Source organism: Streptomyces sp. NBC_01465 (assembly GCF_036227325.1).
Taxonomy (GTDB): Bacteria; Actinomycetota; Actinomycetes; order Streptomycetales; family Streptomycetaceae; genus Streptomyces.
In genome coordinates this window covers 5488032-5545441 of record NZ_CP109467.1, presented here as the reverse complement: position 1 = coordinate 5545441, position 57410 = coordinate 5488032, and the positions used below count along the sequence as shown (strand labels likewise).

The window sequence follows — 57410 nt, the reverse complement described above, 5'->3', positions numbered from 1 at the left end:
GTGAACGGCGAGCAGGCCCTCGTACGTACCGCCGCAGACGTCCGGGTGCAGGACCGAGACCGGGTCGGCCTCCCAGCCCAGCTCCAGGTAGCACTCGTCGCTCGCGATGAGGACGCCGTGCTCGCGGGCCCACGCCACGATCCGTACGAGCTCGTCCTTGGACAGGACCCGACCGGTCGGATTCGAGGGCGAGTTGAGCCAGAGCAGCTTGAGGTCGGTGGGGTCGAGCTCGGTCGGGTCGTCGTAGACCACGGCCTCCGCGCCGCAGAGCCGCGCGCCGACCTCGTACGTCGGGTACGCGAGTCGCGGGTAGGCCACCTTGTCGCCCGCGCCGAGACCCAGTTGCGTCGGCAGCCACGCCACCAGCTCCTTGGAGCCGACGATCGGCAGCACGTTCGTGTGGCGCACGTCGACCGCGCCCAGCCGCTTCTCGCACCAGCCGGTGATCGCGTCCCGCAGCTCCGTGGTCCCCCACACCGTCGGATAGCCCGGCGAGTCGGCGGCCGCGATCAGCGCTTTCTGGATGACGGCGGGGACCGGGTCGACGGGCGTGCCGACCGACAGGTCGACGATGCCGTCCGGGTGGGCCTTGGCCGTCGCCTTGTACGGCTCGAGCTTGTCCCAGGGGAAGACGGGGAGACGCGAGGAGACTGCGCTGCTCACGGGGGTGCTCACTTTCGCTGTCGTACGGGGAAACACCAGAGCCCCGCACGGCGCGCAAGCCGTACGGGACCCTGGGCGATGTCAGCTCAGCCGGGCTGGTTCTGCGGCGGCAGCGCTGCGATGAAGGGGTGGTCGCGCTCGATCAGGCCGAGCTTGGAGGCACCACCGGGCGAGCCGAGCTCGTCGAAGTACTCGACGTTCGCCTTGTAGTAGTCCTTCCACTCCTCCGGGGTGTCGTCCTCGTAGAAGATCGCTTCCACGGGACAGACCGGCTCACAGGCTCCGCAGTCGACGCATTCGTCCGGGTGGATGTACAAGGACCTGGAGCCCTCGTAGATGCAGTCGACGGGGCACTCCTCGATGCACGCCTTGTCCTTGACGTCGACACAAGGCTGCGCGATGACGTAAGTCACGCTGTCGTTCCTCCTCGGTAGGGCTGCTCTGCGCGGGAGCGCGGCGTCGTCGATGCCCGCCCCTAGTATCTCCGTTCCTGGGCACGATCCGAACAGGAGGGGCGGAGAGAGCTGTGGAATTCACCACCGGCGGACGGCTTGAAGTCCGAATTACACCTGATGACGTGGGAAAACGCGTATCGGTCAGGCAGTTCACCGACAACCCCGACGGAGGTGAGAAGTTCACCGACACGGTGGGTGTTCTCACATCCTGGAACGACGGTGTGCTGTCGATCACACGCAAGTCCGGCGAATCGGTCCGGGTTTCCGAATCGTCGCTGGTGGCGGGCAAGAGCGTACCGGCCGCTCCGGCGCGCCGCAGGGGTCCTTCCGCCGGATTCCCCGAGCTGGCGCGGGTGACGGCGCGCGCCTGGCAGCCGGTCGAGAGCGAGCCGCTGGGCGAGTGGGAACTGCGGGCCGCCGCGGGATTCACGCGGCGTGCGAACTCCGTGCTGCCGCTGGGGGACCCGGGGCGTCCGCTGCCCGAGGCGCTCCGTCACGTACGTGAGTGGTACGCCGCCCGGGACCTGCCCGCGTACATCCAGCTGGCCATGGGCAGCGAGGGCACCCAGGAGCTCCTCGCCGCCGAGCTCGCGGAGCACGGCTGGTCGAGCGAAGTCAGCGCGCTCGTACGGATCGCCGCGCTCGCGCCGATCGGCGACCTCGATGCGGACGTCTCACGGGTCGCGCTCTCGCGCGCCGTCGACGAGGCGTGGCTCTCGCGCTACAAGCGGTTCGGGACTCCGGGTCCAGAGGTTCTCAAAGTGATCGGCAGCGGTCCTTCCACCTGGTTCGCCACCGTGCCCGCCGCCGAAGGCGGTACTCCCGCTGCGATCGGCCGTTGTGTGGTCGACGGCCGCTGGGCCGGGTTCATGGCGATCGAGGTCGATCCGGCCGCGCGCCGCCAGGGTCTTGCGACCGCCGTGATGGCGGCGCTCGCCCGGCGCGCCCTGGAGGAGGGCGCCTCGGCGGCGTGGCTGCAGGTGGAGGAGGACAACAGCGGGGCCCGTGCCCTCTACGACCGCATGGGATTCGAGACCCACCACTCCTACCACCACTTCCGGTCCCTCTAGCCGGGTACGAGGCAGATATGCGCGAGGAATCCCCCGACACCCCCGAACAGGCCGATTGGCGGCGGGAGTTCGCCGACGAGGCACGTGCGGAGCGTCCCGACCTCGCGCAGCTCTGTCTGCTCATCGGAACCCAGGCCGATCCCGGCTTCGGGCAGGCGGGCATCGACGCCGCCCAGATCGAACTCGACCGGCTGGCGGGCCTGTTGCCCTTCGGGGTCTCCGGCGCCCGCTCCTGGGCGGTCGCGCTGGGCGAACTCCTGGGCACGGCAGGGGGGTTCAGGGGCGCTCCCGGCGACTACCAGCGCCTCGGCTCCTCGCTCCTGCACCAGGTGCTGCGCCGCCGCCGGGGACTGCCGATCCTGCTCTCCGTCGTCTGGATCGAGGTGGCGCGGCGTGCGGGCGCACCGGTGTACGGGGTGGCCCTCCCGGGTCATTTTGTGGTCGGCTTCGGCGCCCCCGACGATCTGGTCCTGGTCGACCCGTTCGACGGCGGGCGGCTGCTGACCGGCCAGGACGCGGGCCTGCTGGTGGCGGGCGCGACGGGCGCCCCGCTGGAGCCCTCGATGCTGGCCCCGGCCGAACCGCTCGACATCGTCCTGCGCATCCTCAACAACATCCGTGCCTGGGCGGCGACCCGACCCGAGCGCTCGGACGTCCAGCTCTGGGCGGTGGAGCTCTCCCTGCTGCTGCCGTCCCATCCTGCGCGCCTGCGCTACGAGCACGCTCAACTCCTGGTCCAGCGCGGTGACTTCCTGCGCGGGGCGGCGGAGCTGGAGGACTACGCGGACGTGGTGGCGGAGGTCGAGCCGGCGACGGCCGAGGTGATCAGGGGCCGGGCCAGGTCGGCGCGGGCCATGCTGAACTGACGGGCTCCGGTACGGGCGTAGCGGCCGGGGGCGATGCCCACGACGCGCTTGAAGTGGCGGGTCAGGTGCGACTGGTCGTAGAAGCCGGTGGCTGCCGCGACGTCCCCCACGGGCCGCCCGTCGAGGAGCAGGCGGCGGGCCCGGTCGACTCGGCGGGACGTCAGGTACTGGTGCGGGGCGATCCCGAAGGCGCCGCTGAAGGCCCGTACGAGATGGGTCGGATCGGCGTGCACGGTCCGCGCGGCCTCCTCCAGGGTGACCCCGTCGACCAGCCGTGCGTCGAGGAGTTCACGGAGGCGGCGGGCGACACCTCGGTCCGCCGCATCCGCCGCGGGGGCGAGCCCGGTCCTGAGGTGCCCGCGCAGCCGCTCCCCGATGAACGCCAGCCGGCTCTCCGCCTCCAGCTCGTCGCCGCGTACGGCGAGGGCGGTGTGCAACTGGGCGATGCGCTGCCGCAGTACGGGATCGACGAGATCGGGGCCGTCGACCGCGGGGCCGATGAGGTCCGCGCCGAGCACCGACAGGTCCAGGTAGATGACCCGCTTGCGGAAGCCGTCCGGGGTCGCGGGCGAGCCGTTGTGCGGGACCTGCGGCGGGAGCAGGGAGACGGTGTCGCCGGGGGTGCCGTGCTCGTGGCGGTCCAGGTCGTAGCGGACGGCCCCGTCGTCGACGATCAGCAGGGTCCAGGCGTCGTGGACGTGCATCGGGTAGGCGTGCTCGGTGAAGTGGGCATGGAAGACCTCGACGACACCCGCGACCGGGGGGCGCCATGCGGAGATCTCCTGCCGGGCCACCATGCAAAGAACGTACAAGACGGCGGGAAGGGGCGTTCGGCAGTCTCAGTACATGACCACCGACAACGCCACCGGCTCCGCCCCCGTCCGTTTCGACACCAAGATCGCCGTGCTGCTCCGGGACGACCTGGAGACGTGGCAGCGGCTGAACGTCACCGCCTTCCTGGTCAGCGGCCTGGGCACGGTGATCCCCGAGGTGATCGGCGAGCCGTACGCGGACGCCGACGACACCGCGTACCTTCCGATGTTCCGCCAGCCGGTCCTGGTCTTCGAGGGCTCGAAGGAGACGCTGACCGCCGCGCACGCCAAGGCCCTCGGCCGCGGGCTCCCGGTGTCGGTCTTCACCTCGGACCTGTTCGCCACGGGCCACGACGCCGACAACCGTGCGGCGGTACGGGCCGTGGGCAGGGACCACCTCGACCTGGTGGGGATCGCGGTGCACGGGCCGCGCAACGCGGTGGACAAGGCGCTCAAGGGCGCGCGGATGCACCCGTGACCGCTCGCCGCTGTCAGCCCTGCCGGACCCTGAGCGCCGCGCGCGCCGGGAGGGTGACCGCGAGGAGGGCGAGGCCCACCGCTGCCGCGGCGAAGGAACCGTAGACGAGCGGCGGTACGTACGGAGCCTCGCCCGTCAGGCCGCGCACCATCGGGACCAGGGTGGCCGCGGCGATGGCCGTGCCGAGGACGACGCCGGCGACCGCCACCAGCAGGCCCTCCCAGCGCAGCATGCCCATCACCTGACGCCTGGTGGCGCCGACGAGACGGAGCATCGAGAGCTCGCGGCGGCGGTCGAAGACGGTCATCACCAGGGTGTTGACGGCGGCGACCGCGGCGAAGCCGCCCAGGACCCCGGCCATCGTGTAGTTGGCCCAGGCGTTGAGCTCGGCGTCGGTGCTCTTCTCGAGCGCGTAGCCGGACGCGTCGGTGACTTTGCCCAGCGGGGCAAGGGAGTTGGCGTCTCCGCCGCGTACCAGCAGCGTGGAGTCGTAGGGCGCGGTGACGTGGGCGGCCAGGGCGGCGCGGTCCATGGTCACGGCCGGGAGGCCGAGCCCGCGGCCGTACACGGCGACGACCTCGGGGCTGGTCCTGGTGCCGTCCGGAAGGTACATCGGCAGCTTGTCGCCGACGGTGACCTTCGCCGATGCGGCGAGCATCTTGTCGACGGCGATGCGGCCCTGGCCGACCTGGTCCAGGCTGCCACTGCGTACGTCGAGATCCTGCACCTTGGCGAGCTGCGCACCCGATCCCGAGATGCCCTGGGTCGCCGAGCCCTGCAGATAGCGGTCGCCGCCGGAGCCGACGGGCACGAGCACCTGCGCGTCGAGCAGGCCCACGGCCGCTTCGACGCCCGGTGCGCGGGCGGCCCGGTCGACGGCTTCGGCGGGGAGCCCGGCGGGGTGCGTGACGACGTGGTCCGCCGTGACACCGGCGGCCAACTGCCGGGCGGCGACGTGGCTTTCGCTCGTGTGCATGAAGGCGAGCGTCGAGGCGAAGGCCATGGCCAGCACGATCGGGGTGATCGCGGAGGCCAGACGGCGGGCGTTCGTACGGGAGTTGTCGGCGGCGAGCGTGGCCGCGGCGCCCCGGCCGCGCAGCGGGAGCCCGAAGAGCGCCACGCACAGCCGGGCCACGAGGGGGCCGAGCAGCGCGACGGCGAGCATGAACAGCATGACGACGCCGAGGGCCGCGTTGGCCGCGTCGTCCCCGGCCGAACGGGCGGCGAGGCCCGTGAGGAAACCCCCGCCGACGAGGGCTGCCACGCCCAGTACGGTACGGATCACGCCCGGCCGCAGCCGCTCCACCGACGCCTCGGCGAGCGCCTGGCCCGGCTTGGTCCTCGCGGGCCTGCGCCCGGCCGCCCAGCCGGCGACGAGCGCGGTGAGCAGCCCCGTACCGACGGCAGCGACGAGCGGGATCCACGAAACGTGCAGCTGGACGGCGTCGGGGACGGCCCCGCGGTCCTTCAACTGCCCGAACCACCAGTGCGCGAGCCCGATCCCGGGCAGACAGCCGACCAGCCCGGCGAGCGGCGCGACGAGCAGCGCCTCGGAGGCGACCGCGCGGCGGATCTGGCGCGGGGTGGCGCCGACGGCGCGCAGCAGCGCGAACTCGCGGGCGCGCTGGGCGACGGAGAGCGCGACGGTGCCGGACGCCGTGAAGACGGCGACCACGGCGGCGATCCCGCCGAAGGAGCCGCCGAGTCCGGTGAGCATCTCCTTGGCGTACGCGAGGCCGTGGTCCTCGACGGCGCCGCGGTCGTCGCCGGTGTGCACCTGGGCGCCGGACCCGGCAAGCGCCTTCTCGACGCCGGCGGCGAGGGCGTTGGCGTCCGTCCCGTCCTTCGCGAGGACGGCGATGGCGTCGGCCTTCCCGGGATGCCCGGCGAGGGCGGAGGACTGGGCGTCGGCGAACCACCCGGTGGGCTGCCCGCCCGCGTCGCCCGACCCGGCCTTCGCGAGCCCGGAGACGCGGAAGTCGGCGCGCCCGGCGGGGGTTTCGAGCGAGACGGTGTCGCCGACACGGGCCTTCGCCGAGGCGTCGAGGACGACCTCGCCGGTACGGGGTGCGGCGCCGGAGGTGAGCGCGGCGCCGGTGAAGGCGTGCGACCCCCACCCGTGCCCGGTCAGCACGGAGCCGCCCTGGCGTACGGGAAAGGTGTAGTCGGCCACGGCGGCTTCGACGCCGGGGGCGTGGGCCGCCTTGCCGGCCAGCGAGGCGTCCACGCGCGCGGTGTCCGGCAGCGGGACCGCCGACTCGGAGCGGCTGTCGCCGCTGCCGGTGACGAGGTGGGCGTACTGGTCCGCGGCCGCCACGACCGGCGCGTTGGCGTACCGCTCGGCGGGCACGGAGGCGCGGGTGCCGGTCTCGAGGAGGATGCCGCAGGCCGAGACGATCAGCGCGGCCATTATCAGCGCGACGAAGGTCCCGGCGAACGAGGCGGGCTTGAAACGGACGGCCGCGCGCGCGAGCCCGTTGGGGACAAAGCTCACGCCACTGCCCCTGCCGTCTGCTGTGTGCCGCCGTGCAGCCGCATGTCCGTCCTCCGCGATCTTTTCGAGCCGATACCTCGAAGCTACGGATCACGGGCATTGCGGACCATGGCGGCTGCTGGCGGATCAGGGGTGGGGATAACCCGAGGCCGGACGGGGTCAGGCGGTGGCCGGCTCGCGGAAGTAGCCACCGACCGGGCCGTGCGGCATCCACAGGGTCGTGCCGTGGCGTCGCCCCCAGCGGCGGAGGTTGACGAACCAGGCGGCGATCGGCCCCGCGACCGTCAGCGCTACGGGGAACATCACCTGGTCGAACAGCGGCCGGCCCTGCGGGTTGTCCCCCGCCCCAGTTCGTTCACGGTCCGCGCACACGCGTGGCAGGAAGATCAAACAGCGGTGCATGATCACGAACAACCATCAGCAGGTCAGACCGAGGTCAAAGCCAGCCCTTCTCGCGGGCGATCCGCACCGCTTCCGCCCGGTTGCGGGCCGTCAGTTTCTGGATGGCCGTCGAGAGGTAGTTGCGGACCGTGCCCTGCGACAGGTGCAGCGCCTCCGCCAGTTCCGCGTTCGTCGAGCCGTCCGCCGCCGCACGCAGTACGTCCCGCTCGCGATCCGTGAGCGGATTCGCGCCCTCCGCCAGGGCCGCCGCCGCGAGTGTGGGGTCGATGACCCGCTCCCCCGCGAGGACCTTCCGTACCGCCGCCGCCAGTTGGGCCGCCGGTGCGTCCTTCACCAGGAACGCCGACGCCCCCGACTCCATCGCGCTGCGGAGATACCCGGGCCGCCCGAACGTTGTCAGGACCACCACCTTCAGCTCCGGGAGTTCGCGCCGCAGCTGCGCCGCCGCCTCGATGCCCGTCATCCCCGGCATCTCGATGTCGAGCAGCGCCACGTCCACCTCGTGGGCGCGCGCCGCCTCCAGGACCTCGTCGCCGCGCGCCACTTGGGCGACGACCTCGAAGTCCGGTTCCAGACCCAGCAGGGCCGCGAGTGCTTCGCGGACCATCGACTGGTCCTCGGCGAGCAGGAGCCTGATCATGAACCGGATTTTAGGGGGACACGGGCCGTGAGCGTGAAGCCCCGGGACACCTCGGTCTCCAGCGTGCCGCCGACCCCGGCGAGGCGTTCGGTGAGGCCCGTGAGGCCGTTTCCGTAGGCCGCGGGCGCGGCGCCCCGGCCGTCGTCGTGCACCGAGAGCGCCAGGTGGCGGCCGTCCAGCGTCTGGCGCGGGGCGAGCGTGACGGTGCAGGTGCGGGCCCCGCTGTGCCGTACGACGTTGGTGATGGCCTCGCGCAACGCCCAGGCGAGCGCCGCCTCGCGCTCCTCGGTGAGGTCCAGGGGGCCCGGGTCCTCGGGAACCGTCGCGGTGATGCCGGCTGCCGCCAATGCCGTACGGGCGCCCGCCAGTTCGCCGGGGAGCGTGGGGCGCCGGTAGCCGGTGACGGCGCTGCGCACGTCGGTCAGTGCCTGGCGGCTGACGCGCTCGATGTCGGCCACCTGCTGGGCCGCCCGGTCGGGGCTGTCGGGCAGCATGCGGCCCGCGAGCTCGGACTTGAGGGTGATCAGGGAGAGGGAGTGGCCCAGGAGGTCGTGGAGGTCGCGGGCGAGGCGGAGGCGCTCCTCGTTGGCGGCGAGCTGGGCGACCGTGGCGCGCGCTTCCTTCAACTCCACCGTCGTACGGACCAGTTGGCGCACCCCCGTCATCGCGAAGCCGCCCAGTACGGCGGGGACGAGGAGCGGGGTGACGACCTTGGCCGGGTGGTCGTCGAGGAGGGAGACGAGGACCATCACCCCTGTCGTGGCGAGGATCGCCCAGCGTGCGATACGGATCGGCAGGACCGCGCCGGCGCCCACGGCCACGTACACGAAGAGCACCAGCCAGGCCGAGCCGAGCGTGAGCGACATCGTGAGGGCGAGGGCGCCGAGGAAGGCGAGCGCACCGTAGACGCGGTCCGGGGAGAGCAGCCGGGCGGTCTGGCGGAAGACCAGGACCAGGTAGGCGGCGACGAAGACGACGAGGCCGGCCCAGCCGAAGACCTCCTCGGCGCCGGTGTAGTCGTCGCCGAGGAGCTTGCTGATGGGCGCGCCCATGAAGATCAGCCAGACGCCGATCCAGAGCATCTTGCGCGCGGCCTCCCGGCCGGACGTGGGCGTCCGGCCGATCCCGATCTCGCGTTCGGTGCTCACGCCTTCAGGGTGTCCTTGCGGTAGAGGTAGGCGGCGCCGCCCGCGAAGAGCAGGAAGTAGGCGAAGAGGATCGCCACGTCCTGGGCGTGCGGGGCGTTGCCCGTTTCGATGGCCTGGCCGAGGGCCGCGTAGGCGTGGGTGGGAAGCCACTTGATGATGTTCTGCGCCCAGTCCGGCCAGGTCGCCGTCGGGAACCAGAGACCGCCGGCCATGGAGAGACTGAAGTAGATGATCATCGTGATCGGGCGGACCGCGTCACCGCTGGCGATGTAGCCGATGGCGACACCCAGGGCCGCGAACACCAGGCTGCCTGCCCAGATGGCACCGGTGAGCGCCACCCACTGCCAGGCGTCGAAGCGCACGTCCTTGAGCACGGCCGAGACGACGAAGACCACGACGATGCAGGGCAGCGTGACCACGGCCGCGCTGGCGATCTTCGCGAGGACGTAGCCGCGGCCGGGCAGCGAGGTGAGGCGCAGTTGGCGGACCCAGCCCTTCTCGCGCTCCTTGGCGATGCGTTCGCTGTTGCCCATCAGGACGGCGGTCAGCGCGCCGAAGGAGGCCATCGCGACGACGTAGAAGTTCTGGAAGGTCAGATCCGTGCCGGGGATCTTGTCCGTGGGGGTCTTCGAGGCCGAGAACAACAGATAGATGATCGACGGGTAGAGGATCGAGAAGAACATGAACTTCTTGTTCCGCAGGGTCCGCGTGATTTCGAGCCTGATGAGCGTGGTCATGCTGCTTTGGCCTCCTCGGCCTCGGTGATGGCGACGAAGGCCTGCTCCAGGCCGAGGCCCGCGACTTCGAGGTTGCGCGGGTAGAGGCCGAGCGAGTAGATCGCGTGGACGGTCGCGTCCGCGTCCGTCGACTGGATGCGGACCGTACGGGCCGACACGTCGAAGCTGGTGAGGAACGGGAGTTCGCGCAGCGCCGGCTCGTCGATCACGCCCTCCAGGTCGAAGGCGATACGGCGCGCCCCCGCCTTCGCCTTGATCTCCGAGGCCGTGCCGTCGGCGAGCAGCCGCCCCTTGTGGAGCACCAGCACGCGGTCGGCGATCGCGTCGGCCTCCTCCAGGTAGTGCGTGGCGAAGAGGACCGTGCGGCCCCGGTCGGCCTGCTCGCGCATCGTGGCCCAGAAGGCCTGGCGGGCGGTGACGTCCATGCCGGTCGTCGGCTCGTCGAGGACGATCAGGTCGTTGTCGCCCGCGGTGGCGAGCGCGAAGCGCACCCGCTGTTCCTGGCCGCCGGAGAGCTTGTTGACCTTGCGGTCGGCGATCTGGTCGATTCCGGCCCGGCTGAGGACCTCGTCGACCGGGTGCGGTTTGCGGTGCAGGTCGCAGGCGAGTCTGACGATCTCGCGGACCGTGACCTCCTCCATCAGGCCGCCGCTCTGCAGCATCGCCCCGACGTGTCCGGCCGCGATGGCCTCGGTGGGTGTCGTACCGAAGACGGTGACCGTGCCGGTGTCCGCGGGACGCAGGCCGAGGAGGAGGTCGAGGGTGGTGGACTTGCCCGCTCCGTTGGGGCCGAGGAGGGCGACCGTCTCGCCCGGGTGGAGGGTGAGCGAGAGGTCGGCCACGGCGCGTACGGTGCCGTAGCTCTTGTTGACGTTCTCGAAGCTCACCACGGACGACGCGGTGGGAGCGGGTTGTGTGGTCATGGGGACAAGGTTCGCTCAGCGGGGGCGGTGCGCGGCAGAGCCGCCTGTCGTGAGTCGGCGATGACAAATGTCATGGCGTACGCATGACGGAGCCCCCGCACCGTCAGGGCGCGGGGGCTCGGGTCGCCCGGGGTCAGGTGATCGTGACCGTACGGGAGGCCACGTCCGTGCCGAGCAGCGCCTTCTTCATGGCCGTGGCCACGTCGTCCGGCGTCACCTCGTGCTTCGTACCGCCCTGGTTGACCATGACGCCCTTGAAGACGCCCTCCAGGAGCTTGTCGATGGCGGCCTTGTCGTAGTGCTCGACGAGCTTTCCGTTGGCCGGGGTCACCGAAAGGATCTTCGGCAGGGAGCGCGCGGGGCCGAAGTCGATGCTCTTGCCGCCCGCCTTGATCTTGATCAGTCCGGACATCGCGGGCTCCGCGAACTCCTTCATCTCCCGGTCGAGCTCGGCCTGGGTGATCGTGGGCTGGCGTGCCGCGACGGGGAGTTCGACGGTGTTGGCCTGCCCCGTCTCGACCTGGTTGCGGTAGGCGTCGCGCACCGAAATCATCGAGCGGCTCACGTCGAGCGACTTGCCCGCCTTGCCGGGTACGGCGACGGCCTTGCCGGGGACGAACTTGATCGTGCCCTCGGAGGCGGATCCCGAGACGCCCGCCAGATCGTTCAGGGCGACGGAGAGCTTCTCGTCGTCGACCTGGATCACCGGCTCGACGACGCGCTCCTGGCCGAAGAGCGAACCGATGACGGAGACGGGGTTGTAGTCGCTGCCCGCCGCGTTGCGGACGGTCTGCTGACTGTCCAGCGTCAGGCCGGACTTCTCCGGGAAGAGCTTCGTCTTCTTGCCGTCCACGGTGAGCTGGATCGGGTCGTTGATGCGCTTGCCGAGGGCGGCGTCGAGCTTGTTCGCCGCTTCCTCGCGGGTTCCGCCGCCGATGTCGACGCCGAGGACCGTGGTGTTGGTCGGTACGTCGGAGTGGTTCATCAGCAGGCCCGCGCCATAGGCGATTCCGCCGACGACGACCACGGCGACCGCGAGCAGGACCAGCTTGGAGCGGCCCTTCTTGGCGGGCTTCGCGGCGGGACGGGGCGCGGCGGGTGCCGCCGGGGCCGCGTCCGGCGCGGGTGCCTGGTTCTGTGCCATCGGGGGGTCGGGCAGCCGCGGCGTCATGTCGGGCCCGGTGGGACGGGGCCCCTGCGGGCCGCCGGGGCCGCCGATACCGGCGGGGCCGCCCTGGCCGAGGGGGCCGGGCGGGAACGGCGAGCGGCGGTCCGCGGGGACGACCGGGATGCCGCTGGTCAGCGTGTCGCCGGAGACGTTGCCGCCGGCGGGCGGACCGGCCGGGGATCCCGTGCCCGTGGGGGCGGGGGCGGCCTTCTGCGGAGTGAGGACGGCCGTGTCGTCGGACATCTGCGGCGCGGGCGGCGGCGGGGTGGCACCCCGGGGAGGCGCACCCTGACCCGGGCGGGTCGGCAGGTCGGGACGTACGACGGTCGGCTTCATCATCGGCGCCGCACCGGTGGCGGGGCCGGTGGTGGGCCCGGCAGGACCGGCGGACGGGCCACCAGGACCGGCGGGACCGCCGGGACCGGACGGACCCGGCGCGGGCCGGCCGCCGTTGCCCGTGGGCTCCGAGAAGTACGGAACGCCCGCCGGGGGCGCGGCCGGAGCAGGTGCGGGCGCGGGCGCCGGAGCCGCGGGCGCGGCCGGACCGGACTTGCGCGGGGCGAACCAGTCGCTGGTCGGCTTCTCCTCGGCGGCCGCGGGCGCGGGCTCCGGCGCGGGCGCCGGCTCCTCGACCGCCTCGGGCCGGGGCGTGGAGCCCGTGCGCTCGCTGCTGGGACCGCCGTCCACGTCGCTCATGGGCGTCCGCATGACGACCGGCGGGATCGGCCGCGATCCGGGGATGTTGATCCGGATACGCGTCGTCAGCGTGGTCTCGGTCTTCGGCTCTTCCGGCAGCGGCGAGGGCGAAGGAGCCGGAGCCGCGGCGTCTTCAGGAGACTGGCGGGTTCCGTACGGCGGCGTACCCGAGGGGTACGCGGCTCCGCCACGCCCCTGGGGGCCGGTGGACGAACTGTCAGTTTCACGACTCAAGGCAGGTTCTCCCGGTTGGCTCCGCCGCCCGTTCTTACAGGTGCGGGAGGCTCGGCGGCGCGCACCACCATACTGGCCGACGCCGGACGGCACCCCCCGCCCATGGGAATGAACCGTTCCGACTGCCCTGGGAAGCGACCGGAAGCGGTCCGTTCCGCCGGGCGAAGCACCACATCACTTCCCAGGTCGGGCAGAACCTCCGGGCGCCTGCGGCAGCTTGGCGAGCGTGGCGCAGATCACAGCGACGATCATCCCTCCGAGCAGGAAGAGATACGAACCGGTGCCGGCGCCGAAGACGAAGTCGCCCTCGGGACGGGTCGCGGTCAGGAACATGACGGAGATCAGCCAGCCCGCGGCGGGCGCCCCGACGCCGAGCGCGCCGCCCATCGCGACCCGGCCGCCGAGGAAGACTCCGGCCGACGCGGCCAGCGCCAGGATCAATCCGCCGGGGAACCAGGCGGGTTGGATCAGCGCACCGGCGACACCGGTCAGCGCGCCGAGGACCGCGAGCCCGAAGTAGGCGCCGATCCGGCCGAAGTTCAGCGGGGCGGCGAGACCGCTGCCGGGCCCCTGCGACGTACTCACGACTGCACTCCTGTGTCGACACCGGCGAAGAGATCCGTCTCGCGCTCGCCCTCCGGCGCCCCGGAGGCCCCGCGCACCAGCTGGTAGTACTCCCGGGCGAAGAGCGGCTGCCCCAGGTCGTTGGAGAGCGCGAAGAACGGCCCGTCCACCGCGACCTGGGTGGCGTGCGCGCGCATCGCGGCCGTCTTCTGCTCGCGGTACGGCTCCCCGTCGATCTCCGCCGTGACCAGCGCGTCGTCCACCACGCCCGGTACATCGCCGATCTCGGCGATCCCCGGGAACTCCGTGCCGGCCTCGCGCAGCCGCGCGAAGCCCTCCTCGGCGACCGGGCGCGGGACCCGGTTCCAGTAGATCTTGGAGATCGTGTGCGGCTCCCCGAGGTCCCGCCGGAAGGCTGTCTCGGCCGCCAGGTCGGCTGCGCGCATGGCGACGCGGTGGGCCTGGATGTGGTCGGGGTGTCCGTAGCCGCCGTCCGGGTCGTACGTCACCAGCACCTGCGGGCGCACGGACCGGACGACCTCGACGAGGTCCGTGGCCGCCTCGTCCACGTCCGTGTTCCAGAACGCGCCGTCGCGGTGGTTCTGTTCGACGCCCATCATCCCGGAGTCGCGGAACCGTCCTGGCCCGCCGAGGAAGCGGTGGTCGGTGACCCCCAGCTCCTTCATCGCGGCGGCCAGTTCACCGATGCGGTGCGGCCCCAGGCAGTCCTCCTGGTCCGGGGCCAGATGGGCGAGTTCGGGCGGGATGACCTCGCCCTCCTCGCCGAGGGTGCAGGTCACCAGGGTGACCAGTGCGCCTTCGGCGGCGTACTTGGCCATGGTGGCGCCGTTGTTGATCGACTCGTCGTCGGGGTGCGCGTGCACCAGAAGCAGACGACGGGCGGGAAGGTCCGTCATACCCGACAGCCTACGAGCCCGCGCGCCCCGACCGGTGCCTCAGAACTTGATGCCGCCGATCATCCCGGCCACGTTGGTGGTCAGCGTGTGGATGGTGGGCGCGATGGAGGAGCTGGCCAGATAGAACCCCAGAAGCACGCAGACGACGGCATGACCACCTTTCAGTCCGGACTTCTTGACCATCAGGAAGACGATGATCGCCAGCAGCACCACCGCCGAGATCGAGAGTGCCATGCGGCGGTTCACCTCCCACGCGTCGAAAAAGGGCAGCACGACTGCAGCCGGTAGCTGCATACCCACCCAGCGCTACGGATCATAACTATCCGTGGCAGCGCATTGATCCGTGCACGGCAGCACGGGGGGCGCATGCGGGCTAGGTCCTGTCCGGCGGATCAGGTCGCTCTTGCCGGGCGTTGAGCCTTTCACTGCGTGCCGGACCGGCGCGACCGCGGCATGATCCGCCGGATAGGGCCTAGGTTCTGAGCCATGCCGACGAACTCGCCGAAGCAGCTCTCCTTCCCGCGCCAGTACGCACGGACCCAGCGCTTCACCCTCGGCGCCCCGCGCGCTTTCACCGTGTCGCCGGACGGGAATCACGTCCTGTTCCTGCGTTCGCCCTCGGGCACCGACCGGGCCGGCGCCCTCTGGTCGCTCGACCTCGAAGGGCCCGCCGAGCGCCTGGTCGCCGACCCGCAGGCACTCCTCGGCGGCGCGGCCGAGGAGCTCTCCGCGCAGGAGCGGGCGCGCCGCGAGCGCAGCCGGGAGGGTTCGGCGGGCATCGTCGGTTACGCGGTTGACGCCGCGGCCTCCCTCGCCGCCTTCGCGCTGTCGGGCCGGCTGTTCACGGCGGAGGTACGGACCGGCGCCACGCGCGAACTCCCCGCCCCCGGGCCGGTGCTCGACCCCCGGCCCTCCCCGGACGGCAGGCTCGTCGCGTACGTGACCCAGGGCGCGCTCCGGGTCGTCGGCGCGGACGGCAGGGACGACAGGGCGCTCGCGGAGCCCGAGGACGCGCATACGACGTACGGGCTCGCGGAGTTCATCGCGGCCGAGGAGATGCAGCGCTCACGCGGCTACTGGTGGGCGCCCGACTCGGCGCGCCTGCTGGTCGCGCGGGCCGACGACAGCGCCGTACAGCGGTGGTGGATCGCCGATCCCGCGCACCCGGACCGCGAGCCCGCCGAGGTCGGCTATCCGGCGGCGGGGACGCCCAACGCGGAGGTGCGGCTCTTCCTGCAGGAGCTCGACGGCGGCCGCACCGAGGTCGTGTGGGACCGGGTCCGCCACCCGTATCTGGCGTCCGTGCACTGGTCGTCGGACGGCGCGCCGCTGCTGCTCGTACAGGCGCGCGACCAGCGCAGCCAGCGTTATCTGGCGGTCGACACGGAGTCCGGCGCCACCCGGACCGTGCACGTGGACGAGGACCCGGTGTGGCTGGATCTCTTCCCCGGGGTGCCCGCCTGGGCGCCGGACGGACGGCTCGTGCGGATCGCGGACGAGGGCGGGGCACGGGTCCTCGCGGTGGGCGACCGGGCGCTGACCGGCGGGCAGTTGCACGTACGGGCCGTGCTGGACATCTCTCAGGGCGATGTCCTGATCTCGGCGTCGGCGGGCGAGGACGCGAAGGCCCCCGAGACCGGTGAGATCCATGTCTACCGGGTCAACGAGCTGGGCGTGGAACGGATTTCACAGGGCGCCGGTGTCCACTCCGCGGTCCGCTCCGGCGGTGTCACGGTCCTCTCCTCGGCCCGGACGGACCGGCCCGGCGCGGCGGTCCGGGTGGAGCGGGACGGCAAGGAGGTCGCCGCGATCGTCTCGTATGCCGAGAAGCCGGCGCTCACCGCCCGGGTGCAGCTCGTCGAGGGGGGCGCACGGAAGATTCCGTGCGCCGTCCTGCTCCCCACCGGCCACCGCGAGTCGGACGGAGTGCTTCCGGTGCTCCTCGACCCGTACGGCGGGCCGCACGGCCAGCGGGTGGTCGCCGCGCACAACCCATACCTCACCTCGCAGTGGTTCGCCGACCAGGGCTTCGCGGTGATCGTCGCCGACGGGCGGGGTGCGCCCGGGCGTTCGCCCGGCTGGGAGAAGGCGATCAGGGACAACTTCGTCCTCACCCTCGACGACCAGATCGACGCCCTGCACGGTCTGGCCGAACAGGGCTTCCCGCTGGACCTCGACCGGGTCGCCATCCGCGGCTGGTCGTACGGCGGTTACCTCGCGGCGCTCGCGGTGCTGCGCCGCCCCGACGTCTTCCACGCGGGGATCGCGGGGGCGCCGGTGACCGACTGGCGGCTGTACGACACCCACTACACCGAGCGCTACCTCGGCGACCCGGCCGCGCAGCCCGACGTGTACGCCGCCAACTCCCTGGTCACCGACGACGGACTCACCGAACCGGCCGACCCCGTACGCCCGTTGATGGTCATCCACGGCCTCGCGGACGACAACGTGGTCGCCGCCCACACTCTGCGGCTCTCCTCGGCGCTGCTGGCGGCGGGCCGTCCGCACGAGGTGCTGCCGCTCAGCGGGGTGACCCATATGACGCCGCAGGAGCAGGTCGCGGAGAACCTGCTCCTGCTCCAAGTGGACTTCCTCAAGCGATCGTTGGGGATGACCCCGTAGACCCCGCAGTCACCAGCCCGGCGGCGGCGAGCTGGGCGGCGGCGGTCCGAAACCGGGCTGCTGCCGCCACGCCGGGGCCTGCCTGATACCGGGCTCGTCGCGCACGCCCCGCCGGGCCAGCACGAGCAGGACCACCACACCGGCCAGGAGATAGAACAGCTGGGTGAGGACGATCAGTTGACTCTCGGTGTTGAGATCACCGAGGCGCGAGAGCAGCTTGTCGCGCAGCGCGACCGACAGGAACAGCCCGCCCATGCCCGCGAGGACGAGGGCCACCACCAGACCCAGCGGCCGTGAGAAGTGGGCACGGACGACGGCCGCGATCGCCGCCACCAGGCCCAGGACCCCGAGCGCCACGTTCAGCCAGCCGACCGGGACGCCGAGCAGCGGCATGTAGATGCCCGACTCGCCGGTGAAGCGATGCCCGTACGCGCTCCAGCTCACGCCGATCACCCGGTCCGCACTCCAGCCCTCCCAGGCCAGCGCCGCACACCCGGCAACTCCCAGGAAAATGAAGGCAGTTATTCCGGCGCCCAGCGACGGCCTCGTCGGCACACGGTCGTCCTCGTCGTACTCACCCGCCAGGCCCCTGCGCCCCGCCGCCGCCACGATCAGCAGGACGAGCGCACCCACCAACGCGGCGAGGGCGCTCCACAACGCCCGGTCGCGCAGATCGTCCACAGACCACGGCCGCGCCCAGCCGGCCCGGGCGACCCAGAGCGAGGGCAGCCGTATCGCCAGGGTGATCACGGCCGCGGCGACCAGCGCCTGGGCGGCCAGTGGTGAGCGGACGGCGGCGACCGCCACGGCGACGTACACGACGACCAGCACGAGGTCGTACAGCGTCGTCGCCAGGAAGATCTGCCCGACCCCGGAGGACCCGGACTCCCAGAACTTCCACAACTGGTTCGGCCCGTCAGCTGTGTTGAGGTCGCGCGCGATCCAGGACGCCGCGATCAGCGCGAGCAGCGCGCAGACGACGGCGCCGGTGATGCGCGCACCACGGGTGAGTACCACGCTCGCGATAATCCACTGCCGCACGGCAGTTGAACAAGGGGCGCACCACCACGCGTGCGATCGGCCGGAGCGACATGGCGCGCCCCGGCCGATCTACGGCACCCGCACGGCCGTACGCTGTTCAGAGTGACGCGTTCGTATATCGGAGTTGCGACAGTCAAGTTGCCTGTGTGTTAACGAATTTGATCCCCATAAATCATCCGATGTCGCCTGCGGTGTTCCTGTGTCAAGCACGTGATCAGGACGATCTGCAAAACCTTCGCTCAAGATGCGCGTGAGCCCCACACCTTTCCTCGCAAAGCTCTTGACTCGCGTAGATATCCATTGCCACAGTCCGCCTCAGCTGCGACGACTGCAGACGAGTTCACACGGCGGGGGCAGAGTGATGACGAGTCCATCTCAGGCTGCGGCAGCCGGAGTTGACGCCCCTTCTCTGGACCCCGGCCTCGCACCCGGCGGGCCCGGCGAAGGTCCGGCAAAACTGGAAGGGCGCTCTCCGGGTCAAATCATGTGGCGCCGGTTCAAACGGGACCGGACGGGCGTCGCGTCCGCCTTCATCGTCATTTTCTTCTTCATCGTGGCGCTCGGCGCACCGCTGATCTCGAAGATGTACGGAAAGAATCCGACCACCACCTACGGCCTCGACCAGCCCGGGCTGCTCAATCAGTTCGGTTATCCGATCAAGGCCAACGGCGGCATCGACAGCGATTTCTGGTTCGGCATCGAACCGACCCTGGGCCGCGATGTGTTCATGCAGCTGGTCTACGGAATCCGGACCTCCCTGCTCATCGCCGTCGCGGCCACGATCCTCTGCGTCGGCACGGGAATCCTGATCGGCGTCACGGCCGGCTATCTGGGCGGCAGGGCCGACTACTTCCTCGGCCGGTTCATCGATCTGCTGCTCGCCTTCCCCGCCCAGCTCTCCTTCGTGGCCTTCACCCCGGTCGTGTACTCGCTCTTCGTGAGTCCCGACAAGGAGACACCGACCTATCTGCGCGTGGTCACACTGATCGTGGTCCTGTGGATCCTCGGCTGGATGGGCCTGGCCCGCCTGCTGCGCGGACAGGTGCTCAGCCTGCGCGAGCGGGAGTTCGTCGAGGCGGCCAGGGTCACCGGGGCGTCGCCGTGGCGGATCATCCGCCAGGAGCTGATCCCCAATCTGTGGACGCCGATCCTCATCCAGTCGACGCTGATGCTCCCGTCGTTCGTGACGATCGAGGCCGGTCTCTCCTTCATCGGCGTCGGCATCCTCGAACCGACGCCCGACTGGGGCCGGATGTTCGCCAACGGCGCCCAGTACTACGTCAGCGACCTCACCTATCTGTTCTTCCCGGGCATCGCCATGATCGTTTTCGTGGTCGCGTTCAACCTGCTCGGGGATTCGGTCCGGGACGCGTTCGACCCCAGGACCAAGCACTAGGCACCACGCACCAACCGCACGGATCAGTACGGATCAGCACGTCACATCAGGGCAACGATGGACAGGCAGGTGCAACATTTCATGAGGACAACCGTGATGAGCAGAGTACGGCTGGGTGCCGTCGCTCTTGCGGCGGGGGCACTGGTGCTCACCGGCTGCAGCAGCGGAGGCGGAGGCGGGGGCAGCGACAACAACTCGGCCCCGGCCAAGGACAAGAACAAGGCGGAGAACTACTCCCTCGGCACCGCGGCGGACTCCACCGGTCCCGCCGCCGAGGTCCCCGGCGCCAAGAAGGGCGGCGCGATCACCGTTCTCCAGCGCGACGCCTTCAACCACCTGGACCCGGGCCAGATCTACTACTCCGACGTCCTCACCGTCCAGATGCTCTACAACCGCAGCCTCACCTCCTACAAGGTGGCCCAGGACGGCACGGTCAAGGTCGTCGGCGACCTCGCCACCGACACCGGCACGTCCTCCGACGGTGGCAAGACCTGGAAGTACACGCTCAAGGACGGCCTGAAGTTCGAGGACGGCACGGACATCACCTCGGCGGACGTGCGCTGGGGCATCGAGCGGCTCTACGCGCCCTTCGAGACCGACGGCCCGCTGTACATCCCGCAGTGGCTCTCCGGCGAGGGCAACGAGTTCCGCAAGGCCCTGCCGAACGGTCCGTACGACGGCAAGCACCTGCCCGACTCGGTGCTCTCGACGCCCGACGCGAAGACCGTCATCTTCCACTTCAAGAAGCCGCACGCGGACGCCCCGTACGCGGTCGCGATGCCCAACGTCGGTGCCGTGAAGGCGTCGAAGGACACCAAGCAGAAGTACGACAACGCGCCCTTCTCGTCCGGCCCCTACAAGGTCGGCAAGTACAACGTCGGCAGGTCGCTGACGCTGGTGAAGAACCCCAACTGGGACCCGAAGACGGACCCGATCCGCCACCAGTACGTCGACACCTTCAACATCGACTTCGGCCATCAGCTGGACGACTCCACCCGCCGGCTCCTCGCCGACCAGGGCGCGGACAAGAACGCCATCTCGTTCTCGAACGCGGTGGCCCCCGAGCTGACGCAGAAGGTGCTCTCGGACACCACCGCCAAGGCGCGCAGCTTCGTGGAGATCCAGCCCTACGTCGACTACATCAGCTTCAACATGTCGCGGCTGAAGGACGTCAACGTCCGCAAGGCGCTCGCCTACGCGATGCCCAACGGCCAGATCCTGCAGCAGAACGGCGGCGCCACCGGCGGTGACATCGCCACCAACCTGCTCTCCCCCTCGCTCGCGGGGTGGAAGGCATCGGACCCGTTCGGCAAGAAGACGCACCCCTCGGGTGACCCTGCCAAGGCCAAGGAGATCCTGACCAAGGCCGGCAAGCTCAACACCGAGATCGTCTACGGCTACCCGAACACGGACGTCCAGCAGAAGGTCTCCGTGGTCGTCACCCAGGCGCTCGAGCGGGCCGGCTTCAAGGTCCAGAAGAAGGAGGTCGACTCCAACGTCTGGCGTACGGCCATCGCCGAGGTGGGCAACAAGTTCGACATCTACCGCACCTCGTGGGGCGCCGACTGGCCGGTCGCTTCCACGGTCGTGCCGCTGCTGTACGACGGCCGCATCATCGCCGACGGCGGCTCGAACTACGCCCACATCGACGTCCCGGGGGTCAACTCCGAGATCGACCGGGTCAACGCAGTGCCCGACGTGAAGACCGCCGCCCCCGAGTGGATGACGCTCGCGGACAAGATCTTCACCGAGGACGTCCCCGGCGTTCCGACCTTCTACAACAAGCTGTACTCGGTATGGGGTTCGAACGTCGGAGGGGTCAAGTACCACTCCGTGTACGGCACGGTCGACCCGACCGGTGTGTACGTGAAGTAGCACTGCCGCGTCCGCTGCCGCCGCCCGCACAGGGCGGCGGCAGCGGTCCCCTCTCCGAACCGCCGGCCTTCACGGGAAGAACCGCGACACCATGCTTCGATTCCTGGCACGCCGCTCGCTCGGCGCACTCGTCATCATCCTGCTGATCAGCGCGATCACGTTCTTCCTGTTCTTCGCGATCCCCTCGCAGCCCGCGCTGATGTCCTGCGGCAAGAACTGCACCCCCGGTGCGATCGCCCTCATCAACAAGAACCTGGGTCTCGACCAGCCCATCCCGGTCCAGTACTGGCACTACATGACCGGCATCTTCATGGGCCGCGACTTCTCCGTGGGCCACTGCCCGGCGCCCTGCCTCGGCTACTCCTTCTCCAACCAGCAGCCGGTCTGGGGCACCATCGTCGACCGCTTCCCGACGACGCTCTCGCTCACCCTGGGCGGCGCGTTCGTCTTCCTGGTCGTCGGCGTCGGCATCGGCATGATCGCCGCCGCCCGCCGCGGCACGTACATCGACAAGGTCTTCAGCTCGCTGTCCCTGATCGGCAACTCGCTGCAGATCTACTTCGTCGGAACGCTCGCCCTGGCCTTTTTCGTCAGCGGGATCGGCCTCCTCGACGAACCGGCGTACTACCCCTTCACCGAGAACCCCGGCAAGTGGTTCATGGGCATGCTGCTGCCCTGGCTGGTGCTCTCCATCATCTTCATCGCCAACTACAGCCGTATGACGCGCTCGCAGATGATCGAGCAGCTGGAGGAGGAGCACGTCCGCACGGCCCGCGCGAAGGGCATGACCCGCTCGACGGTCTTCTTCCGGTACGCCTGGCGCGGTGCGCTGGCGCCGATCGTCACCATCTTCGGCATCGACCTGGGCAGCCTCTTCGGCGGCGCCATCATCACCGAGTTCACCTTCAACCTGCACGGTCTGGGCCGCCTGGCGGTCTCCTCGGTGAGCGAGACCGATCTGCCCACGCTGATGGGCGTGATGCTCATCGGCTGTACGGCGATCGTGGTCGCCAACATCCTCGTCGACGCCGCCTACGCCTATATCGACCCGCGCGTACGCCTTTCCTAGGAGCCAGCCCACGTGACCACCCTGACCAAACCGGAGGGCACTCCGGCGCCGCCTTGCGCAGGCTCCGCCTTTCTCTCCGTACGCGATCTGTACGTCCGCTTCTCGACCGAGGACGGCACCGTCAAGGCCGTCGACGGGCTCTCCTTCGACCTCGAGCGCGGCAAGACGCTCGGCATCGTCGGCGAGTCGGGATCCGGCAAGTCGGTCACCAACCTCTCCGTGCTCGGCCTGCACGACCCGCGCCACACGGAGACCCGCGGCGAAATCATCCTGGACGGACAGGAGATGACCGGTGCGGGCGAGCGCACCCTGGAGAAGCTGCGCGGCAACAAGGTCGCGATGATCTTCCAGGACTCGCTGACCGCGCTCTCGCCGTACTACACGATCGGCCGCCAGATCTCCGAGCCGTACCGCAAGCACCGCGGCGTCTCCAAGAAGGAGGCCTGGGACCGGGCGGTGGAGATGCTCGGCAAGGTCGGCATCCCCAACCCGCGGCTGCGGGCGGACGACTACCCCCACCAGTTCTCCGGCGGAATGCGCCAGCGCGCGATGATCGCGATGTCGCTGGTCTGCAACCCGGAACTGCTCATCGCGGACGAGCCGACGACCGCCCTGGACGTCACGGTCCAGGCGCAGATCCTCGACCTGCTCTCCGATCTGCAGCAGGAGTTCGGCTCGGCGATCATCCTGATCACCCACGACCTGGGGGTGGTCGCCAATGTCGCGGACGACCTCCTGGTGATGTACGCGGGCCGTGCGGTGGAGCGCGGTTCCGTACGGGAAGTCCTCCGCGCCCCCCAACACCCGTACACCTGGGGCCTGCTGGGCTCCATGCCCCGCCTGAGCTCGGACGTGAACGAGCCCCTCACCCCGATCCCCGGCACCCCGCCCAGCCTCCTCGCCCCTCCGCCCGGCTGCGCCTTCCACCCGCGCTGCACCTTCAAGTCCGAGGTGGGCGGCGGCCGTTGCGAGAACGAACGCCCCGAGATCCCGGCCGGGCGAGGTTCCGCCTGCCACCTCACCCCCGACCAGAAGCAGTCCGTCTTCATCGAACAGATCAAGCCCCGTCTGGGCCTGGCCTAGGTCTTAGGAGCGACACGACATGGCTCAAGAGGCCACCATCCCGGCCCCCCGGGACCAGGCGACCGCCTCCCGCGAGGTCCTGCTCACCGCCGAGGGGCTGACGAAGCACTTCCCGATCATGGGCGGCTTCCCCATCAAGCGGCGGGTGGGCGCGGTCCAGGCGGTGGACGGCATCGACCTGCACATCTTCGAGGGCGAGAGCTTCGGCCTGGTGGGCGAGTCGGGCTGCGGCAAGTCGACCACGGGCCGGCTGCTGACCCGCCTGCTGGAGCCGACGGCCGGCAAGCTCGCCTACAGGGGTCAGGACATCACCCACGCGGGCCGCAAAGAGCTGGCACCGATCCGCTCCCAGATCCAGATGATCTTCCAGGACCCGTACTCCTCGCTCAACCCGCGCCAGACGGTCGGCAAGATCATCTCGGGCCCGATGGAGATCAACAACATCAACCCGGCCGGCGGCCGCGAGGCCCGCGTCCGTGAGCTCCTGGAGATCGTCGGCCTCAACCCCGAGCACTACAACCGCTTCCCGCACGAGTTCTCCGGCGGTCAGCGCCAACGCGTAGGCGTGGCAAGGGCGTTGGCCCTCGAACCCAAGCTCATCATCGCCGACGAGCCCGTCTCGGCCCTGGACGTCTCCATCCAGGCCCAGGTGGTCAACCTGCTCCAGGAGCTGCAGCGCGAGCTGAACATCGCGTTCCTGTTCATCGCCCACGACCTGGCGGTGGTACGCCACTTCTCGCACCGCGTGGCCGTCATGTACCTCGGCAAGATCGTGGAAGTCGGCGACCGCGACGCGATCTACCACCAGCCCCGCCACCCCTACACCCACGCCCTGCTCTCCGCGGTCCCCGAGGCCGCACTCAGCGACGACCCCGAGGACGGCCGCCGCGAACGCATCCGCCTCGCGGGCGACGTCCCCTCCCCCGTCAACCCGCCCTCGGGCTGCCGCTTCCGTACGCGCTGCTGGAAGGCCCAGGACAAGTGCGCCACGGAGGAGCCCCCGCTGGTCCGGATCTCCGGCAACCGCACCGACCACCTCACGGCCTGCCACTTCCCCGAGGACCCCACCACAGACGCGGCGGACCGGGCGGAGGACATCGTCCTCGACCCGGCCCTGCGCGACCTGGAGACCGACTAGCCGGCTAGCCGGCTAGCCGACCGAGTCGGCGCTGCTGTCGGGCGGCGGCGGCACCACGACCCGCTCCTCCGCGAAGTGGCAGGCGGAGTCGTGCTGCGCCGGCCCGTCCTTCAGCCGGAACACCGCCGGCACCGCAAGCTCGGGAACCTCCAGCGTGCAGCGCTCCTGTGCCTTCCAGCAGCGGGTGCGGAAGCGGCAGCCGGACGGCGGGTTGGCCGGCGAGGGCACATCGCCGGCCAGGATGATCCGGTCGCGGCGCTCCCGCGCCTCGGGGTCCGGTACGGGGACCGCCGAGAGCAGCGCCTGGGTGTAGGGGTGCGTCGGGTGGTCGTAGATCTGCTCGTCGGTCCCGATCTCCGCCATCCGCCCCAGATACATCACCCCGACGCGGTCGGAGATGTGCCGCACGATGGACAGGTCGTGCGCGATGAAGACGTAGCTCAGATTGAACTCGGTCTGCAGCTTGTCCAGCAGGTTCACCACCTGCGCCTGCACCGACACGTCCAGCGCCGAGACCGGCTCGTCGGCCACGATGATCTCGGGCTGCAGCGCGAGCCCGCGCGCGATGCCGATGCGCTGGCGCTGACCGCCGGAGAACTGGTGCGGATAGCGGTTGATGTACTCCGGGTTGAGCCCGACGACGTCCAGCAGATCCTGGACCTTCTTGCGCCGGTCGCCCTTGGGCGCCACCTCGGGGTGGATCTCGTACGGCTCCCCGATGATGTCGCCGACCGTCATCCGCGGATTCAGCGAGGTGTACGGGTCCTGGAACACCATCTGGATGTTGCGCCGTACGGCCTTCAGCGCTCGCCCGGACATCGTGGTGATGTCCTCGCCCTTGTACTTGATCTGCCCGGCGGTGGGCCGCTCCAGGTTGACCAGCATCTTGGCGACGGTGGACTTCCCGCACCCCGACTCCCCCACGATGCCGAGCGTCTCGCCGGCCGCGAGGTCGAAGGAGATCCCGTCGACGGCCTTCACGGCCCCGACCTGCTTCTTGAACAGAATCCCCTGGGTGAGCGGGTAGTGCTTGACGAGGTCGCGGACCTCCAGGATCGCCTCAGGCATCGAGCGTCTCCTTCCAGAAGTGGCAGGCGCTCTGGCGGGTCTCGGACACCTTGGCCAGCGGGGGTACGTCGCTGCGGCACACGTCCTGCGCCATCGGGCAGCGGGGGTTGAAGGCACAGCCCGGCGGGATGTGCAGCAGGTTCGGCGGCAGGCCCTTGATCGCGTACAGCTCCTGGCCCTTCTGGTCCAGACGCGGGATCGAGTTGAGCAGACCCTTGGTGTACGGGTGGGCCGGAGCCTTGTAGATCTCGTGCACCGGCGCCGTCTCGACGATCCGCCCCGCGTACATCACCGCGATCTTGTCGGCGACGTCCGCGACGACCCCGAGGTCGTGGGTGATCAGGATGAGCCCCATGTTGAGCTCGCGCTGCAGCTCCGCGAGCAGATCCATCACCTGCGCCTGCACCGTCACGTCGAGCGCGGTGGTCGGCTCGTCGGCGATGATCAGCGAGGGCTCCAGGGCGAGCGCCATCGCGATCATGATGCGCTGGCGCATACCGCCGGAGAACTGGTGCGGATACTGCCCGACGCGCTCCTTGGCGGCCGGAATGCGTACCCGGTCCATCAGCTCGACGGCCTTGGCCTTGGCGTCCTTGCGGGACAACCCCTTGTGGACGACGAACAGTTCACCGATCTGCTCGCCCACGCTCAGTACGGGATTGAGCGAGGACAGCGCGTCCTGGAAGATCATGGCCATCTCCTGGCCGCGGACCTTCCGCCGCTCCTCCTCCTTGAGCTTCAGCAGATCGCGGTCCTTGAAGATGATCTCGCCACTGCTGATCTTGCCGGGCGGCATGTCGAGAATGCCCATGACCGCCTGCGCGGTCACCGACTTCCCGGACCCCGACTCACCGAGCACGGCGAGCGTCTCGCCCTCGGCCACCGAGTAGTTGACCCCGTTGACCGCCTTGGCCACACCGTCGCGGGTGTGGAACTCCACGTGCAGATCGCGCACTTCGAGCAACGACATGGGCGCTACCTCAGTTTGGGGTCGAGGGCGTCGCGCACCGCGTCGCCGAGCATGATGAACGCGAGCACGGTGAGGGCCAGGGCACCAGCCGGATAGAGCAGCATGTGCGGGGCGTTGCGGACGTTCTGCGACGCCGCCGAGATGTCGATGCCCCAGCTCACGGTCGGAGGCTTCAGACCGACGCCGAGGTACGACAGCGTCGCCTCGAGGGAGATGAACGTACCCAGGGCGATGGTGGCGACCACGATGACCGGCGCGATGGCGTTGGGGGCCACGTGACGCAGCATCATCCGCGAGTTGCTGGCGCCGAGCGCCCGCGCCGCCTGCACGAAGTCGTTCTGCTTGACGGTGATCACCGAACCGCGGGCGATACGGGAGATCTGCGGCCAGCCCAGCAGCACCATGAAGCCGACCACCGGCCAGACCGTGCTGCTCGTGACGACCGAGAGGAGCACCAGACCGCCGAGCACCACGGGGATGGCGAAGAAGATGTCCGCGACACGGGAGAGGATCGCGTCCCAGAACCCGCCGAAGAACCCGGCCAGACCGCCGAGGAGGCTGCCCAGGAGCGCGACACCGAGGGTGGCGCACACGCCGACGGTGATGGAGGCCCGCGCGCCGTAGACGACCCGTGTGTAGACGTCGCGCCCCTGGGTGTCGTACCCGAAGGGATGGCCGGGTGACGACCCCTGCTGGGCCTTGGAGAGGTCGGCCTTCAGCGGGTTGCCGCTCGCGATGAGCGAGGGCCAGATCGAGATGATCACGAGGAAGAGGATGACGAGCGCGGAGATGATGAAGACCGGGCTGCGCCGCAGGTCGCGCCACGCGTCACCCCACAGGCTGCGCGGGGCGTCGGCGGGGCCCTGACCGTCCGAGGGGCCGGGTCCGCCGCTGAGGTCCATGGCCTCGCTCGCGGCGAGGTCCATCGCGCCGCCGGCACCGGTCGCCGCGATCGCTCCCTGATTCTCCTGGGGTTCAGGCATAACGGATCCTGGGGTCGAGGACGGAGTAGAGGAGGTCGACGAGCAGGTTCGCCACCAGGAAGACCAGGACCAGGATGGTGGCGAAGCCGACCACCGTCTGGGTGTTCTGCCGCAGGATGCCCTGGTAGAGCTGGTAACCCACGCCGTGGATGTTGAAGATGCGCTCGGTGACGATCGCACCGCCCATGAGCGCACCGATGTCGGTACCGATGAACGTCACCACGGGGATCAGCGAGTTCCGCAGCAGATGCCGGGTGATGACGCGGCGCCGGGGCAGGCCCTTGGCGACGGCCGTACGGATGTAGTCGGCGCGGGCGTTCTCGGCGATCGAGGTGCGGGTCAGCCGGGTCACGTAGGCCAGGGAGACCGAGGCGAGCACGATCCCGGGCAGGATCAGCTCGTTGAACGGAGCGTCCGAGGACACCGTGGGCGACACCCATCCCCACTTGATGCCGAGGAGGAACTGCAGCACATATCCCGTCACGAACGTCGGGATCGCGATCACGACGAGGGTGATCATCAGTACCGAGGTGTCCACCGCGCGGCCCTTGCGGAGGCCGGAGAACACACCGAGCGTGATGCCGACGATGATCTCGAACAGGATCGCCACGATCGTGAGGCGGACGGTGACGGGGTACGAACTGGCGAGGAGCTCGGTGACCGGCTGCCCGTTGAACGCGGTGCCGAAGTCGCCGGTGAAGACGTTCCCCATGTAGGTGAGGTATTGCTGCCAGACGGGCTTGTCGAGCCCGAACTCCTTCTCCAGCTGAGCGGCGGTCGCCGGGTCGCACGCCTTGTCTCCGCAGAGACCGGCGATCGGATCGCCCATCACGTTGACCATGAGGAACAGCAGCAGCGTCGCCCCGATGAACACCGGGATCATCTGTAGCAGCCGCCGGATCACATACCGACCCACGTCTCCTCCGTCGCTCGGAAGTCAGATTCCCAATAGAACCCAACTGGACAAGTTACGCATCTCAGGATGTCTATCAATCAACCGACGCGAATCGATTGATAACGACGAGGGCGGCAGCCCGGCCGGAGTCCGGCGCGAGCTGCCGCCCCGCTGGCGTCAGTTGACCTTGATCTCGTTGTAGACCGGGACGCTGAACGGGTTCAGCGCGACGTTCGAGACGTTGGTCGAGTAGCCGGCGCTGCCGTTCTGGTACCAGAGCGGGATCGCGCCCATGTCGTCCCGGAGCACCTCTTCGGCCTGCTGGAAGAGGGAGACGGCCTTGGCCGTGTCCGACTCGGCGTTGGCCTCGTCGACGAGCTTGTCGAACTTGGGGTTGGTGTAGAGGCCGTCGTTGGACGAGGCGTTGGTGTAGTAGAGCGGCTGCAGGAAGTTCTGGATCAGCGGGTAGTCCATCTGCCACCCGGCCCGGAACGGACCCGTCATCTTGTGCTGGCCGATCTTGTTGCGGAAGTCGGCGAAGGTGCCGGTCGGGTCGCCGACGCACGCGTTGTCGTTGCCCAGCGCGTTGTTGATGCTGTTGCAGACGGCGTCGACCCAGTCCTTGTGGGAGCCGGTGTCCGCGTTGTACCCGATCTTCAGCTGGCCGCCGGGGATGCCGCCGCCCTCGGCGATCAGCTTCTTCGCCTCGGCCGCGTTGTACGTGCAGCCGTCGCCGCAGAGCCCTTCCTTGAAGCCGCCTTCCTCGCCGAGGACGGGTGAGGTCCAGTCGGTGGCCGGGGTGCGGGTCTTCTGGAAGATCGTGTCGGTGATCTGCTCGCGGTTGATCGCCATCGACAGGCCCTTGCGGACCTTGGCCGCGCCCGGCGTGTTCCATTCCTTGTCGTAGAACGGGAAGGCGAGCGTCTGGATGATGCCGGCGGGGGTGTTGATGTAGCGGTCGCCCAGGTCGCTCTTGACGTTCTTGAGCTGGGTGGCGGGGACGTCGTCGACGAGGTCGAGGTTGCCCGCGATCAGGTCGGTGTAGGCGGTGTTGTTGTCGGTGTAGACCTTCAGGTCCACGCCGCCGTTCTGTGCCTTGTCGTCGCCCGGGTAGTCGTCCCACTTGCGCAGGCTCATCTGCGAGCCCTTGGTGTACGAGTCCACCGTGTACGGGCCGTTGCCGATGGGCTTGGAGAGCCACGCGGCGTGGTCGTCGTAGAAGGCCTTCGGCAGCGGGGCGTAGGCCGCGTAGCCGAGCGTGTCCGGGAAGGTCGAGAACTTCTGGTTGAGCTTGACCGTGAACGTCAGGTCGCCGGTGACCTTGAGGCCGGAGAGGGCCGGCTCGGTCGCCGCACCGGAGTCCGGGTGGACCTTGTCGTAGCCGTCGATGTAGCCGAAGAAGTAGGCGTTCTTCTGGTTGTTCTTCAGCTGGGCGCCGTAGTTCCAGGCGTCCACGAAGGACTTGGCGGTGATCTTCTCGCCGTTGGAGAAGGTCCAGCCGGGCTTGACGGTGATGGTGAAGTTCTGCGAGTCCGAGGTCTCGATCTTCTCGGCGAGCATGTCCTTGGCCTCGCCGGTCTTCGGGTCGTACCGCTTCAGACCGCGGAAGAGCATGTCGAGGACCTTGCCGCCCTGGACCTCGTTGGTGTTCGCCGGCTCCAGCGGGTTCTGCGGGTCGCCCCACGAGGAGCTGACCACCCCGTCGCTGCCACCGCTTCCGCCGCTGTCGCCCCCGCCGCCGCAGGCGGTCGCCGCAAGGGCTACGACGACCGCGCATGCGGTCCACTTGGCGTGCGTGGCTCCGCGCATGGAGTGCCTCCTGTTGGGTTCCCAAGTCTCACTTAGGCCCCAATATCACCCTATGCGTCTGCTGATGCACGTTTAGGTACCTCGTTCGGCTTACACCCCGGCAGGTGGGCCCCTCCGGCACGCGAAAGAATTGTGGCGGATTCCCTCCCTCCGAATTCACCAAAACATTGAAATTCGCAGAGGGACCTCAGTTCTTGCTCAAGTCGCTCCCCCGTTCCCCCACCGGACCCCATTCTTGACGTGTCCGAGTCACCGGGCCCATCGAATGGGAGACCACCGGGCGACTCCGTCTTCAAGGGGGAAGACCGCATATGAGACGCATTGCAAGCGCTGCGCTCGCCACAGCAGTTCTGGGGGCGGGAACTGTCGTACTCGCCGCCACACCCGCATCCGCCCACCCGGACTGCGAATCCAACCACTACTACTACGCGATCTCCGGCAAGAAGACGGTGTGGAAGGCCACCAACGTCCACAGCGACTGGGCCCGCAAGGGCGTCACCATCAGCTACGCGAAGAACAAGACCGGCACCTGGACGGCGACCGGCACCGCAACCGTCGGCGCGGACGCCGGTGTCATCTTCGCCAAGGTCTCGACGTCGTTCTCCGTCTCCGTCGGCAAGTCCTGGGCGAAGTCCGACACCTGGACGTACTCGGCCACGGTGGGCAAGCCCCCGGCGGGCAAGTCCAAGGGACGCCTGATGATGTACCACGAGGCCAAGGGCTTCACCGTCACGAAGTACCACTACCTGCCGAACTCGACTTCCTGCTACAAGAGCAATGTCTACAAGAAGTCCGGCACGGCGCCGGTCAAGAGGAACAACAACCTGTGGGCCATTCAGTACAGTTGATGTAACAACTAAAGGCGCCCCAGACCGAATTCGGTCTGGGGCGCCTTTAGTTGAGGAGGTTGCTTACGCCGCGTGGACGACGTCCTTCTCCTCGGCGAAGTGGCACGCCGACTCATGGGCGGCCGGGGTGTCGACGCCCTTGAAGCGCTCCGGGATCGCCAGCAGCGGGGTGTCGACGGAGCAGCGCTCCTCGGCCTTCCAGCAGCGGGTACGGAAGCTGCAGCCGGACGGCGGGTTGGCCGGCGAGGGGACGTCACCGGTGAGGATGATCCGCTCGCGGCCCTCGCGGGCCTCCGGGTCGGGAACCGGCACGGCCGAGAGCAGCGCCTGGGTGTACGGGTGCGTGGGGTGCTCGTAGATCTGCTCGTCCGAGCCGATCTCCGCCATCTTGCCCAGGTACATCACGCCGACGCGGTCGGAGATGTGCCGGACGATCGACAGGTCGTGCGCGATGAAGATGTAGGAGAGGTTGAACTCGTCCTGCAGCTTCTCCATCAGGTTGATGACCTGAGCCTGCACCGAGACGTCCAGGGCGGACACCGGCTCGTCGCAGATGATGATCTCGGGGTTGAGCGCGAGGCCGCGGGCGATGCCGATGCGCTGGCGCTGGCCGCCCGAGAACTGGTGCGGGTAGCGGGTGATGTACTCGGGGTTCAGACCCACGACGTCCATCAGCTCCTGCACCTTGCGGCGCCGCTCGCCCTTCGGGGCCACCTCGGGGTGGATGTCGAAGGGCTCGCCGATGATGTCGCCCACCGTCATACGGGGGTTGAGCGAGGTGTACGGGTCCTGGAACACCATCTGGATGTTCCGTCGTACGGCCTTCAGCGCGCGCCCGGACAGCTTGGTGATGTCCTGGCCCTTGTAGAAGACCTCGCCCGCGGTCGCCTTCTCCAGCATCATGAGCAGCTTGGCGACCGTGGACTTCCCGCAGCCCGACTCACCGACGATACCGAGGGTCTCGCCCTGGTGGAGGTCGAAGGAGATGCCGTCCACGGCCTTGACCGCGCCGACCTGCCTCTTGAAGACAATGCCGGTGGTCAGCGGGAAGTGCTTGACCAGGTTCCGCACCTGAAGGATCGGCTCGCCCCGGTCCACGGGGGCGTCGAGCACAGCCTCGATCTCGGTGTCGGTCGTAGCGTCGGCCACGTCCACCTTCGCGAGGTTCGGCGTCGCATCAGCCATGGATCTGCTCCTTCCAGAAGTGGCACGCGCTGCCGCGGCCCGGCAGCTCCGTGCCGTCCTGCTCGGTCACCTGGGCCAGGACCGGGGAGTCCGTACGGCAGATGTCCGTGGCCTTCGGGCAGCGCGGGTTGAAGGCGCAACCGGAGGGGACCTTGAGCAGGTTGGGCGGCAGCCCCTTGATCGCGTACAGCTCCTGGCCCTTCTGGTCCAGGCGCGGGATCGAGTCGAGCAGACCACGCGTGTACGGGTGCGCCGGGCGCTTGTAGAGCTCGTGCACGGGGGCGGTCTCGACGATCCGGCCCGCGTACATGACCGCGATCTTGTCCGCGACGTCGGCGACGACGCCGAGGTCGTGGGTGATCAGGATCAGGCCCATGTTGTACTCGCGCTGCAGCTCGGCCAGCAGGTCCATGACCTGGGCCTGGACCGTCACGTCGAGCGCCGTGGTCGGCTCGTCCGCGATGATCAGGTCCGGCTCGAGAGCCAGCGCCATGGCGATCATGATGCGCTGGCGCATACCGCCGGAGAACTGATGGGGGTAGTCGTTGACGCGTGCCGCGGCGGCCGGGATCTTGACCTTGTCCATCAGCTCGATGGACTTGGCCTTGGCCTGCTTGCGGGACATGCCCTGGTGGACCCGGAACATCTCGCCGAGCTGATAGCCCACGGTGAGCACCGGGTTGAGCGAGGACAGCGCGTCCTGGAAGATCATGGCGACCTTCTGGCCGCGGATCTTACGACGTTCCTCGCTGGACATCTTGAGCATGTCCTGGCCCTGGAACAGGATCTCGCCCTGCGGGATCTTCCCCGGGGGCATGTCCAGAATGCCCATGATCGCCTGCGCGGTCACGGACTTGCCGGAACCCGACTCGCCCAGGACGGCGAGGGTCTCGCCAGGCGCGACGGTGTAGTTGACACCGTTCACCGCCTTGACGACACCGTCACGGGTGTGGAACTCGACGTGCAGGTCACGGACTTCGAGAAGCGGCGTACTGCCGTCGCCGCCCTGCCTCGGGGAGGGAATCGCGGTCTGATCAATGGTGGTCATGTACGCCCTCCTCAGCGCATCTTGGGGTCGAAGGCGTCACGGACCACGTCGCCGAGCGCGATGAACGCCAGCACGGTGATGCTGAGGATCGCGGCCGGGAAGAGCAGTGCGTGCGGTGAGGTGAGGAACCGGTCCTGCACATCGCTGATCATCAGACCCCAGGAGATGTTGGGGTGCTGGATGCCGATGCCGAGGTACGAGAGTGCCGCCTCGGCCGAGATGTAGACACCGAGGTTCATCGTCGTGATGACGATGACCGGGGCGAGCGTGTTCGGCAGGATGTGCCGGAACGCTATTCGCTTGGTGTCGGCACCGAGCGCGCGCGCCGCCATGACGTAGTCGTTGTGCTTGTTGACGATCACTTCACCGCGCATGATGCGGAACACCTGCGGCCAGCCGAGCACGGCCATGATGAGCGAGACCGTCCAGGCGTCGCCGCCGCCGAGGATCGACATGATCAGCAGCGCACCGACGATGAGCGGAAGCGCCGAGAAGACCTCGGTGATGCGGGACAGGATCGAGTCGATCCAGCCGCCGCGCAGACCCGCGATGATGCCGATGAAGCCACCGATGAAGGTGGTCATCAGCGTCGTGACGACACCCACGATGATCGAGTTCCGGGTGCCCCACATGGAGCGCGTGTAGATGTCGCAGCCCTGCAGGTCGTAGCCGAAGAGGTGACCCGACGACGGCGGTTCCATCGAGTTCTGCAGCTGGCAGAAGCCGTCGCTGAACGGCGAGCGCGAAGTGAACAGTTGAGGCACGATCGCGATCACCAGCAGCACCAGGATGATCGTGCCGGCCATGAGGAACATCGGCCGCGTACGCAGCTCGATCCAGCCGTCCCTGAGCAGGCTCGCCTGCCGCGCCTCGTCCTTCGCCTCGGCCTCGGCGGTCTGTGCCGCCGTGGAGCCGTCGGCCGGGACGGACTTCTCCATGGTCTTCTCACTCATAGCGGATCCTCGGGTCGAGCACTGCGTAGAGAAGGTCTACGACGATGTTGGTCACGAGATAGACCAGGACGATCAGGGTGGTCAGTCCGACCACGACTGGACGCTCACGCAGGTAGACGGACTGAGCCAACTGCCCGCCGATGCCGTTCAGGTTGAACAGCTTCTCCGTGATGATCGCGCCGCCCATCAGGGCACCCAGGTCGAAACCAAGGAAGGTGACCACGGGGATGAGGGAGTTGCGCAGCGTGTGGATCCCGATGACACGGCGCATCGGAAGGCCCTTGGCGATCGCCGTACGCACGTAGTCCGCACGGATCGACTCCGACATGCTCGCGCGGGTCAGTCGCGCGATGTACGCCATCGAGGTCGATGCCAGCACGATCGCCGGGAGGATGTAACTGGTCGGCCAGCCGTCCTCGACCCCCGCCACCGGCGTGATCTTCAACTTGACGCCGAGCTCCAGCTGCAGCACGTTGCCGAGCACGAACACCGGGATCGAGATGAGCAGCAGGGTGCTGATCAGGACGAGGTTGTCAAGGAACTTGCCCTTCTTCAGGGCTGCGAAGATACCGGCGACGATCCCGACGGCCGCTTCGATGCCGAACGCGGTGAGCGCGAGCTTCAGCGTCACGGGGAAGCGCTCGGCGACGATGTCCGAGATCTGCCGGCCGGTGTAGGTCGTCCCCAGGTCGCCGGTGAAGACACCGCTGATGTAGTGCCAATACTGAACGATCTTGGGGTCGTTGAGGTGGTACTGCTCGCGCAGAATCGCCGCGATGTTGGGGTCGGCGCGCTTCTCGCCCGCCAGGGCCTGGATCGGATCGCCCTTGAGGGCGAAGACCAGGAAGTAGATCAGAAACGTAACGCCTATCAGTACAGGGATCGCCTGCAAGATGCGGCGCACGACGAATCGGCCCATCGGTTCTCCAGAGGGGTGCTGCTGCGTCCGCTGCCGGGATGAGGGGTGGCAGAACGGACGGCGGACGGCAGGAAGGGTGGGTAGGGGGAACCCGTTTCTGGACTCCCCCTGCCCACCCTCAGCCCGCTACTTCACGGGACTGGATCGCTCTTGCTCAGCTGAGCTTGACGGTGTCCCAGAGGACCTGACCGCCGGCGATCTTCATCGACTTGATCTTCGAGCTGTATCCGGCGTTGAGCTTGTAGAAGTACACCGGGATGTACGGCATCTCGTCCAGGAGGACGTCGTCCGCCTCCTGGTACTTCTTGATGGCCGCTTCCGAAGTCGTCGCCTGGTCGCCGTCCTTGAGAAGCTGCTCGAACTTCTCGTTGGTGTAGCCGGCGTAGTTGGAGCCGTTCGCGATCGCGTCCTTGGAGAAGATCGGACGGAGGTAGTTCTCCATGTTCGGGTAGTCCATGTTCCAGCCCATACGGAAGGCGCCACCGTACTTCTTGGCGTCCAGGTCGTTCAGGATGGTCTGGAACTGCTCGAACGGCTTGGCCGTGACCTTGATGCCCAGGTTCTGCTGGATCTGGTTGGCGACAGCCTCGATCCAGCCCTTGTGGTCACCGTCGGCGTTGTAGCCGATCTCCAGGGTGTCGTTCGGCAGGCCGCCGCTCTTCTTGTAGAGCTCCTTGGCCTTCGCCGCGTTCAGGGTGCAGGCGTCGCCGCACGCGCCCTGACGGTAGCCCTCGATGATCGGGCTGATGAAGTCGTCGGCCGGCATGCGCGAACCGAGGAAGATCTTGTCCGCGATCGTCTTCCGGTCGATGGCCATCGAGATGGCCTTGCGCAGGTCCTTGTTCTCGAAGGCCTTGTTGTACTTCAGCGGGAAGCCGATGTAGCCGACGCCGGAGTCCGACTCGTCGATCGCGCGGCTGCCGAGGTCGTTCTTGTACGTGGCCAGACCGGACGTCGGGATCGAGTCGTCGATGTCCAGGTTGCCCGCGACGAGGTCCTTGTAGGACGTGTCGGAGTTCGAGTAGATCTTGAAGTTGATGCCCTTGACCGCGTACGAGGAGGCGGTCGGGTACTTGTCGTACTTGACGACGGAGATCGACTCGTTGTGCTTGAACGAACCCGACATCTTGTACGGACCGTTGCCGATCGGCGCCTCGCCGAACGCCTTCGGGTTGTCGTAGAAGACCTTCGGCAGGGGCGCGAAGCCGTAGAACGACAGCTGCGTCGGGAACGCCGAGAACGGGGCGTCCAGGGTCACCTGAAGCGTGGTGTCGTCGACGGCCTTGAGGCCGGACATCGCCTTGGTGGTGACCTTCTTCTTCTCACCCGGGTTCAGGTCCGTGTAGCCCTGGATGTGGGAGAACATCGCGTTGGTCTGCTGCGCGTTCTCCTGGTTGGCGCCGTAGTTCCAGGCGTCCACGAAGGACTTGGCCGTGACGGCCTCACCGTTGTGGAAGGTGTAGCCCGGCTTGAGCTTGATCGTCCAGACCTTGGAGTCCTTGGTGTCTATGGACTGCGCAAGGTCGTTGACGACCTCGTTCTTCTCGTTGAGCTTGGTAAGACCGGTGAACAGCGTGGAGATGACCTCGGCGCCCTCGGTCTCGTAGGTGTTCGACGGGATGAGCGTGTTCTGCGGCTCACCGATCTCCATGGAGACGATGCCGTTGCTCTTCGAGCCCGTCGAGCCCTTGCTGTCACTTCCACCGCCGCCACAGGCAGTAGCGGCCAGGGCGACGATGGTCGCGCCCACGACCCACTTGGCGCTCTTGGCACCGCGCATGGGTTCCTCCTCATGAGTCCACTGATCTAACAAGAAGGGCCTTGGACCGTCGCCGACACCCCTGCAGGCGATGGCACCCAAGTGCCCTGAGTGTGCTCGTGAGTCGACACTCCCCAAAGTGGTTGACCCATTGACCCGAGCTCAATGAGGCAACTATTAAGTACGACCAGGCTGTAAACCACACTTAAAGGGTCTCGGTTTGACAACATCAGTCGCACGCGTAGACCCGAAATCCGGACAAACCAAGCCGAGACAGACACGCACGAAACGGACTGTTAACACGCCATTCGGAGAGCGACGGTCGATATCCGGACGCTTCGCCAGTTAAAAGCGGTTGACGAAAGGCCCGGACCCTGCCATCAGGTGATGGCAGGGTCCGGGCCTTCAGTACATATCTGACAGGGCGTCAGCGCCCTGAGTCGGAGCTCCGGGTCAGCGCTTGGCGCGCGAAGCCGTACGACCGCGCTCCTTGGCGTCCAGGACGACCTTGCGGATACGCACGGTCTCCGGGGTCACCTCGATGCACTCGTCGTCGCGGCAGAACTCCAGGGACTGCTCCAGGGAGAGCTTGCGCGGGGGCACCACGTTCTCCGTGTTGTCCGCGGAAGCCGCACGCATGTTGGTGAGCTTCTTCTCCTTGGTGATGTTCACGTCCATGTCGTCGGAGCGCGAGTTCTCACCGATGATCATGCCCTCGTAGACCTCGGTGCCGGCCTCCGTGAAGATGACACCTCGCTCCTGGAGGTTGATCATCGCGAAGGGGGTCACCGAACCCGAACGGTCCGCCACCAGCGAGCCGTTGTTACGGGTGCGCAGCTCGCCGAACCACGGCTCGTGGCCCTCGAAGATGGAGTGCGCGATGCCGGTGCCGCGGGTCTGCGTCAGGAACTCCGTACGGAAGCCGATGAGGCCGCGGGACGGCACGATCCACTCCATGCGGATCCAGCCCGAACCGTGGTTCGTCATGGTCTCCATACGGCCCTTGCGGGTCGCCATGAGCTGCGTGATCGCGCCCAGGTGCTCCTCGGGCGAGTCGATCGTCATGCGCTCGATCGGCTCGTGCAGCTTGCCGTCGATCTGCTTGGTGACGACCTCGGGCTTGCCGACGGTCAGCTCGAAGCCCTCACGGCGCATCTGCTCGACCAGGATGGCCAGCGCGAGCTCACCGCGGCCCTGGACCTCCCAGGCGTCCGGGCGCTCGGTGTCGAGGACACGGAGCGAGACGTTACCGATGAGCTCCTTGTCCAGGCGGTCCTTCACCTGGCGGGCGGTGACCTTGTGGCCCTTGCCGCCCTTGCCGACGAGCGGCGAGGTGTTGGTGCCGATGGTCATGGAGATCGCGGGCTCGTCGACCGTGATCAGCGGGAGCGCGATCGGGTTCTCGGGGTCGGCCAGGGTCTCGCCGATCATGATCTCCGGGATACCGGCGATCGCGCAGATGTCGCCGGGACCGGCCTTCTCGGCCGGCTTGCGGGTGAGCGCCTCGGTCATCAGGAGCTCGGTGATGCGGACGTTGGACATCGTCCCGTCACGCTTGATCCAGGTGACCGTCTGGCCCTTGCGCAGCTCGCCCTGCTCGACGCGGCAGAGCGCGATGCGGCCGAGGAAGTTGTCGGCGTCCAGGTTGGTGACGTGGGCCTGCAGCGGGGCGTCCTCGTCGTACTCCGGGGCCGGGACCGTGGAGAGGATCGTCGAGAAGAACGGCTCCAGGCTGTCGCTGTCCGCCGGGACCGTGCCGTTCTCCGGCTTGGTCAGCGAGGCGACGCCGTCACGGGCGCAGGCGAAGACGATCGGGAACTCGATCTGGTCCTCGTCGGCGTCCAGGTCCAGGAACAGGTCGTAGGTCTCGTTGATGACCTCGTCGATCCGGGAGTCCGGGCGGTCCGTCTTGTTGATGCAGAGGATGACGGGCAGGCGGGCGGTGAGCGCCTTGCGGAGCACGAAGCGCGTCTGCGGCAGCGGGCCCTCGGAGGCGTCGACCAGCAGGACGACCGCGTCGACCATCGACAGGCCGCGCTCGACCTCACCACCGAAGTCGGCGTGGCCGGGGGTGTCGATGATGTTGATGGTGATGACGTCGCCGCCATCCTTGGGGTGGTACTTGACGGCCGTGTTCTTGGCCAGGATCGTGATGCCCTTCTCACGCTCCAGGTCGTTCGAGTCCATCATGCGGTCGTCGAGGGACTCAGCGGCGTGGGCGGCGAAGGCACCGGCCTGCTTGAGCATGGCGTCGACCAGAGTGGTCTTGCCGTGGTCGACGTGGGCGACGATGGCGACGTTACGGATGTCGTGGCGCGTGGGCATGCTGGCTAGCGCTTCTCTCGATCGTGGGATGCGGCGTTGCCTCGTGGTCCTGAGTACGCCCACCGGGCGGACGCGCCACGGCTATGTCCCATGGTACGGGGCCCGCGCGTCGGGGGCTTCCCGGGCAATCGTTACCGGCCGTATCGGGCGAGAAAAAGCAGGGTGGGGGGATGGAGCTGCCCTCGGGTCAAGAGGTGGGAACGACCTTGCCCGCCGGGGTGGCCGGCGGGCAAGGGTATTGAGCTCGATCTGAGCTTCGGGGCTGCTCAGGACTGCTGCGGGACTACTTGGTGAAGCCGATGTCCTGGTAGCGGGGGGTCTGGAAGCCGAAGGCCCCGGCGTTGGCGACGTTCCGCTTGGCGGCCACCAGCTGGGGGCGCTGGTAGAGAGGGATCGATCCTGCAGCTGCCCAGATCCGCGCGTCGGCCTGTTCCATCAGGTCGCGGGACGCCTTCTCGTCCAGCTCGCCGACCGCCTGGTCGAACAGCTGGTCGATGTGGTCCGTACCGACCCGGGTGTAGTTCTGCTCCACCGTGAGCGAGCCGTCGGCGGCGGGCTCGGGCTTCGCGTAGATCGGGCGGGCGTCGGTGGCCGGGTAGGCGGTGGTGGGCCAGGAGTAGAGGGCCAGGTCGTAGTCGCCGGAGGCCACGTGGTCCTTGAAGTAGCTGTCGTCGTCGACCTTGGTGACCTCGGTACGGATCCCGATCGCGTCCAGCATCTGCGTGATCCGGTCGCCGGTGGCGCGCAGCGTCTCCGAGCCGGGGCCCGAGGGGAGCACGAAGCGCAGGGTCAGGGGCTTGCCGTCCCTGGTGAGTACGTTCGAGGGGACGCCGCCGGCCGGGGCGCGGGTGCCAGTGGGTGCGTACGCCCCGTCGACCCGGTGGCCGTGGCTGTCGGTGTGCCTGCCGTCGTGCCGCTCGTCCTGCTTGCCGTCCTGCTTGCCGTCCTGCTTGCCCTCCGGGGCCGCCGTGCTGCCCGCCTTGGCGCCCTCGGGCTTGGCGGTGGCGACGGCGCCGCCCTGCTTCCAGCCCGCGTCGGCCAGCAGGGCCTGGGCCTCGTGGGTGTCCTGGTCGCCGAGCGCGTCGCTGTTGTCGGCGTACGCCTCCTGGCCGGCCAGGGCGAGGTGGCTGCCGGGTGCCTCCGCGGGCAGGCCCAGCGGCTTCAGTACGTCGGCGGCGAGCTCCTCGCGGTTCAGGGCGCGGGCGACGGCGCGGCGTACGCGCTCGTCGCTGAGCGGTCCGGTGCTGCCGTTCAGCGCGAGCTGGGTGTAGGCGGGCTCGAGGGACTTGCGGAGGGCGTATGCGCGCAGGTTCGTCTGCTGGGTGTCGTAGACCTTGATGGCCGCCTGCGTCTGCTTGCGGGCCTTGCGCGCGGCCTCGGCCTTCTCCTCGCCGTCGGAGCCGTGCGCCACCGCCCAGGAGCGCAGGGCGCTGACGGGGGTGATGGCGGCGGCGGGCCCGCCGGTGACGCCGGCGTTCTTGTCGTCGGCGGCCCGGGTGATCCGGTCGGCGGCCGCGGCATCCACGTCGGCGAGGTCGAGGGTGCCCTTCTCCAGGGCCGCGGAGCGCTTCTCGCGGGCCACCGCGGTGAGGACGAGGGAGTCGAGCTTGGCGGGCGTGCCCCACCAGCGCGGGTTGCGTACGAGGGTGGCGGTGCCGTCCTGGCGGTCCACTTCCTTGATCTGGAAGGGGCCCGCGGTCTCCTTGAGCGCCTTGCGCGCCGCGTCGTTGAAGGCGGTCGGGGAGCCCATGACCTCCTTCGGGTACAGCGGCGAGAAGAGGGAGCGCCAGTCCGCGTACGGCTTGTCGAAGGTCACCTTGACCTCCAGGTCGTCGGCGCCCCGCTCGATCTTCTCGATCCGGTCGTAGCCGGCGTTGCGCGCGGTCCAGTACGAGGAGTCCTTGCCGCTGAGCGCGCGCCACTGGGCGACGAAGTCGGGGGCGCCGATCTCGCGTCCGTCGCTCCAGACCGCCTTCTGGTTGATGCGGTACAGGACGACCTGCTTGGGCTCGCTGGTGACGATCTTGGCCGACTCCAGGTAGTCCGGGTTGGCCTGCGGGCGGCCCTTCGCGTCGAGCGTGAAGAGGCTGGGGAGCACGGCGCCGGTGATGCGGGTGGTGGTGGCGTCGGCGTCGGCCTGGAACGCGTTGAGCGTCTCGGGCATCGCGTCCACGGCCCAGCGCAGCGTGCCGCCGTCGGCGACCTGTGCGCGGCCTGCGGGGGCGACGTCCTGGGGGGCGGCGGGGGTGGAGTCGGCGTCGTCGCCGGCGCCGCAGCCGGCCAGGGCGATTACACCAGTGGTGAGGAGCGCGAGGGAGCGCAGGCGCTTCGCTCTGGACATGGCTGGACCTCCGGGGGGCGGGTACCGAAATAGACCGGATTCTTCGCTTTTGGTGGCATTTGAAGCTGATCACACGTATTGCCTATTCACTGAAAGGGGCGAGTGGTGGGGGGTGTGGGAGGCACGCGCGGCGGCGACAGGAACCCACCCGTGCGGCCTACACGGGGGCGGAGGGGCTGGATTCTGCGCTGCGCGCCCCTTCGCGCTACCGGAATCCGTGCACGTCCCTTCACAAGTGGCGATGTGACGCGCGACACTCTCCGACGCGCGAGCGTTGCCATCCGCACCGGCGGAAGTGAGGCAAGTCATGTCCCTGCAGGACGATTTGACGGCGGTTCAGCGCTGTCTCGACGATCTGGCCCGTTCGGTCGGGCGGGTGGAGCAGCAGGTCGGCGGCGGCCTGGAGATGCGTCGCGTACGCACCGACGCCGCCCATCTCCGCGAATCCCTCGCACTGCTGCGCGACTCCGTACCGCGGGACCGCCCCCTGGACGGGGTCGGCCTGATCACCATTCCTGACACCCCCTACGACACGGCGCTGTGGACGGACTCGGACGACGAGGGTCTCGGCGCGCGCGATCGGCACGCACCCTGACGTCTCTGGAGTCCTCGTTGGCCACAGGTACGGAACCCCAACCGCTCACCGGCGTGCACGACCCGTCGCGCGCCGCGATCGCTCCACGCCATCTGCGCACGGACCGCTGGTGGCTCTCGCCCGCGCTGACCGCCGCCGGGCTGCTCGCCTTCGTCGTCTACTCGACCTGGCGCGCCTTCGCCGACAGCAACTACTACTCGGCGCCCTACGTCTCGCCGTTCTACTCGCCCTGCCTGGCGGACAACTGCGTCCCCATGCGGCACGGCCCCAACTGGGACCTCTTCGGCAGCTGGTGGGGCCTCTCCCCCGCCCTGCTCATCCTGGTCTTCCCGCTGGGCTTCCGGCTGACCTGCTACTACTACCGCAAGGCCTACTACCGGGGCTTCTGGGCCTCGCCCCCGGCCTGCGCGGTCGCCGAGCCCCACACGTCGTACAGCGGCGAGACCAGGTTTCCGCTGATCCTGCAGAACCTGCACCGCTACTTCTTCTACGCGGCGATCGTCGTCGCCGGGATCCTCACGTACGACACCGTGCTCTCCTTCCGCGACGAGAACTACCAGTGGGGACACATGGGTCTCGGGAGCGTCGTCTTCCTGGTGAACATCGCGCTGATCTGGGCGTACACCGTCTCCTGCCACTCCTGCCGGCACATCATCGGCGGGCGGCTGAAGCACTTCTCCAAGCACCCGGTGCGGTACCGGCTGTGGGGGTGGGTGGGAAAGCTGAACGGCCGTCACATGCAGCTCGCCTGGGCCTCGTTGATCAGTGTGGGGCTCGCCGACTTCTACGTGTATCTCGTTGCTTCCGGTGTCTTCGACGATCCGAGGTTCTTCTAGATGACTCAGCTCGACCGGCAGGAGTGGGACGTCGTCGTGGTCGGCGCGGGCGGCGCCGGGCTGCGGGCGGCGATCGAGGCGCGGGAGCAGGGTGCCCGTACCGCCGTCATCTGCAAATCGCTCTTCGGCAAGGCGCACACCGTCATGGCCGAGGGCGGGATCGCCGCCTCCATGGGCAATGTGAACTCCAACGACAGCTGGCAAGTGCACTTCCGGGACACGCTGCGCGGCGGGAAGTTCCTCAACCAGTGGCGCATGGCGGAGCTGCACGCACAGGAAGCTCCCGACCGGGTCTGGGAGTTGGAGACCTGGGGCGCGCTCTTCGACCGTACGGACGACGGGCGGATCTCCCAGCGGAACTTCGGCGGGCACGAGTACCCGCGGCTCGCCCATGTCGGCGACCGCACGGGACTTGAGCTGATCCGCACCCTGCAGCAGAAGATCGTGTCGCTGCAGCAGGAGGACAAGAAGGAGTTCGGGGACTACGAGGCGCGCCTGAAGGTCTTTCAGGAGTGCACCGTCACACGGGTGTTGAAGGACGAGGACGGCCGCGTCGCCGGGACCTTCTGCTACGAGCGCGAGTCCGGGCGCTTCTTCGTGCTCGAAGCGCCGAGCGTCGTCCTGGCGACCGGCGGCATCGGAAAGTCCTTCAAGGTCACGTCCAACTCGTGGGAGTACACGGGCGACGGGCACGCCCTGGCGCTGCTCGCGGGGGCGCCTCTGCTCAACATGGAGTTCGTGCAGTTCCACCCGACGGGCATGGTCTGGCCGCCCTCGGTGAAGGGGATCCTCGTCACCGAATCCGTGCGCGGCGACGGCGGCGTGCTGCGCAACTCCGACGGCAAGCGCTTCATGTTCGAGTACATCCCGGACGTCTTCAAGGAGAAGTACGCGGAGTCCGAGGAGGAGGGCGACCGCTGGTACGACGACCCGGACCACAACCGGCGCCCCCCTGAGCTCCTCCCCCGCGACGAGGTCGCCCGCGCCATCAACTCCGAGGTCAAGGCGGGGCGCGGATCGCCGCACGGCGGGGTCTTCCTGGACGTCTCCACCCGGATGCCGGCCGAGCGGATCAGGCGCCGACTCCCGTCCATGTACCACCAGTTCAAGGAACTGGCGGACGTGGACATCACGGCGGAGGCGATGGAGGTCGGGCCCACCTGTCACTACGTGATGGGCGGCATCGCCGTCGACTCCGACACCGCGGCGGCCGTCGCCGTACCGGGGCTGTACGCCGCCGGGGAGGTCGCCGGCGGGATGCACGGCTCCAACCGGCTGGGCGGGAACTCGCTCTCCGACCTGCTCGTCTTCGGGCGGCGGGCGGGGCTGCACGCGGCGACGTACGCGGCAGCCCTCATCGGGGCCGGCACCCGGCCCCCGGTGGACGACGCGCAGATCGACGCCGCGGCCGCCGAGGCGCTGCGGCCCTTCAGTGCGGAGGAGCCGGAAGGGGGCCTGTCGTCCGAGGGGACCGTCGCGGAGAACCCGTACACCCTCCACCAGGAACTCCAGCAGACGATGAACGACCTCGTCGGCATCATCCGGCGCGAGGGCGAGATGGAGCAGGCGCTCGACAAGCTCGCCGATCTACGGGTACGGGCCCGGCGCGCCGGGGTCGAGGGTCACCGGCAGTTCAACCCCGGCTGGCACCTGGCGCTCGACCTGCGGAACATGCTGCTGGTCAGCGAGTGCATCGCGCGGGCCGCGCTGGAGCGGACCGAGAGCCGCGGCGGGCACACCCGGGAGGACTTCCCGGCCATGGACCGCGACTGGCGTCCGGTCAATCTGCTCTGCCAACTGGCCGATCCCACCGGGGGGTTGGCGGCCACCGATCCGGTGCTCGGGCAGATCGAGCTCGTACGGAAGAAGACCGTGGCCATCCGTCCCGACCTCCTCGCTCTCTTCGAGAAGGAGGAGCTGGTCAAGTACCTCGCCGAAGAGGAGCTCTACGAGTGAGCGGTTCATACAAGGCCGAATTCAGGGTGTGGCGGGGCGATGCGGACGGGGGCGATCTGCAGGACTACACCGTCGAGGTGAACGACGGCGAGGTCGTCCTCGACATCATCCACCGGCTGCAGGCGACCCAGGCCTCCGATCTGGCGGTGCGCTGGAACTGCAAGGCGGGCAAGTGCGGTTCGTGCAGCGCGGAGGTCAACGGGCGGCCGCGGCTGATGTGCATGACGCGGATGTCCACCTTCGAGCGGACCGACGTCATCACGGTCACCCCGCTGCGGGCCTTTCCGGTTGTACGGGACCTGGTGACGGACGTCGGGTTCAACTACACGAAGGCGCGGGAGATCCCGTCGTTCGTGCCGCCCGAGGGTGTCGCGGCCGGTGAGTACCGGATGCAGCAGGTGGACGTGGAGCGGTCGCAGGAGTTCCGCAAGTGCATCGAGTGCTTCCTGTGCCAGGACACCTGCCACGTGGTGCGCGACCACGAGGAGAACAAGGACGCCTTCGCGGGTCCGCGCTTCCTGATGCGCGTCGCCGAACTGGACATGCACCCGCTGGACGCGGCGGACGAGGCCGGGCTCGACCGGAAGCGGACGGCGCAGGAGGAGCACGGGCTCGGGTACTGCAACATCACCAAGTGCTGCACGGAGGTCTGCCCCGAGCACATCAAGATCACCGACAATGCGCTGATCCCGCTGAAGGAGCGGGCCGTGGACCGGAAGTACGACCCGCTGGTCTGGCTCGGGAACAAGATCGGGCGGCGCGGATCGGGGTGAGCCGGCACGGGGCTTGCTTGCCCGCTGGTCGGATCCATGCCTAGGGTTGAATGCGCTTTCATGCGAGATCCTCGCAGCGCGTTTCCCAGAGAACTAGGCGGTTGATCGGGTGAGCTCAGCCCCCACGGTGTACGACGTCGCCGAGCAGTCGGGCGTCTCCATCGCGACGGTGTCGCGGGTCTACCGCAACCCCGACTCGGTGCGGCAGCAGACCCGCGACCGCGTCCTGGCGGCCGCGCGCGAGCTGGGTTACGTACCCAGCGGGAACGCGCGCGGCCTGGCCAGCAGAACGACGGGGGTCCTCGGCCTCTGCTTCCCCGACTACGCGGACCCGGCCACCGAGACCGACTCGGGCGACGAGCCGGACGACGACGCGGCGATGCTCTACTCCGACCAGATCATCCGGGGCATGGAGCGGGCCGCACGCCGCCACGGGTACGCGCTGCTGATCGCCGCCTCGCTGCAGGGCGGGCCCGAGAGCCTGGTCGCCAAGGTGGCCGGGCGGGTGGACGGGTTCGCCGTACTGGCGCGGACCGTGCCGACCGAGGAGCTGGACGTCATCTCGCGACGGCTGCCGGTGGTGATGCTGGCGGGGCCGCGCGAGAGCGATCAGCTGGACCATCTCGACCACATCGAGGTGGCCAACGCGGACGGGCAGCGCGAGCTGACCCGGCACCTGGTGGAGGACCACGGGCTGCGCAGGCTGGCGTTCGTGGGCGCTGAGGAGGACTCGCCGGACGTACGGGCGCGGTTCGCCGGATACCGCGAGGCGTGCCTGGCGGCAGGTCTTCCCGTACGCGACGAGCCCGATCTACGGGCCACGCTGATGACGCAGGCCGAGGGGTCGCGGGCGGCCGACGCGCTGCTCGACCGGGGCGGGGAGCCGCTGGACGCCATCGTCTTCGCCAACGACCAGATGGCGGTGGGCGCCCTGCACACGCTGGAGCGGCGCGGGGTGCGGGTGCCGGAGGACCTGGCGGTGACCGGCTTCGACGGGATCCCGCTGAGCCGCCTGGTGCGGCCCGCGCTGACCACCGTCCGCCAGCCGATGCGCAGGATGGGCGAGGAGGCGGTGGACCTGCTCGTGCAGCGGCTGGGGACGGGGCGCGGCGGCGATCCGGTGTCGCTGATGCTGCCGGTGAGTGTGGCGCGGAGGGGCAGCTGCGGCTGCTAGGCCTCGCCGTCGGTCAGGTGCTGGGCGAAGAAGCCGGCCCGCGCCTCGGAGAGGGCCTTGAGCTCGGTCTCCGTACCGTCGTGGTCGAAGTGGCCGGCCTGCAGGATGTGCGGCTGCGGTGAGCCCGGCGGCAGGGCGTTGTATACGGCGAACTGGCCCGGCGGCGGCACCGCGGGGTCGAAGAGCGCCGGTGCCACCAGGGTCGGGATCTCGATCAGGGTCGCGGCGCTCGCCGCGTCGAAGTACCGGAGTACGTCGGTGACTTCGGGGTGTGTGCGGTGGTACGTCCGTACGGACTCCCCGCTGCCCGTGCACGGCAGCGTGAGCCGCAGCGGGTGGTTGCCGAAGGTGGGGACGGTCAGCTGCGCGGCGCCGAAGCGGTCGTCCCAGGGGAGCGCGAGGGCGCCCAGGCCGCCGCCGAAGCTCCCGCCCGCGTAGCCGAGTGCGCCCAGGCCGGGGACGAGTTCGCGCAGGGCCGAGGCCGCGCACCAGAGGTCGGCCACGCAGTCGCCGATGACGTACGTGTCGCGCGAGGCGATGCCGTGCAGGACGTGGCCGTCCGCGACCGAGGGGATCTCCGGGACCAGGCCCCGGGTGCCCATGCCGCGTACGCAGGGCAGCAGCGCCGCCGAGCGGGGCAGCGGGAGGGGGACGTCGGGGCCGGCCTGGTCGCGGCCCCCGTAGCCGTGGCCGATGACGAAGCCGTGCTCGGCGGGGCCCTCCGCGGGCAGGACCAGCCAGCCTCCCAGGCGGACTTCGCCCACCGAGAGATACGTCACCTCGAAGATCCGTACGCCGTCGCGCTCCTCGACGAGAGCACCCACCTCCGGGGCCGTCTCCACCGCGCGGGCGGCCTCGTACCGGGACTGCCAGAAGGCGCCGAAATCGGCGGGCGGGGCGGGTGCGGGTATCCGCAGAAGCTCCTCCCGGGTCCGGCCGTAGGTGGGGTCGAAGGGGAATTCGTGTGCGAAGGCAGGCATGGGCGGGACCTTAGCGGAGCGGCCGGTGGCAGCCCCTGCGGGGAGCGGAATGCATCACATCGGCCCCTAAGGTGCAAACAGGTCATTTACCGTTCATCTACAGGCTGTCCCGTTACGGGAGTGTGACCAAGACCCCCCTTGCGGTTTCCGAAGCGGCTGCCACAGAGTGATGTATGCGCTTACAGACAGCGCATACATCAGGGATGTCAGGGAAGCTCAAGGAGGAGCCCTCCATGCACCGCACCGCCAGACTCGCTTCGGTCGCCGCCATCGGGCTCGCGTCGGCACTCACGCTCACCGCCTGCGGAAGCTCCGGTGGTGCGGACGTCGCCGCCGACAAGAAGCAGACGCTGACCGTCTGGGCCATGGGCGCCGAGGGCGAGAAGCTCGGGGACGTCGCGAAGGCGTACAACAAGACGCACCCGAACATCACCATCAAGGTCACCCCGGTCGGCTGGGACGTCGCGCACCAGAAGCTGGTCGCAGCGGCCGCGGCGGGAACCCTGCCGGACGTCGCGCAGATGGGCGGGAGCTACATGGGCGAGTTCGCCGACATGGGCGTGCTCGAGCCGGTGGACACCAAGACCTTCAAGCAGGGCGACTTCTTCCCGGCGGCCTGGAACCAGGGCGTCGTGGACTCCACCGCGTACGGCGTGCCGTGGTACGTCGACACCCGCGTGCTCTACTACCGCACCGACCTGGCGGAGAAGGCCGGCATCACCAAGGCCCCCGCCAACTGGTCCGAGATGGAGAAGCTGGCCGACGCGTACCAGAACAAGGCCGGCACCAAGTGGGGGCTGAACATCCAGCCCAGCGGCCTCGACACGGTGCAGAACTTCTACCCGTTCCTGTACTCGGCCGGCGGCGCGATCGTCGACGACAGCGGCAAGAAGGCCGTCTTCGACAGCCCCGAGACCGTCAAGGCGCTGAAGGAGTACGGCTCGTACTTCGACAAGGGCCTCGCCAAGAAGAGCGTCCAGCCCGGCTACGACGTCATCAAGGACTTCGGCAACGGCTCGGTCCCGATGTTCTTCGGCGGCCCCTGGCAGACCGGCCTCATCAACGACGGCCAGCCGCAGCTGAAGGGCAAGTGGGCCGTCGCCAAGATCCCCGCGGACAAGTCCTCGGTCTCGATGGCAGGCGGCTCCAGCCTGGTGATCTCCAAGGACAGCGAGCACAAGGCCGCCGCCAAGGAGTTCATCACGTACCTCACCGACACCAAGGGCCAGTCGGACTGGTTCCAGCGGTCCAAGGACCTCCCGGCCAACACCGCGGCCTGGAAGTCAGGTGACCTCGCCACCGACCCGAGCCTGAAGATCTACGGCGAGCAGATGGCGAGCGCCAAGACCTCGCCGCCGCTGGCCAAGTGGACCGAGATCACCTCGAAGGTCGACTCGGCCATCGAGTCGGTCACGCAGGGCAAGTCCTCCGCCGAGGACGCGGCCAAGAAGGCGCAGTCCGAGATCGAAAGCCTCCTGGGTTAACCATCATGAGCACCACGACCGGAGCGGCCGCCGAAGTGGCCGCGTCACAAGGCGCACCGGGGAGCAGCGACTCCCCGGGCGCCGGGTCCCGGCGGGCCAAGAAGCGCTCCATGGGAGTGCAGAACGTCTCGGGATGGCTCTTCTCGACGCCCTTCCTCGTCCTGTTCACCGTCTTCATGGCCTTCCCGATCGTCGCGACGCTCCTCATGAGCTTCACGGACTTCGGAGCCCGTAACGTCACCGATCCGCTGAGCGCCAAGTTCATCGGCTTCGAGAACTACACGAAGCTGTTCAGCGACGAGCAGTTCCTCAAGTCGCTGTTCAACACGGCGTACTTCGTGGTCGTGGGCGTCCCGCTGACGATCGTCCTGGGCCTGGTCGTCGCCGTCCTGCTGAACAACGGCATCGACCGTGCTCGGACCTTCTTCCGGGTCGGCTTCTACGCACCCGTCGTCACCAGCATCGTCGCGGTCGCCGTCGTCTGGCGCTTCGTCCTCGACCCGTCGGACGGGCTGATCGCCGGCCTGTTCTCCGAAGTGGGGCTCACCGGGCCCGACTTCCTCGGCAGCGAGACGCTGGCGATGCCCTCGCTGATCGCGATGGCGGTCTGGCGCAACCTCGGCACGGTCATGGTGCTCTTCATCGCAGGACTGCAGGCCGTCCCCACCGAGGTACGGGAGGCGGCCAAGCTCGACGGGGCCGGGGTGTGGCAGGAGTTCCGCCGCATCACCGTCCCGCTGCTGCGACCCACGCTGCTGTACGCGACAGTCATCACCACCATCGGCTACCTCAATGTCTTCGAGGAGCCGTTCGTGATGACCCAGGGCGGGCCCTCGGACTCCACCCTCACCGTCTCGCTGGACATGTACCGCCAGGGCTTCAACTTCTTCCACATGGGCTATGCGAGCGCGATGGCGTACGTCCTGTTCGTAGTGATCATGGGAATCACGGTGCTCCAGCTCCGACTGCTGAAGGACAACACCAAATGAGCACCGTGCGGTTCAACCCGAAGAAGTCCCTGGTCTACGTCCTGCTGTCGGCCGGACTGCTGGTCATGGCCGCCCCGTTCCTGTGGATGGCGCTGTCCGCCTTCAAGACCGACAAGGAGCTCTCCGCCTCCCCGCCGGTCTGGCTGCCGACCGACTGGACCCTGAGCCACTTCTCCCAGCTGCTCGACAAGCTGGACATGCCGCTCTACTTCATGAACTCGGTGGTCGTGGCCGTCCTGGTCACCGTCTGCAACCTGGTGTTCTGCTCGATGCTCGGGTACGCCCTGGCCAAGCTGAAGTTCACCGGCCGCAACAAGATCTTCGCGCTGGTCCTCGGTGCGCTGATGGTTCCCGGCAACCTCATGCTGCTGCCGCTCTACGTCCTGATGAGCAAGCTGCAGCTGATCGACACCTACGCCGGTCTGGTGCTGCCGTTCGCGGCCGGTGCCTTCGGGGTCTTCCTGATGCGGCAGTTCATGCAGTCGATCCCCGACGAACTCCTCGAAGCGGCCCGGATGGACGGCGCCCGCGAGTGGTACATCTTCTGGCGGATCGTGATGCCGCTGGTCAAGCCGGCCCTCGCCACGCTGTCGATCATCACCTTCCTGGGGTCCTGGAACAACTTCGTCTGGCCGCTGATCGCGACCAACAGCCCCGACAAGTACACGCTGCCGGTCGCCCTGGCCACCTTCGCCACCGATCCCAACCAGTCGGCGGGCTCCAACGGAATGCTGATGGCCGGGTCCCTCCTGGTCGTGCTTCCGGTGCTGCTCCTCTTCGCCGTACTGCAGCGGCACTTCACGCAGGGCATCGCCACGGCGGGCATGAAGTAGCCCTCCCGGCCCTCACCCCCTCCCCCACACTTTTCGTTCGTACGAGAGAGAACTCGCGATGACGCACGCCTCGACCCGCTTCCCCGACGGTTTCCTCTGGGGGGCCTCGACCGCCGCCCACCAGATCGAGGGCAACAACATCAACAGCGACTGGTGGCGCAAGGAGCACAGCGGCACCGACCAGGTCCAGGAGCCCAGCCTGGACGCCTGCGACAGCTACCACCGCTGGCCCGAGGACATGGACCTGCTGGCCGAACTCGGCTTCACCGACTACCGGTTCTCCATCGAGTGGGCCCGTATCGAGCCCGCCGAGGGCCACTTCTCCGGCGCCGAGATCGCCCACTACCGGCGCATGGTCGAGGGCGCGATCGCCCGCGGGCTGCGGCCGATGGTGACCCTGCACCACTTCACCGTGCCGCGCTGGTTCGAGGACCGCGGCGGCTGGACGGCCGAAGGGGCCGTCGAACTCTTCGCCCGGTACACCGCCGCCTGCGCGCCGGTCATCGGCGACGGCGTCCCGTACGTCTGCACCATCAACGAGCCCAACATGATCTCCGTGATGGCCGGTCTCGCGAAGTCCGGCAACGTCGGCTTCCCGCCGGCCGGGCTGCCCGCCCCCGACGAGGAGACCACCGAGGCGATCATCGCGGCCCACCACGCGTCGGCCCGCGCGGTGAAGGCGATCGACCCGTCGATCCAGGTCGGCTGGACGATCGCCAACCAGGTCTACCAGGCCCTCCCCGGCGCCGAAGAGGTCACCGCCGCCTACCGCCACCCCCGCGAGGACGTCTTCATCGAGGCGGCGCGCGGCGACGACTGGATCGGCGTCCAGTCCTACACCCGCACCAAGATCGGACCCGAGGGGCCGATCCCGGCGCCCGAGGACGTCGAGCGGACCCTGACGCAGTGGGAGTACTACCCCACCGCGGTCGGCCACGCGCTGCGGCACACCGCCGAGGTCGTCGGCCCCGACGTACCCCTGATCGTCACCGAGAACGGCATGGCGACCGCCGACGACGCACGCCGCATCGACTACTACACGGGCGCGCTCGGCGAGGTCGCGGCCGGCCTGGAGGACGGGCTCAACATCCACGGCTATCTCGCCTGGAGCGCCCTCGACAACTACGAGTGGGGATCCTTCCGCCCCACCTTCGGGCTGATCTCCGTCGACCCGAAGACCTTCGAGCGCACCGCCAAGCCGTCCGCGGTCTGGCTCGGCGGGCTCGGCCGCACGCGGGAGCTTCCCCGCTCGGCCGCGTAACACCGCGCGTACTGCCCCCATCAGTACGCACGCGATCACACCCCAGAACCCGGGAGCCGGCGGACACCTGACATCCGCCGGCTCCCGTTCGCATGCACCGCGTCGACTGTTCATGCCTTGGATACACCGCTGCTCGCGGATCGGTTCCACCCTGCGCGCCCTCGAGCTAGCTCCAGCCCTTCTTGTACGCCGTCCAGTCGGACTCCGTCGCCGCGAAGTCCACGTACAGCGCGACCCCGAACCGCTCGCGCCCCCGGTCCGTGCGCCCCAGCGCCAGCCGGGCGCCCCGGATCGCGGCCGCCGCGGTCTCGGCGGAGGCCGTGTGGCCCCACTTGTCCTCGTGGAAGAAGGGCAGCCCCATCAGCAGATCGACGTCCTTCGGCGTGACCTCCAGGGCCAGGGCCGTCTGCTGGGCGACGTACCCGCCGTACAGGCTCTGGACCGGCATCGAGGTGTCGTACGACATCACCGCGATCTGGTCGACCCGCTCCGCCACCTGCCCGAAGAACTTCTGCGACCACCACTTCTCGTGCCCGGAGAAGACCCCCGCGAACGAGTGGAGCCCGGGGAGCGGGTCGATCTGGTGCGAGGCGACGGAGAGCTGGGCGCCCCGGGAGCGGGTGAGGGCGTGCAGGGTGTCGAGCAGCGCGAGGTAGTCCTGGTCGTCGGAGTGCAGCGGCTCCAGGTCGAAGTGGGCGCCTTCGAAGCCCGCGTCCAGGACCTGGCGGGTCGAGGCGACGACGGCGCTGCGCGTGGCCGCCTCGCTCAGCTTCATGCCGTCGGGCGACTCGGTGGCCAGTACGTCGCCGAGCCAGGCCTGCACCCGTACGCCGGGGATCTTCCGGTGCACCGTGTCGAACAGCCACTTCGCCTTCGGGTACAGGCTCGCGGGCAGGGTGCCGTTGTGTTCCAGCGGGCCCGTGTGGACATAGAGGTCGCGGATGCCCGTGCCCCGGATCCGGTCCGCGAAGGCGTCCACGTCCGCTTCCGTCTTGCGGCCGTCGACCCACGCGTGGCCGAGCCAGATCGCGTCGCGGCCGCGGGTGCGGGTGCCGTCCTTGTAGTCGCCCGCGTATTCGATGCGCAGGGCCGTCGCGGCGGCGATCACGGGGACCAGGATCACCAGGACCAGCGCCAGTGCGATGCGCTTGGGCCACTTCAGACGCGGGCTCCCCAGGCGTGTGCGTATCGCCTGCAGACGCGGGCTCCTCAGCCGTGCCCGTATCGCTGCCGGTGCCTTCACCCGTGCCGCCCCTCGTCCGCCGTACCGTGATCGCCAAGACTGCGGGCAGTGGCATTCCGGTTCCCGCGGCCGAGTAGCGGGGGCGCAAATGCCGCCATAAGCTCCCCAATGTGACGCCGCCCGTGAAGTCAGACCGGCCGCACATACCCGGCTGGGCCGCCGTTCTCGTCGCCGCTTTCGTAGCGGTCTGCGGGCTGGTCCTGCCCGCGCCGGCCCCCGCAGCCCGTGCCGATTCCCCCATCACGCTGTCCACCGACGGTCAGATCACCGACCGGGTGGGCGCGCTGCGCGACCGCAAGCCCGAGGTCGTGAAGGCGCTCGACGCGCTCTACGACGACCACCGGATCCAGCTCTTCGTCGCGTACGTACGGGACTTCTCCGGGCAGTCCGCGCAGAGCTGGGCCGACGCGACCGCCACCAAGAGCGGGCTCGGCCAGAACGACCTGCTGCTCGCGGTCGCCACCCACGACCGCCAGTACGCGTACTCGATCGGCAGCCAGACCACCGCCTTCACCTCTTCCCAGCTCGCGGACGTCGCCCAGACGGCGATCGTCCCCGCGCTGAAGCAGAACGACTGGGCGGGGGCGGCCATCGGCGCCGCCAACGGCTACAGCGCGGTGCTCTCCGGGACGCCGATCCCCACCCCGACCATCACCCCGGGCCCCGCGGACCCCGGCGGATCCGCGTCGGACGAAGCGGGCTCCGCAGCCGATGTCATCGTGCCCGTCGTCGCGGTGGGCGGAGCCGGAGCGCTGGCGGCCTTCGCGTACACCCGGCGCAAGAAGCGCGCGGGGACCCGGACCACGCCGGGCGGCGGGGGCGGCTGGGGCGGTCCCGCCGAGCCGGCGCCGATGCCGCTGCCCGAACTCGACGCCAAGGCCAAGCAGCTCCTCGTCGACACGGACAACGCGATCCGTACCAGCGACGAGGAACTCGGCTTCGCCGCCGCCCAGTTCGGGGACGAGGCGGCGCAGCCCTTCAAGGACGCGGTGACGTACGCGAAGGGCGAGCTGACCGCGGCGTTCCGCATCCGGCAGAAGCTGGACGACGCGTTCCCCGAGGACGACGCGACCCGCCGGCAGATGATGGACGAGATCGTCAGCCGCTGCGAGGAGGCGAACCGCCGGCTCGACGCGGAGTCCGAGAGCTTCGACCGGCTGCGCGCGATGGAGCAGAACGCCCCGCAGGCACTGGAGCTGGCGGAGTCGACGTTCCGGCAGGTCACCTCGCGTACGGGAGCGGCCGAGACCGCGCTGGCGACGCTCGCCCAGCAGTACGCGCCCTCCGCTTCGGCCCCCGTGACCGGGCATGTCGAGCAGGCGAAGGACCGGCTGCTGTTCGCGACGACCAACCTCAACCAGGCGCGCCAGGCGGTCGACGCGGGCGACAACGGCAAGGCGGCCGTGTTCGTACGGGCCGCCGAGGGCGCCGTCGACCAGGCGGGCACGCTGGTGGACGCGGTGGACCGGCTCGCGGGCGAACTCGGCGAGGCAGACGGCCAGTTGGCCGGTGCGCTGACCGAGACCGAGACGGATCTGGCCGATGCGCGCGGGCTGCTGCAGGGCACGGGGGCCGATGTCTCCACCGCCGATCTGCAGGGGCGGATCGCGCGGGCGGAGTCGGTGGTCGGTGACGTACGGCAGGAGATGGCGGCCGGTCCGTACGACCCGATCGACGCGCTGCGGCGCATCGAGGAGGCGGACGCGGTCCTGGACGAGGCCCTGGCCGGGGCGCGCGAGCGGGAGGCAGGGACCCGGCGGGCCGCGGCACTGCTGGACCAGGCGCGGCTGACGGCGACCAGTTCGCTGGGGGCCGCGGCGGACTACATCACGACGAACCGGGGCGCGGTGGGCAGCCAGGCCCGCACCCGCCTGGCGGAGGCACAGCGCCACCTGGAGAACGGGCTGGCCCTCGCCGCGACGGACGCGCAGGCCGCGCTGGCGGAGGTGCAGCAGGCGGACGCGCTGGCCCGGCAGGCGCAGAAGCTCGCGCAGCAGGACGTACAGGGCTACGGCGGCGGGGGCATGGGCGGCTTCGGCGGAGGCGGGGGCATGGGCGGCGGTGGAGGCGGCGGGATCGGCGGCGCGGTGCTCGGCGGGATCATCCTCGGCGGGCTCTTCGGCGGCGGTGGCGGCCGGGGCGGCGGCTACGGCGGAGGCGGCTTCGGGGGCGGCGGGCCCGGGAGCTTCGGCGGTGGGGGCACGGGTGGGCGGATGGGCGGAGGCGGCCGCTTCTGATCCTTCCGCCGGTTCCTCGCAGCTCCCGTAACTCCCTTTACGTACAAGGAGAAAGACCATGTCGCAGAAGCAGACCATTTTCGGGCGAGTGAGCCAGCTCGCCAAGGCCAACATCAACGCGCTCCTCGACCAGGCCGAGGACCCGCAGAAGATGATCGACCAGCTGATCCGCGACTACACGAACAACATCGCGGAGGCCGAGCAGGCGGTGGCCACCACCATCGGCAATCTGCGGCTGATGGAGCAGGACCACACGGAGGACGTGGAGGCGGCGAAGGAGTGGGGCGGGAAGGCCCTGGCCGCGTCCAAGAAGGCGGATGAGCTGCGGGCGGGCGGTTCGGCGGCCGACGCGGACAAGTTCGACAACCTGGCGAAGGTCGCGCTGGGGCGGCAGCTGCAGTCCGAGAAGGAGGCGAAGACGGCGGAGCCGACGATCGCCTCGCAGACGGAGGTCGTGGACAAGCTGAAGACGGGCCTCGACCAGATGAAGGTGAAGCTGACGGAGCTCCAGGGGAAGCGGGACGAACTGGTGGCGCGGGCGAAGTCGGCGCAGGCGCAGAACACGATGATGGACGCGGTGAAGAACATCAACGTCCTTGACCCGACGAGTGAGTTGGGGCGGTTCGAGGACAAGGTGCGGAGGGAGGAGGCGAAGGCGATGGGGAAGCAGGAGTTGGCGGCGTCGTCGCTGGATGCGCAATTTGAGCAGCTGGACTCTCTGGGCGACGGGGCCGAGGTGGAGGCCAGGCTGGCTGCGCTGAAGTCGGGGGCTGCGAACGGCTGACCCCGCCCCGGGGCTCTGCCCCGGACCCCGCGTGGTTTTGCGCCTAAACCGGCGCCGCTCTCGCGGAGGTGGTTGGCATGGGTGGGGGTTGCTCAATGGCCGCTTGCGGTGCGTTCGGATGCGACACCGAAAAGCCCCCACCCCTAATACATGGCGAGCAATTGGTCCGCCGTGAGCTCCGCCGGGGCCTCGTCCCCCTCCGGCAGCGCCAGCTCGAACCACACCGTCTTGCCGCGCGGGGTCCGCCTAGATCCCCACGCCGCGCTCAGCAGCCCCACCAGCTGCAGCCCCCGGCCCCCCTCGTCCGTGTCCCGCGCCCGCCGCCGCCGCGGCTGCACCAGGCCCGCGTCCCAGACCTCGCAGACCAGCGTCCGGTCCCGCAGGAGCCGCAGCCGGATCTCGCCCTCGCCGTACCGCAGCGCGTTCGTCGCGAGCTCGCTCACCAGCAGTTCCACCGTGTCGACCAGCGACTCCAGGCCCCAGCTCTCCAGCTGCCGGCGCGCCAACTCCCGTGCCCGGCCCACCGACTTCGGCTCCCTCGGCAGCGTCCAGTCGCCCACCGCCTCCGCGGGCAGGCCCTGGATCCGCGCCATCAGCAGTGCGATGTCGTCCTCGCCGTGGCCGGTGTCGAGCGTCGTCAGTATGTGGTCGCAGACGTCCTCCAGCGCCGG

The 57410-nt window shown here is 69.1% G+C and carries 50 protein-coding genes (2 of these 50 cut by a window edge); 21 read left to right on the top strand and 29 right to left on the bottom strand.

Annotation, left to right across the window (positions count from 1 at the left end; genetic code table 11):
- Both dapC and fdxA read right to left on the bottom strand, forming a co-directional pair.
- Positions 1-663: the 5' portion of a succinyldiaminopimelate transaminase gene (dapC, locus tag OG707_RS26150; protein ID WP_329122394.1), read on the bottom strand. Its footprint begins 435 nt before the window's first position; 663 of the gene's 1098 nt are visible here — the first part of the coding sequence; the start codon lies at positions 661-663; the stop codon falls past the left edge of the window.
- An 86-nt stretch (positions 664-749) separates the two neighbouring features.
- The gene (gene fdxA / locus OG707_RS26145; RefSeq protein ID WP_206959293.1) at positions 750-1076 is read right to left on the bottom strand and encodes a ferredoxin; all 327 of its coding nucleotides are present in this window, start codon (positions 1074-1076) and stop codon (positions 750-752) included.
- Positions 1077-1189: 113 nt separating this feature from the next.
- On the opposite strand from fdxA, the gene OG707_RS26140 reads away from it, so the two are divergent.
- Together OG707_RS26140 and OG707_RS26135 are read left to right on the top strand one after the other, a co-directional pair.
- Positions 1190-2188, top strand: a complete 999-nt coding sequence (locus OG707_RS26140; protein ID WP_329122390.1) for a GNAT family N-acetyltransferase — start codon at positions 1190-1192, stop codon at positions 2186-2188.
- Between the two features lie 17 nt (positions 2189-2205).
- Positions 2206-3054 (top strand): transglutaminase-like domain-containing protein, encoded by an 849-nt coding sequence (locus tag OG707_RS26135; RefSeq protein WP_329122388.1) that lies wholly within the window; start codon positions 2206-2208, stop codon positions 3052-3054.
- On the opposite strand, the gene OG707_RS26130 is transcribed toward OG707_RS26135, so the two are convergent.
- Positions 2967-3851 (bottom strand): helix-turn-helix domain-containing protein, encoded by an 885-nt coding sequence (locus OG707_RS26130; RefSeq protein ID WP_329122386.1) that lies wholly within the window; start codon positions 3849-3851, stop codon positions 2967-2969. The genes OG707_RS26135 and OG707_RS26130 overlap by 88 nt on opposite strands.
- 49 nt (positions 3852-3900) lie before the next feature.
- On the opposite strand from OG707_RS26130, the gene OG707_RS26125 reads away from it, so the two are divergent.
- Positions 3901-4344, top strand: coding sequence for a DUF2000 domain-containing protein (locus tag OG707_RS26125; protein WP_329122384.1), 444 nt, complete (start codon positions 3901-3903; stop codon positions 4342-4344).
- Between the two features lie 13 nt (positions 4345-4357).
- Here the strand turns inward: OG707_RS26125 and OG707_RS26120 are convergent, their stop codons facing one another.
- From OG707_RS26120 to OG707_RS26075, 10 genes are all read right to left on the bottom strand, one after another.
- Complete coding sequence (locus tag OG707_RS26120) at positions 4358-6838, bottom strand: ABC transporter permease (RefSeq protein ID WP_329122382.1); 2481 nt, start codon at positions 6836-6838, stop codon at positions 4358-4360.
- A 159-nt stretch (positions 6839-6997) separates the two neighbouring features.
- Positions 6998-7228 (bottom strand): hypothetical protein, encoded by a 231-nt coding sequence (locus OG707_RS26115; RefSeq protein ID WP_329122380.1) that lies wholly within the window; start codon positions 7226-7228, stop codon positions 6998-7000.
- Between the two features lie 46 nt (positions 7229-7274).
- Complete coding sequence (locus OG707_RS26110) at positions 7275-7880, bottom strand: response regulator transcription factor (RefSeq protein WP_443071393.1); 606 nt, start codon at positions 7878-7880, stop codon at positions 7275-7277.
- Positions 7877-8962 carry a sensor histidine kinase gene (locus OG707_RS26105; RefSeq protein ID WP_329127973.1) on the bottom strand — a complete coding sequence of 362 codons (1086 nt, stop codon included), beginning with the start codon at positions 8960-8962 and terminating at the stop codon, positions 7877-7879. Before OG707_RS26105 ends, OG707_RS26110 begins: the two co-directional genes overlap by 4 nt.
- Before the next feature lie 62 nt (positions 8963-9024).
- Complete coding sequence (locus OG707_RS26100; RefSeq protein WP_329122378.1) at positions 9025-9765, bottom strand: ABC transporter permease; 741 nt, start codon at positions 9763-9765, stop codon at positions 9025-9027.
- Positions 9762-10688, bottom strand: coding sequence for an ABC transporter ATP-binding protein (locus tag OG707_RS26095; protein ID WP_329122376.1), 927 nt, complete (start codon positions 10686-10688; stop codon positions 9762-9764). Before OG707_RS26095 ends, OG707_RS26100 begins: the two co-directional genes overlap by 4 nt.
- A 133-nt stretch (positions 10689-10821) precedes the next feature.
- Positions 10822-12786: a hypothetical protein gene (locus tag OG707_RS26090; protein ID WP_329122374.1), complete on the bottom strand. Its 1965-nt coding sequence runs from the start codon at positions 12784-12786 to the stop codon at positions 10822-10824.
- Between the two features lie 174 nt (positions 12787-12960).
- Positions 12961-13371, bottom strand: coding sequence for a DUF6113 family protein (locus OG707_RS26085; protein WP_329122371.1), 411 nt, complete (start codon positions 13369-13371; stop codon positions 12961-12963).
- The gene (mshB, locus tag OG707_RS26080) at positions 13368-14267 is read right to left on the bottom strand and encodes an N-acetyl-1-D-myo-inositol-2-amino-2-deoxy-alpha-D-glucopyranoside deacetylase (RefSeq protein WP_329122370.1); all 900 of its coding nucleotides are present in this window, start codon (positions 14265-14267) and stop codon (positions 13368-13370) included. Before mshB ends, OG707_RS26085 begins: the two co-directional genes overlap by 4 nt.
- A 39-nt stretch (positions 14268-14306) precedes the next feature.
- Positions 14307-14501, bottom strand: coding sequence for a hypothetical protein (locus OG707_RS26075; protein WP_206966751.1), 195 nt, complete (start codon positions 14499-14501; stop codon positions 14307-14309).
- A gap of 252 nt (positions 14502-14753) precedes the next feature.
- Here OG707_RS26075 and OG707_RS26070 point away from each other — a divergent pair, with 252 nt between their 5' ends.
- Positions 14754-16889, top strand: coding sequence for a S9 family peptidase (locus OG707_RS26070; RefSeq protein WP_329122366.1), 2136 nt, complete (start codon positions 14754-14756; stop codon positions 16887-16889).
- A 9-nt stretch (positions 16890-16898) separates the two neighbouring features.
- Here the strand turns inward: OG707_RS26070 and OG707_RS26065 are convergent, their stop codons facing one another.
- Positions 16899-17906, bottom strand: a complete 1008-nt coding sequence (locus tag OG707_RS26065) for a hypothetical protein (RefSeq protein ID WP_329122364.1) — start codon at positions 17904-17906, stop codon at positions 16899-16901.
- 385 nt (positions 17907-18291) lie between these two features.
- Here OG707_RS26065 and OG707_RS26060 point away from each other — a divergent pair, with 385 nt between their 5' ends.
- The 5 genes from OG707_RS26060 to OG707_RS26040 all read left to right on the top strand — a co-directional run bounded on the left by OG707_RS26060 (position 18292) and on the right by OG707_RS26040 (position 24491).
- The gene (locus tag OG707_RS26060) at positions 18292-19326 is read left to right on the top strand and encodes an ABC transporter permease (protein ID WP_329122363.1); all 1035 of its coding nucleotides are present in this window, start codon (positions 18292-18294) and stop codon (positions 19324-19326) included.
- Between the two features lie 96 nt (positions 19327-19422).
- Positions 19423-21201: an ABC transporter substrate-binding protein gene (locus OG707_RS26055; RefSeq protein WP_329122360.1), complete on the top strand. Its 1779-nt coding sequence runs from the start codon at positions 19423-19425 to the stop codon at positions 21199-21201.
- Between the two features lie 91 nt (positions 21202-21292).
- Positions 21293-22270 carry an ABC transporter permease gene (locus tag OG707_RS26050; RefSeq protein ID WP_329122358.1) on the top strand — a complete coding sequence of 326 codons (978 nt, stop codon included), beginning with the start codon at positions 21293-21295 and terminating at the stop codon, positions 22268-22270.
- A gap of 12 nt (positions 22271-22282) precedes the next feature.
- Entirely contained in the window at positions 22283-23353 is a 1071-nt protein-coding gene (locus OG707_RS26045) for an ABC transporter ATP-binding protein (RefSeq protein WP_329122356.1), read from the top strand.
- 19 nt (positions 23354-23372) lie between these two features.
- A complete protein-coding gene (locus OG707_RS26040; protein ID WP_329122354.1) occupies positions 23373-24491 on the top strand; it encodes an ABC transporter ATP-binding protein in 1119 nt (372 codons plus the stop codon).
- A gap of 12 nt (positions 24492-24503) precedes the next feature.
- Here the strand turns inward: OG707_RS26040 and OG707_RS26035 are convergent, their stop codons facing one another.
- From OG707_RS26035 to OG707_RS26015, 5 genes are all read right to left on the bottom strand, one after another.
- Positions 24504-25559 carry an ABC transporter ATP-binding protein gene (locus OG707_RS26035; RefSeq protein ID WP_329122352.1) on the bottom strand — a complete coding sequence of 352 codons (1056 nt, stop codon included), beginning with the start codon at positions 25557-25559 and terminating at the stop codon, positions 24504-24506.
- Positions 25552-26529 carry an ABC transporter ATP-binding protein gene (locus OG707_RS26030; protein WP_329122350.1) on the bottom strand — a complete coding sequence of 326 codons (978 nt, stop codon included), beginning with the start codon at positions 26527-26529 and terminating at the stop codon, positions 25552-25554. Before OG707_RS26030 ends, OG707_RS26035 begins: the two co-directional genes overlap by 8 nt.
- 5 nt (positions 26530-26534) lie before the next feature.
- A complete protein-coding gene (locus OG707_RS26025; RefSeq protein ID WP_329122348.1) occupies positions 26535-27512 on the bottom strand; it encodes an ABC transporter permease in 978 nt (325 codons plus the stop codon).
- Positions 27505-28428 (bottom strand): ABC transporter permease, encoded by a 924-nt coding sequence (locus OG707_RS26020; protein WP_329122346.1) that lies wholly within the window; start codon positions 28426-28428, stop codon positions 27505-27507. Before OG707_RS26020 ends, OG707_RS26025 begins: the two co-directional genes overlap by 8 nt.
- A gap of 156 nt (positions 28429-28584) precedes the next feature.
- On the bottom strand, positions 28585-30216 hold the full coding sequence (locus OG707_RS26015; RefSeq protein WP_329122344.1) for a peptide ABC transporter substrate-binding protein: 1632 nt from the start codon (positions 30214-30216) through the stop codon (positions 28585-28587).
- Between the two features lie 311 nt (positions 30217-30527).
- Here OG707_RS26015 and OG707_RS26010 point away from each other — a divergent pair, with 311 nt between their 5' ends.
- Positions 30528-31064: a hypothetical protein gene (locus OG707_RS26010; protein ID WP_329122342.1), complete on the top strand. Its 537-nt coding sequence runs from the start codon at positions 30528-30530 to the stop codon at positions 31062-31064.
- Positions 31065-31127: 63 nt separating this feature from the next.
- Here the strand turns inward: OG707_RS26010 and OG707_RS26005 are convergent, their stop codons facing one another.
- From OG707_RS26005 to OG707_RS25975, 7 genes are all read right to left on the bottom strand, one after another.
- Positions 31128-32249 (bottom strand): ABC transporter ATP-binding protein, encoded by a 1122-nt coding sequence (locus OG707_RS26005; RefSeq protein ID WP_329122340.1) that lies wholly within the window; start codon positions 32247-32249, stop codon positions 31128-31130.
- Positions 32242-33297, bottom strand: coding sequence for an ABC transporter ATP-binding protein (locus OG707_RS26000; RefSeq protein WP_329122338.1), 1056 nt, complete (start codon positions 33295-33297; stop codon positions 32242-32244). Before OG707_RS26000 ends, OG707_RS26005 begins: the two co-directional genes overlap by 8 nt.
- 11 nt (positions 33298-33308) lie before the next feature.
- Complete coding sequence (locus OG707_RS25995) at positions 33309-34250, bottom strand: ABC transporter permease (protein WP_329122336.1); 942 nt, start codon at positions 34248-34250, stop codon at positions 33309-33311.
- On the bottom strand, positions 34243-35169 hold the full coding sequence (locus OG707_RS25990; RefSeq protein WP_329122334.1) for an ABC transporter permease: 927 nt from the start codon (positions 35167-35169) through the stop codon (positions 34243-34245). The genes OG707_RS25995 and OG707_RS25990 overlap by 8 nt, the downstream gene beginning before the upstream one ends.
- Before the next feature lie 154 nt (positions 35170-35323).
- Complete coding sequence (locus OG707_RS25985; protein WP_329122332.1) at positions 35324-36949, bottom strand: peptide ABC transporter substrate-binding protein; 1626 nt, start codon at positions 36947-36949, stop codon at positions 35324-35326.
- A gap of 432 nt (positions 36950-37381) precedes the next feature.
- Positions 37382-39253 (bottom strand): translational GTPase TypA, encoded by a 1872-nt coding sequence (gene typA / locus OG707_RS25980; RefSeq protein ID WP_329122331.1) that lies wholly within the window; start codon positions 39251-39253, stop codon positions 37382-37384.
- A gap of 283 nt (positions 39254-39536) precedes the next feature.
- The gene (locus OG707_RS25975; RefSeq protein ID WP_329122329.1) at positions 39537-41594 is read right to left on the bottom strand and encodes an ABC transporter family substrate-binding protein; all 2058 of its coding nucleotides are present in this window, start codon (positions 41592-41594) and stop codon (positions 39537-39539) included.
- Between the two features lie 307 nt (positions 41595-41901).
- Here OG707_RS25975 and OG707_RS25970 point away from each other — a divergent pair, with 307 nt between their 5' ends.
- The 5 genes from OG707_RS25970 (at position 41902) to OG707_RS25950 (ending at position 46928) form a co-directional block, all read left to right on the top strand.
- Positions 41902-42189, top strand: coding sequence for a hypothetical protein (locus tag OG707_RS25970; protein WP_329122327.1), 288 nt, complete (start codon positions 41902-41904; stop codon positions 42187-42189).
- Between the two features lie 17 nt (positions 42190-42206).
- Positions 42207-43025: a hypothetical protein gene (locus tag OG707_RS25965; protein WP_329122326.1), complete on the top strand. Its 819-nt coding sequence runs from the start codon at positions 42207-42209 to the stop codon at positions 43023-43025.
- Positions 43026-44981: a fumarate reductase/succinate dehydrogenase flavoprotein subunit gene (locus tag OG707_RS25960; protein ID WP_329122324.1), complete on the top strand. Its 1956-nt coding sequence runs from the start codon at positions 43026-43028 to the stop codon at positions 44979-44981.
- Positions 44978-45754, top strand: coding sequence for a succinate dehydrogenase/fumarate reductase iron-sulfur subunit (locus tag OG707_RS25955; RefSeq protein WP_329122322.1), 777 nt, complete (start codon positions 44978-44980; stop codon positions 45752-45754). The genes OG707_RS25960 and OG707_RS25955 overlap by 4 nt, the downstream gene beginning before the upstream one ends.
- Positions 45755-45863: 109 nt before the next feature.
- A complete protein-coding gene (locus OG707_RS25950; protein WP_329122320.1) occupies positions 45864-46928 on the top strand; it encodes a LacI family DNA-binding transcriptional regulator in 1065 nt (354 codons plus the stop codon).
- Here the strand turns inward: OG707_RS25950 and OG707_RS25945 are convergent.
- Positions 46925-47908, bottom strand: a complete 984-nt coding sequence (locus tag OG707_RS25945) for an acetylxylan esterase (protein WP_329122319.1) — start codon at positions 47906-47908, stop codon at positions 46925-46927. The two genes, OG707_RS25950 and OG707_RS25945, sit on opposite strands and share 4 nt — an antisense overlap.
- Positions 47909-48141: 233 nt before the next feature.
- On the opposite strand from OG707_RS25945, the gene OG707_RS25940 reads away from it, so the two are divergent.
- Genes OG707_RS25940 through OG707_RS25925 form a run of 4 tightly spaced genes read left to right on the top strand, consistent with a single transcriptional unit; the run spans position 48142 to position 52475 of the window.
- Complete coding sequence (locus tag OG707_RS25940; RefSeq protein ID WP_329122317.1) at positions 48142-49392, top strand: sugar ABC transporter substrate-binding protein; 1251 nt, start codon at positions 48142-48144, stop codon at positions 49390-49392.
- A 5-nt stretch (positions 49393-49397) separates the two neighbouring features.
- Entirely contained in the window at positions 49398-50381 is a 984-nt protein-coding gene (locus OG707_RS25935) for a carbohydrate ABC transporter permease (RefSeq protein WP_329122315.1), read from the top strand.
- Complete coding sequence (locus tag OG707_RS25930; protein WP_329122313.1) at positions 50378-51214, top strand: carbohydrate ABC transporter permease; 837 nt, start codon at positions 50378-50380, stop codon at positions 51212-51214. Before OG707_RS25935 ends, OG707_RS25930 begins: the two co-directional genes overlap by 4 nt.
- A gap of 58 nt (positions 51215-51272) precedes the next feature.
- Positions 51273-52475, top strand: coding sequence for a glycoside hydrolase family 1 protein (locus tag OG707_RS25925; RefSeq protein ID WP_329122311.1), 1203 nt, complete (start codon positions 51273-51275; stop codon positions 52473-52475).
- 166 nt (positions 52476-52641) lie between these two features.
- Here OG707_RS25925 and OG707_RS25920 read toward each other — a convergent pair whose 3' ends face one another.
- The gene (locus tag OG707_RS25920) at positions 52642-53700 is read right to left on the bottom strand and encodes a hypothetical protein (RefSeq protein WP_443071500.1); all 1059 of its coding nucleotides are present in this window, start codon (positions 53698-53700) and stop codon (positions 52642-52644) included.
- A 140-nt stretch (positions 53701-53840) separates the two neighbouring features.
- Here OG707_RS25920 and OG707_RS25915 point away from each other — a divergent pair, with 140 nt between their 5' ends.
- Both OG707_RS25915 and OG707_RS25910 read left to right on the top strand, forming a co-directional pair.
- Positions 53841-55955, top strand: coding sequence for a TPM domain-containing protein (locus OG707_RS25915; protein WP_329122310.1), 2115 nt, complete (start codon positions 53841-53843; stop codon positions 55953-55955).
- Positions 55956-56013: 58 nt separating this feature from the next.
- Entirely contained in the window at positions 56014-56739 is a 726-nt protein-coding gene (locus tag OG707_RS25910; protein ID WP_329122308.1) for a PspA/IM30 family protein, read from the top strand.
- Positions 56740-56882: 143 nt separating this feature from the next.
- Here OG707_RS25910 and OG707_RS25905 read toward each other — a convergent pair whose 3' ends face one another.
- Positions 56883-57410 carry the end of a SpoIIE family protein phosphatase gene (locus OG707_RS25905; RefSeq protein ID WP_329122306.1) on the bottom strand. It continues 1992 nt past the right edge of the window, so only the last 528 of its 2520 coding nucleotides appear in the window; the start codon falls outside the window, past its right edge — the gene reads right to left on this strand; its stop codon occupies positions 56883-56885.

Excerpts from the sequence above, each read along its gene's own strand:
- OG707_RS26135 (WP_329122388.1), top strand. The coding sequence starts at position 2,206 with ATGCGCGAGGAATCCCCCGACACCCCCGAACAGGCCGATTGGCGGCGG.
- OG707_RS26130 (WP_329122386.1), bottom strand. The coding sequence starts at position 3,851 with ATGGTGGCCCGGCAGGAGATCTCCGCATGGCGCCCCCCGGTCGCGGGT.
- OG707_RS26125 (WP_329122384.1), top strand. The coding sequence starts at position 3,901 with ATGACCACCGACAACGCCACCGGCTCCGCCCCCGTCCGTTTCGACACC.
- OG707_RS26110 (WP_443071393.1), bottom strand. The coding sequence starts at position 7,880 with ATGATCAGGCTCCTGCTCGCCGAGGACCAGTCGATGGTCCGCGAAGCA.
- OG707_RS26105 (WP_329127973.1), bottom strand. The coding sequence starts at position 8,962 with ATGCTCTGGATCGGCGTCTGGCTGATCTTCATGGGCGCGCCCATCAGC.
- OG707_RS26100 (WP_329122378.1), bottom strand. The coding sequence starts at position 9,765 with ATGACCACGCTCATCAGGCTCGAAATCACGCGGACCCTGCGGAACAAG.
- OG707_RS26095 (WP_329122376.1), bottom strand. The coding sequence starts at position 10,688 with ATGACCACACAACCCGCTCCCACCGCGTCGTCCGTGGTGAGCTTCGAG.
- mshB (WP_329122370.1), bottom strand. The coding sequence starts at position 14,267 with ATGACGGACCTTCCCGCCCGTCGTCTGCTTCTGGTGCACGCGCACCCC.
- OG707_RS26075 (WP_206966751.1), bottom strand. The coding sequence starts at position 14,501 with ATGGCACTCTCGATCTCGGCGGTGGTGCTGCTGGCGATCATCGTCTTC.
- OG707_RS26070 (WP_329122366.1), top strand. The coding sequence starts at position 14,754 with ATGCCGACGAACTCGCCGAAGCAGCTCTCCTTCCCGCGCCAGTACGCA.
- OG707_RS26060 (WP_329122363.1), top strand. The coding sequence starts at position 18,292 with ATGACGAGTCCATCTCAGGCTGCGGCAGCCGGAGTTGACGCCCCTTCT.
- OG707_RS26055 (WP_329122360.1), top strand. The coding sequence starts at position 19,423 with ATGAGCAGAGTACGGCTGGGTGCCGTCGCTCTTGCGGCGGGGGCACTG.
- OG707_RS26050 (WP_329122358.1), top strand. The coding sequence starts at position 21,293 with ATGCTTCGATTCCTGGCACGCCGCTCGCTCGGCGCACTCGTCATCATC.
- OG707_RS26040 (WP_329122354.1), top strand. The coding sequence starts at position 23,373 with ATGGCTCAAGAGGCCACCATCCCGGCCCCCCGGGACCAGGCGACCGCC.
- OG707_RS26035 (WP_329122352.1), bottom strand. The coding sequence starts at position 25,559 with ATGCCTGAGGCGATCCTGGAGGTCCGCGACCTCGTCAAGCACTACCCG.
- OG707_RS26030 (WP_329122350.1), bottom strand. The coding sequence starts at position 26,529 with ATGTCGTTGCTCGAAGTGCGCGATCTGCACGTGGAGTTCCACACCCGC.
- OG707_RS26025 (WP_329122348.1), bottom strand. The coding sequence starts at position 27,512 with ATGCCTGAACCCCAGGAGAATCAGGGAGCGATCGCGGCGACCGGTGCC.
- OG707_RS26015 (WP_329122344.1), bottom strand. The coding sequence starts at position 30,216 with ATGCGCGGAGCCACGCACGCCAAGTGGACCGCATGCGCGGTCGTCGTA.
- OG707_RS26010 (WP_329122342.1), top strand. The coding sequence starts at position 30,528 with ATGAGACGCATTGCAAGCGCTGCGCTCGCCACAGCAGTTCTGGGGGCG.
- OG707_RS26005 (WP_329122340.1), bottom strand. The coding sequence starts at position 32,249 with ATGGCTGATGCGACGCCGAACCTCGCGAAGGTGGACGTGGCCGACGCT.
- OG707_RS26000 (WP_329122338.1), bottom strand. The coding sequence starts at position 33,297 with ATGACCACCATTGATCAGACCGCGATTCCCTCCCCGAGGCAGGGCGGC.
- OG707_RS25995 (WP_329122336.1), bottom strand. The coding sequence starts at position 34,250 with ATGAGTGAGAAGACCATGGAGAAGTCCGTCCCGGCCGACGGCTCCACG.
- OG707_RS25990 (WP_329122334.1), bottom strand. The coding sequence starts at position 35,169 with ATGGGCCGATTCGTCGTGCGCCGCATCTTGCAGGCGATCCCTGTACTG.
- OG707_RS25985 (WP_329122332.1), bottom strand. The coding sequence starts at position 36,949 with ATGCGCGGTGCCAAGAGCGCCAAGTGGGTCGTGGGCGCGACCATCGTC.
- typA (WP_329122331.1), bottom strand. The coding sequence starts at position 39,253 with ATGCCCACGCGCCACGACATCCGTAACGTCGCCATCGTCGCCCACGTC.
- OG707_RS25975 (WP_329122329.1), bottom strand. The coding sequence starts at position 41,594 with ATGTCCAGAGCGAAGCGCCTGCGCTCCCTCGCGCTCCTCACCACTGGT.
- OG707_RS25970 (WP_329122327.1), top strand. The coding sequence starts at position 41,902 with ATGTCCCTGCAGGACGATTTGACGGCGGTTCAGCGCTGTCTCGACGAT.
- OG707_RS25960 (WP_329122324.1), top strand. The coding sequence starts at position 43,026 with ATGACTCAGCTCGACCGGCAGGAGTGGGACGTCGTCGTGGTCGGCGCG.
- OG707_RS25945 (WP_329122319.1), bottom strand. The coding sequence starts at position 47,908 with ATGCCTGCCTTCGCACACGAATTCCCCTTCGACCCCACCTACGGCCGG.
- OG707_RS25940 (WP_329122317.1), top strand. The coding sequence starts at position 48,142 with ATGCACCGCACCGCCAGACTCGCTTCGGTCGCCGCCATCGGGCTCGCG.
- OG707_RS25935 (WP_329122315.1), top strand. The coding sequence starts at position 49,398 with ATGAGCACCACGACCGGAGCGGCCGCCGAAGTGGCCGCGTCACAAGGC.
- OG707_RS25930 (WP_329122313.1), top strand. The coding sequence starts at position 50,378 with ATGAGCACCGTGCGGTTCAACCCGAAGAAGTCCCTGGTCTACGTCCTG.
- OG707_RS25925 (WP_329122311.1), top strand. The coding sequence starts at position 51,273 with ATGACGCACGCCTCGACCCGCTTCCCCGACGGTTTCCTCTGGGGGGCC.
- OG707_RS25910 (WP_329122308.1), top strand. The coding sequence starts at position 56,014 with ATGTCGCAGAAGCAGACCATTTTCGGGCGAGTGAGCCAGCTCGCCAAG.